Annotated in this window: 44 protein-coding genes and 1 riboswitch (1 of these 45 running past the window's edge); of the genes, 23 read left to right on the top strand and 21 right to left on the bottom strand. The window is 40.2% G+C overall.

The window, feature by feature from the left end; translation table 11 throughout:
- The 6 genes from ON073_RS05700 to glnA form a co-directional block, all read right to left on the bottom strand.
- Window positions 1-217: the 5' end (the start) of a methylamine utilization protein gene (locus tag ON073_RS05700; RefSeq protein WP_274760903.1), read on the bottom strand. Its footprint begins 437 nt before the window's first position; only the first 217 of its 654 coding nucleotides appear in the window; its start codon is at window positions 215-217; its stop codon lies beyond the left edge, outside the window.
- 159 nt (window positions 218-376) lie between these two features.
- Entirely contained in the window at window positions 377-4,651 is a 4,275-nt protein-coding gene (locus ON073_RS05695) for a PAS domain-containing protein (protein ID WP_274760902.1), read from the bottom strand.
- 118 nt (window positions 4,652-4,769) lie between these two features.
- Window positions 4,770-6,167, bottom strand: a complete 1,398-nt coding sequence (glnG, locus tag ON073_RS05690; RefSeq protein ID WP_274760901.1) for a nitrogen regulation protein NR(I) — start codon at window positions 6,165-6,167, stop codon at window positions 4,770-4,772.
- Window positions 6,164-7,243: a nitrogen regulation protein NR(II) gene (glnL, locus tag ON073_RS05685; RefSeq protein ID WP_274760919.1), complete on the bottom strand. Its 1,080-nt coding sequence runs from the start codon at window positions 7,241-7,243 to the stop codon at window positions 6,164-6,166. The genes glnG and glnL overlap by 4 nt, the downstream gene beginning before the upstream one ends.
- Before the next feature lie 99 nt (window positions 7,244-7,342).
- On the bottom strand, window positions 7,343-7,873 hold the full coding sequence (locus tag ON073_RS05680) for a DUF4124 domain-containing protein (protein WP_274760900.1): 531 nt from the start codon (window positions 7,871-7,873) through the stop codon (window positions 7,343-7,345).
- 225 nt (window positions 7,874-8,098) lie between these two features.
- On the bottom strand, window positions 8,099-9,505 hold the full coding sequence (gene glnA / locus ON073_RS05675; protein WP_274760899.1) for a glutamate--ammonia ligase: 1,407 nt from the start codon (window positions 9,503-9,505) through the stop codon (window positions 8,099-8,101).
- A gap of 462 nt (window positions 9,506-9,967) precedes the next feature.
- Between glnA and typA the strand changes: the two genes are divergently transcribed.
- Complete coding sequence (typA, locus tag ON073_RS05670) at window positions 9,968-11,791, top strand: translational GTPase TypA (RefSeq protein ID WP_274760898.1); 1,824 nt, start codon at window positions 9,968-9,970, stop codon at window positions 11,789-11,791.
- Window positions 11,792-11,863: 72 nt separating this feature from the next.
- Here the strand turns inward: typA and ON073_RS05665 are convergent, their stop codons facing one another.
- From ON073_RS05665 to dapA, 5 genes are all read right to left on the bottom strand, one after another.
- Window positions 11,864-12,868 carry a phospholipase A gene (locus ON073_RS05665; RefSeq protein ID WP_274760897.1) on the bottom strand — a complete coding sequence of 335 codons (1,005 nt, stop codon included), beginning with the start codon at window positions 12,866-12,868 and terminating at the stop codon, window positions 11,864-11,866.
- A gap of 108 nt (window positions 12,869-12,976) precedes the next feature.
- Window positions 12,977-14,089, bottom strand: a complete 1,113-nt coding sequence (locus ON073_RS05660; RefSeq protein ID WP_274760896.1) for a succinylglutamate desuccinylase/aspartoacylase family protein — start codon at window positions 14,087-14,089, stop codon at window positions 12,977-12,979.
- Between the two features lie 2 nt (window positions 14,090-14,091).
- Window positions 14,092-15,297, bottom strand: coding sequence for a PLP-dependent decarboxylase (locus ON073_RS05655; protein WP_274760895.1), 1,206 nt, complete (start codon window positions 15,295-15,297; stop codon window positions 14,092-14,094).
- Complete coding sequence (locus ON073_RS05650) at window positions 15,297-16,037, bottom strand: 2,3,4,5-tetrahydropyridine-2,6-dicarboxylate N-succinyltransferase (protein WP_274760894.1); 741 nt, start codon at window positions 16,035-16,037, stop codon at window positions 15,297-15,299. Before ON073_RS05650 ends, ON073_RS05655 begins: the two co-directional genes overlap by 1 nt.
- A gap of 12 nt (window positions 16,038-16,049) precedes the next feature.
- Window positions 16,050-16,931, bottom strand: a complete 882-nt coding sequence (gene dapA / locus ON073_RS05645; protein ID WP_274760893.1) for a 4-hydroxy-tetrahydrodipicolinate synthase — start codon at window positions 16,929-16,931, stop codon at window positions 16,050-16,052.
- Window positions 16,932-17,054: 123 nt separating this feature from the next.
- Window positions 17,055-17,250: riboswitch (Lysine riboswitch) on the bottom strand.
- A 174-nt stretch (window positions 17,251-17,424) separates the two neighbouring features.
- Between dapA and ON073_RS05640 the strand changes: the two genes are divergently transcribed.
- Window positions 17,425-18,363: a Solitary outer membrane autotransporter beta-barrel domain gene (locus tag ON073_RS05640; RefSeq protein ID WP_274760892.1), complete on the top strand. Its 939-nt coding sequence runs from the start codon at window positions 17,425-17,427 to the stop codon at window positions 18,361-18,363.
- Between the two features lie 35 nt (window positions 18,364-18,398).
- The gene (locus ON073_RS05635) at window positions 18,399-19,451 is read left to right on the top strand and encodes an energy transducer TonB (protein ID WP_274760891.1); all 1,053 of its coding nucleotides are present in this window, start codon (window positions 18,399-18,401) and stop codon (window positions 19,449-19,451) included.
- A 51-nt stretch (window positions 19,452-19,502) separates the two neighbouring features.
- Here ON073_RS05635 and ON073_RS05630 read toward each other — a convergent pair whose 3' ends face one another.
- Together ON073_RS05630 and ON073_RS05625 are read right to left on the bottom strand one after the other, a co-directional pair.
- On the bottom strand, window positions 19,503-20,123 hold the full coding sequence (locus ON073_RS05630; RefSeq protein WP_274760890.1) for a hypothetical protein: 621 nt from the start codon (window positions 20,121-20,123) through the stop codon (window positions 19,503-19,505).
- 92 nt (window positions 20,124-20,215) lie between these two features.
- The gene (locus tag ON073_RS05625) at window positions 20,216-21,112 is read right to left on the bottom strand and encodes a TraB/GumN family protein (protein WP_274760889.1); all 897 of its coding nucleotides are present in this window, start codon (window positions 21,110-21,112) and stop codon (window positions 20,216-20,218) included.
- A 530-nt stretch (window positions 21,113-21,642) separates the two neighbouring features.
- Here ON073_RS05625 and ilvG point away from each other — a divergent pair.
- The 8 genes from ilvG to ON073_RS05585 all read left to right on the top strand — a co-directional run bounded on the left by ilvG (window position 21,643) and on the right by ON073_RS05585 (window position 30,623).
- A complete protein-coding gene (ilvG, locus tag ON073_RS05620) occupies window positions 21,643-23,292 on the top strand; it encodes an acetolactate synthase 2 catalytic subunit (protein WP_274760888.1) in 1,650 nt (549 codons plus the stop codon).
- Window positions 23,289-23,537 (top strand): acetolactate synthase 2 small subunit, encoded by a 249-nt coding sequence (ilvM, locus tag ON073_RS05615; RefSeq protein ID WP_274760887.1) that lies wholly within the window; start codon window positions 23,289-23,291, stop codon window positions 23,535-23,537. Before ilvG ends, ilvM begins: the two co-directional genes overlap by 4 nt.
- Window positions 23,538-23,562: 25 nt before the next feature.
- Entirely contained in the window at window positions 23,563-24,477 is a 915-nt protein-coding gene (locus tag ON073_RS05610; RefSeq protein WP_274760886.1) for a branched-chain amino acid transaminase, read from the top strand.
- 62 nt (window positions 24,478-24,539) lie between these two features.
- Complete coding sequence (gene ilvD / locus ON073_RS05605) at window positions 24,540-26,396, top strand: dihydroxy-acid dehydratase (RefSeq protein WP_274760885.1); 1,857 nt, start codon at window positions 24,540-24,542, stop codon at window positions 26,394-26,396.
- Complete coding sequence (gene ilvA, locus ON073_RS05600; protein WP_274760884.1) at window positions 26,396-27,943, top strand: threonine ammonia-lyase, biosynthetic; 1,548 nt, start codon at window positions 26,396-26,398, stop codon at window positions 27,941-27,943. The genes ilvD and ilvA overlap by 1 nt, the downstream gene beginning before the upstream one ends.
- Before the next feature lie 106 nt (window positions 27,944-28,049).
- On the top strand, window positions 28,050-29,225 hold the full coding sequence (locus tag ON073_RS05595; protein WP_274760883.1) for a methyltransferase: 1,176 nt from the start codon (window positions 28,050-28,052) through the stop codon (window positions 29,223-29,225).
- A 26-nt stretch (window positions 29,226-29,251) separates the two neighbouring features.
- Entirely contained in the window at window positions 29,252-29,902 is a 651-nt protein-coding gene (gene can / locus ON073_RS05590; RefSeq protein ID WP_274760882.1) for a carbonate dehydratase, read from the top strand.
- Window positions 29,853-30,623, top strand: coding sequence for a substrate-binding periplasmic protein (locus ON073_RS05585; RefSeq protein WP_274760881.1), 771 nt, complete (start codon window positions 29,853-29,855; stop codon window positions 30,621-30,623). Before can ends, ON073_RS05585 begins: the two co-directional genes overlap by 50 nt.
- Window positions 30,624-30,631: 8 nt before the next feature.
- Here the strand turns inward: ON073_RS05585 and ubiK are convergent, their stop codons facing one another.
- On the bottom strand, window positions 30,632-30,892 hold the full coding sequence (gene ubiK, locus ON073_RS05580) for a ubiquinone biosynthesis accessory factor UbiK (protein WP_274760880.1): 261 nt from the start codon (window positions 30,890-30,892) through the stop codon (window positions 30,632-30,634).
- A 130-nt stretch (window positions 30,893-31,022) separates the two neighbouring features.
- Between ubiK and rep the strand changes: the two genes are divergently transcribed.
- The gene (gene rep, locus ON073_RS05575) at window positions 31,023-33,035 is read left to right on the top strand and encodes a DNA helicase Rep (RefSeq protein ID WP_274760879.1); all 2,013 of its coding nucleotides are present in this window, start codon (window positions 31,023-31,025) and stop codon (window positions 33,033-33,035) included.
- Between the two features lies 1 nt (window position 33,036).
- On the opposite strand, the gene ON073_RS05570 is transcribed toward rep, so the two are convergent.
- The 3 genes from ON073_RS05570 to elbB form a co-directional block, all read right to left on the bottom strand.
- Window positions 33,037-35,550 (bottom strand): bifunctional diguanylate cyclase/phosphodiesterase, encoded by a 2,514-nt coding sequence (locus ON073_RS05570; RefSeq protein ID WP_274760878.1) that lies wholly within the window; start codon window positions 35,548-35,550, stop codon window positions 33,037-33,039.
- A gap of 278 nt (window positions 35,551-35,828) precedes the next feature.
- Window positions 35,829-36,224: a c-type cytochrome gene (locus tag ON073_RS05565; protein WP_274760877.1), complete on the bottom strand. Its 396-nt coding sequence runs from the start codon at window positions 36,222-36,224 to the stop codon at window positions 35,829-35,831.
- Window positions 36,225-36,381: 157 nt separating this feature from the next.
- A complete protein-coding gene (gene elbB, locus ON073_RS05560; RefSeq protein WP_274760876.1) occupies window positions 36,382-37,032 on the bottom strand; it encodes an isoprenoid biosynthesis glyoxalase ElbB in 651 nt (216 codons plus the stop codon).
- Window positions 37,033-37,524: 492 nt separating this feature from the next.
- Between elbB and polA the strand changes: the two genes are divergently transcribed.
- Window positions 37,525-40,269: a DNA polymerase I gene (polA, locus tag ON073_RS05555; RefSeq protein ID WP_274760875.1), complete on the top strand. Its 2,745-nt coding sequence runs from the start codon at window positions 37,525-37,527 to the stop codon at window positions 40,267-40,269.
- 286 nt (window positions 40,270-40,555) lie between these two features.
- Here the strand turns inward: polA and yihA are convergent, their stop codons facing one another.
- Complete coding sequence (gene yihA / locus ON073_RS05550; RefSeq protein ID WP_274760874.1) at window positions 40,556-41,203, bottom strand: ribosome biogenesis GTP-binding protein YihA/YsxC; 648 nt, start codon at window positions 41,201-41,203, stop codon at window positions 40,556-40,558.
- A gap of 341 nt (window positions 41,204-41,544) precedes the next feature.
- Between yihA and ON073_RS05545 the strand changes: the two genes are divergently transcribed.
- The 5 genes from ON073_RS05545 (at window position 41,545) to hemN (ending at window position 46,010) form a co-directional block, all read left to right on the top strand.
- Window positions 41,545-42,177 carry a c-type cytochrome gene (locus ON073_RS05545; protein ID WP_274760873.1) on the top strand — a complete coding sequence of 211 codons (633 nt, stop codon included), beginning with the start codon at window positions 41,545-41,547 and terminating at the stop codon, window positions 42,175-42,177.
- A 575-nt stretch (window positions 42,178-42,752) separates the two neighbouring features.
- Window positions 42,753-43,400 (top strand): class I SAM-dependent methyltransferase, encoded by a 648-nt coding sequence (locus ON073_RS05540; RefSeq protein WP_274760872.1) that lies wholly within the window; start codon window positions 42,753-42,755, stop codon window positions 43,398-43,400.
- 36 nt (window positions 43,401-43,436) lie between these two features.
- The gene (gene yihI, locus ON073_RS05535; RefSeq protein ID WP_274760871.1) at window positions 43,437-44,018 is read left to right on the top strand and encodes a Der GTPase-activating protein YihI; all 582 of its coding nucleotides are present in this window, start codon (window positions 43,437-43,439) and stop codon (window positions 44,016-44,018) included.
- Entirely contained in the window at window positions 44,018-44,521 is a 504-nt protein-coding gene (locus ON073_RS05530; RefSeq protein WP_274760870.1) for a DUF2489 domain-containing protein, read from the top strand. Before yihI ends, ON073_RS05530 begins: the two co-directional genes overlap by 1 nt.
- 118 nt (window positions 44,522-44,639) lie before the next feature.
- Entirely contained in the window at window positions 44,640-46,010 is a 1,371-nt protein-coding gene (hemN, locus tag ON073_RS05525; protein ID WP_274760869.1) for an oxygen-independent coproporphyrinogen III oxidase, read from the top strand.
- A gap of 4 nt (window positions 46,011-46,014) precedes the next feature.
- On the opposite strand, the gene ON073_RS05520 is transcribed toward hemN, so the two are convergent.
- The 3 genes from ON073_RS05520 to ON073_RS05510 all read right to left on the bottom strand — a co-directional run bounded on the left by ON073_RS05520 (window position 46,015) and on the right by ON073_RS05510 (window position 47,638).
- The gene (locus tag ON073_RS05520) at window positions 46,015-46,494 is read right to left on the bottom strand and encodes a DUF1285 domain-containing protein (RefSeq protein WP_274760868.1); all 480 of its coding nucleotides are present in this window, start codon (window positions 46,492-46,494) and stop codon (window positions 46,015-46,017) included.
- A 39-nt stretch (window positions 46,495-46,533) separates the two neighbouring features.
- Window positions 46,534-47,103: a YceI family protein gene (locus ON073_RS05515; protein ID WP_274760867.1), complete on the bottom strand. Its 570-nt coding sequence runs from the start codon at window positions 47,101-47,103 to the stop codon at window positions 46,534-46,536.
- A 73-nt stretch (window positions 47,104-47,176) separates the two neighbouring features.
- Entirely contained in the window at window positions 47,177-47,638 is a 462-nt protein-coding gene (locus tag ON073_RS05510; RefSeq protein WP_274760866.1) for a DUF721 domain-containing protein, read from the bottom strand.
- Window positions 47,639-48,068: 430 nt separating this feature from the next.
- Here ON073_RS05510 and secA point away from each other — a divergent pair, with 430 nt between their 5' ends.
- The 5 genes from secA (at window position 48,069) to nagP (ending at window position 57,447) form a co-directional block, all read left to right on the top strand.
- Window positions 48,069-50,756 carry a preprotein translocase subunit SecA gene (gene secA, locus ON073_RS05505; RefSeq protein ID WP_274760918.1) on the top strand — a complete coding sequence of 896 codons (2,688 nt, stop codon included), beginning with the start codon at window positions 48,069-48,071 and terminating at the stop codon, window positions 50,754-50,756.
- Window positions 50,757-50,822: 66 nt separating this feature from the next.
- Window positions 50,823-51,212 carry an 8-oxo-dGTP diphosphatase MutT gene (gene mutT / locus ON073_RS05500; RefSeq protein WP_274760865.1) on the top strand — a complete coding sequence of 130 codons (390 nt, stop codon included), beginning with the start codon at window positions 50,823-50,825 and terminating at the stop codon, window positions 51,210-51,212.
- Between the two features lie 143 nt (window positions 51,213-51,355).
- Window positions 51,356-53,044 (top strand): gamma-glutamyltransferase, encoded by a 1,689-nt coding sequence (ggt, locus tag ON073_RS05495; RefSeq protein ID WP_446728512.1) that lies wholly within the window; start codon window positions 51,356-51,358, stop codon window positions 53,042-53,044.
- 204 nt (window positions 53,045-53,248) lie between these two features.
- The gene (locus tag ON073_RS05490) at window positions 53,249-55,834 is read left to right on the top strand and encodes a family 20 glycosylhydrolase (RefSeq protein ID WP_274760864.1); all 2,586 of its coding nucleotides are present in this window, start codon (window positions 53,249-53,251) and stop codon (window positions 55,832-55,834) included.
- A 311-nt stretch (window positions 55,835-56,145) separates the two neighbouring features.
- Window positions 56,146-57,447, top strand: coding sequence for an N-acetylglucosamine MFS transporter NagP (gene nagP, locus ON073_RS05485; RefSeq protein WP_274760863.1), 1,302 nt, complete (start codon window positions 56,146-56,148; stop codon window positions 57,445-57,447).
- Window positions 57,448-57,671: the final 224 nt, after the last annotated feature.

The raw sequence follows: 57,671 nt of genomic DNA, 5'->3' as shown, positions 1-57,671 counted from the left end.
AAATATGAGGTTTGAATGTTTTGTTAATTTGGTCCATTACATAAAGGTTTTTGTCTGCTTGCTTTCGTGCGTTTTTTTGCTTGAGCTCTATTTCAATAAGCGCATTTTCTAGAGGTTGGCTGTGCTGATCTGTAATTAAAAGAGTAACACTGGCTTTAGCCTCAAAAAGAGCGAGTAGGGTTAAGCTTAACAAGAGATGTTTTAGAGAAGAGGACAATATAAAATTCCCGAATGTAAATTGTATTACCTAAACAATATTAGTTAGTTTAAATGCTATCGTCCACTTACTGAGACCAAAGTCGGTAGAAATATATTATTTAATTTCAATTTGTTATGTTTTTATGGTTTTTGCTTATTGGATGATTGCAAGGTACGACTATGAATTCACAACACTAACTAAGGTACTTTCAACATCATCAATTGAAATGGGCTTAGATATATATTCATTCATACCAGCGTTAAGGCATTTTTCTTTATCGCCTTCCATTGCATTTGCTGTCATTGCGATGATGGTGGTGTTTTGATGAAGTTCACCGGCTTGCCCCTCACGAATAGCTTTTGTGGCTTGAAAACCATCCATTTCGGGCATTTGGATATCCATAAAAATAACGTCGAATGGCGTTTTTGCTTGTTTCAGTGTGGCAAGTGCTTCAAGGCCATTTTCAGCCAGCTCACATTGTTGGTTAAGCTTTGCTAATATGCCTTTAGCAACTAATTGATTTACTTTGTTATCTTCGACCAACAAAATATTTAATTTAGGTAAAACTAAGTCTTTTAAATTATTTTCTGGTGCACTCAATTCGTTAATATAATGCCTAGTTAGCAATGGCTTCGCTTGTTTCAGTGGTTCGCCATTGTCTACAATAATTTGCAGTGCAGCGAGTAAATCTGCGCTGGTGGCAGGTTTTGGGAAATACCCGCTAAAGCCAATATCTGCAAAATATTTGGCATCACCTTTATGTTGCATCGACGTCATCATAATCAGTTTAATATTGGCAAGCTTAGGGTCGGCTTGCATTTCTTTAGCAAGCATATCACCACTCATTTGTGGCATTTGCATATCGAGTATGGCTACATCAAATTCAATTGCTTCATCTATTTTGGTACGGCATAAGCTTAGTGCTTCTTGTGCACTGTTACATGAACTGACCTTTGCTCCCCAGTTTACAAGCTGCTTTGTCAGAATTTCACAGTTTGTTTGGTTATCATCAACTACCAAAATATTTAGGTTGTTTATAGAAGTTGTGGGCTGTAATAGCTTGTTTTGTTTAGCCTTAGTAACACGAACATCACAGATAAACTCACTGCCTTTATTTTGCTGGCTTATTAATGAAACATCACCATTCATGCGATTACACAGTTTTTTAACAATGGCTAAGCCAAGCCCTGTACCACCGTAATTACGTGTTGTTGAAGAGTCTTCTTGGCTAAATAGTTCAAACACCTGTTGTTGTTTATCTGCTGCGATGCCAATACCAGTATCTTTAACAGCGAGTTTAAGTCGCCAGTACTCTGTGCTTTCATTTTCAAGTAAAGCACTTATTACTATTTCGCCTTGGTGTGTAAATTTAATCGCATTGCCGATTAGATTGGAGAGAATTTGGCGAATGCGACTTGGGTCACCAATTATACTGTGTTCGCTTAAGCTTGATGTATCTAAAATCAGTTCAAGCCCTTTTTTCTCTGCACGCATGGCGAACAGTTCCGCTAATTCTGAAAGTAATAAATGTAAATCGAATTGAATATGTTCAAGTTCTAATTTATCCGCTTCAATTTTTGAGAAATCAAGAATGTCATTAATCAAATTGAGTAATGAATTTGCACTGTTTTTAGCAATCGAAACACGGTGATGTTGCTCATCGTCTAGTGGGCTATCATAAAGTAGATCCAACATGCCAATAACACCATTCATAGGGGTGCGAATTTCATGACTCATACTTGCTAAAAATTCATCTTTTGCGATAACAGCAGCCTCAGCTTCTACCTTGGCTTTTGTAAGTGCTAACTCATTTTCAACACGCTCTGTAATATCGTAGTTCACACCTATCATGTTCGATACTTTGCCAGTGTTATCAAGCTTGTTGAAAGCGGCGGCTTTGAGATAACGTGTTTTCCCCTCGGGTGTGATGATCCTAAATTCAGTATCAAACTTTGAATTGGTTTCGAGCGCATGTTCTAATGCTGCTACGGCTTTTGCTTTATCATCAGGGTGCAGGCCTTTTTCCCACGCTTCATACGCCCCCATAAAGTCAGTATGTTCAACACCATATAGTTTGAACATCCACTCATCCCATTTTAGATCTTGAGTTTGAACATTGTAATCCCAAATACCAATACCAGCGGAATCAGCAGCGAGCGCCATTCGCTCGTTTTTATCCTGAATTTCAATTTCGGCTTGTTTAGATTGGTGAATATCAAGGTGTGTACCTATCATTCGCTTCGGAGTGCCGTCAGCATGCCATTCTACAATTTTACCGGTGTCGAGTACCCATACCCAATCGCCGTTTTTATGCTTCATGCGGGTTTCACAACTGTAATGTTCCGCTTCGCCTTGCCAGTGTAGCTGGAGTTGTTGCTCTGCTTTTGCTAAATCTTCAGGATGCAGAAGACTCATCCAGGTATCAACTGAAGTCGGGGCTAATTCATCAAGTGTATAGCCAACCGTAGTTGCCCAGCGCTCATTAAATGTGGTTTTACCGCTTTCAACATCCCAATCCCAAATACCTACACTGGTTGATGCAAGTACAAACTGTAAGCGTTGGTTGGTGTCTTTTAGAGTGTTTTGCGCTGCTATCCGGTCGGTAATATCTTGGAATGAACCAAAAACGCGTAAACATTGGCCGTTTATGATTTCAGGTTGGGCACGTGCTGCAACCCAGATTTCGTTTCCTTTTGCGGTGATAAGCTCTAATTCTTCTTGGAAAGGCTTACCCTCTTCAATGGCCAAGCGCATTAACTCGGCAATTCGTTCGCGGTTTTCACCTTCTTTGTAATAATCAATAGCAGTCTCTACAACAGGCTCAAAGTCTTCGTCTACTTCATGAATGTGCTTTGTCATACTAGACCAGTAAAGCGTATTGTTAGGCACGTTATATTCCCAAGCACCAATTTGTGCCTGCTCACTCATTTCTTCCATTAATTGTTGCTGAGACAATAACTTTTCTTGCTGTTTAATGCGCATCATCTCAAACCCTATCCAGTGCGCAAATAAGCGAATTATTTCGAGATCGCTATTTGTAAATGGATGAGGAGATGTTTCTGGGCTGGAAAAGTTAAGCGTTCCAAAGCGTTTATTTTCAACAAAAATTGGGCAGCCAATGTAACTTTCTAAACCAAAGTTTTTATAGCAGGGGTGTGCTGCAATTTCGCTTTTTGCTACATGATTGTATGCTATTGCTTTATTGGCATTAAAAGTGTGAAAGCAGTAGGTGTTCTCAAATTCAAACTCTTGATTTGGTAAAATCTCATTGTTTGGACAAACGCTATAAAGCACTTTGTAGTTATCGTTAATTTCACTCACAATACCAAAAGGCAGCTGAAAAATGTCACAGCCAAGTTGTAGCATTGCGTTAATTTTATCGTCTAGTGAGCTTGTAAGGTTGCTGGTGATTTCATGAAGTCGTTTTAAGGCAAACTCAGCGTGTTTTTGCTCAGTAATATCATTTTGAATAATAATCGATTTTCTATTTTTTTCGTCATCACTGCGTAAGGGCACTATGGTGGTACTAAACCAGCAAACTTGGCCACTTTTTGCTTTATTACAGATCTCCCCATGCCACACTTTGTGATTTTTAAGCGCATCGGTTATTTCATTGTAATAGCTTTCATCATGGTAGTTACTACGTAATACCTGAGTGACTTGATTGATTAATTCACCTGGCTGGTAACCATAAAAGTGGCTGAACATTTTATTGTAATAAAGAATATTCGTATGTTGATCAACTTGGATTACGACAGAGTGTTTATTAAGTGCAAATTCAAAATCAGCGGCACGATTGCGTTCTATAAGTAATTTAGTATAGGTATCTGCCAACCAAGACTGAGCTGGTTTAAGAAGAATAAATGCAAGTCCAAGTAAACAAATTAACGCACCTAGCCAAGTGAGATAAATCAGCTCGTTGTGGGCTTGTTTGTCTTTTATCACAGCCTTTTCAAACAAGGTAACCACTAAGTGCAAATCGGCAAGTAGTTTGCTGCTATTTTCGACCTCAAATAATGCACGTTGCGATTCTGAAAGTGTTTGTTTTTGTGTAAGCAATAACGCGCTATTTATATACTCTTCAAGGCGCGAAGAAAGGAGCTTCTCGTTTTGATAAACCGCAGTGATTTCAATTTGAGATTGTTCATCAAAAAGGTTTAATTGCTGCATTAATTGCGTTTGGTTGTTACGTAATTTAGTTACAGCTTGTGCTAAAAGTTGGTGATGTGCTTGTTCATTATCATGGGCAAGAATATGCGTGGCTAACAGCGCAATACGTTGAGAAAGCATGCGTTGCTCACCAGCTTTGTTAATAATATTGGCGTAGCTTTCTTGTTGTTTTTGCTCTAGCGTAATGATGAAGAATGAGCACGAAATTAAAATCGCGATAGCAAAAAGCGCTAATTTATAGCGCTTGGAAAAACTCGATACTAGAGATTCCGTGCTTATCATATAATTTCCCGCTGCATTCTCTAACTAATTAGAGCTTTAAATATTGCACTTAAACTGAATTACCGCCACTCTAAAATGAGATAAAACAGTCGGTTAATTCAGTTTAATAGATTTAACGCTATTGCTCTATATTTAGCTCTTTTAATTTTCGTGTGAGCGTATTTCGCCCCCAACCAATTAATTGGGCGGCATCTTGCTTGTGGCCATTACTATGTTTTAATGCACTTTTAATAATTTGGCTTTCTATTTTATTTTGAATATCTGGCCAAATATTGTGTTTGCCTTGTTTTAGCTCGCTTTCAAACCAAGTTTGAAATTGTTGCTGCCAGTCTGAATCTTGGCTGCTTTCGCTATGCTTTTGCTGATCTGTGATTTCGTTTGGTAAGTCTTCAATGCTGATGAGTTGCCCTGGAGTCATTACGGTAAGCCAGCGGCAGGTGTTTTCTAACTGACGAACATTTCCTGGCCAAGCAAATCCCATCATTTTTTTAGCGGCTTCTTTAGAGAGTATTTTGCTGTCTACTTTGAGCTCTTTAGCACTTCTATCTAAGAAGTAATTAGCGAGTTGTTCGATGTCTTCACTTCGTTCTCGTAGAGGAGGCAATTTTAAACGCACCACATTTAAGCGGTGAAATAAATCTTCGCGGAATTTGCCTTCACGGGCGAGCTTTTCTAAGTCTTGGTGGGTAGCGGCAATAATACGTACATCGACCTTAATACTTTGGTGCCCTCCAACACGATAAAACTCACCATCAGCCAACACCCGTAAAAGACGTGTTTGCACATCAAGCGGCATATCGCCAATTTCATCGAGGAATAACGTACCACCGTTGGCTTGCTCGAAACGCCCTTTACGCACGCTATCGGCTCCGGTGAAAGCGCCTTTTTCATGACCAAATAGTTCAGATTCAACTAAATCTTTTGGAATTGCCGCCATATTGAGTGCGATAAAGGTTTTCTCACGGCGCGGGCTATGGTTGTGCAAGGCACCTGCGACAAGCTCTTTACCTGTACCTGATTCACCATTAATCAGTACGCTCATACTTGATGCGCTGAGTTTACCAATGGCGCGAAATACTTCCTGCATTGCAGGTGCTTCGCCAATAATATCAGGCGCTTTCTTTTCCATTTTACTGGGTTTGATTTTAACCCGAGTATTTGCTCGGCATGCGCTTTCAACAAGTGAAACAGCTTCATTTAAATCAAATGGCTTGGCTAAATATTCAAATGCCCCTTTTTGGAAAGCCTGTACAGCAGAATCGAGGTCTGAATGGGCCGTCATGATAATTACGGGTAATCCAGGGTTCTGCTCAACGATATTTTCAAGTAATGACATGCCATCTTGCCCTGGCATTCTAACATCAGAAATAAGCACTGTTGGTTGGTCGTATTCTAGTGCTGATGCTGCCGCTTCTGCGCTGGCGAATGATTCTGTACTAAAACCTGCACGTTTAAGGGCTTTTTCCAGTACAAAGCGAATCGAAGCATCATCATCAACTATCCAAACAGTTTTCATTCTGGCTTCTCCTTTGAAAGGGGTAAATAGATATTAAATTCGGTATGGCCAGGCCAACTATCGCATTCGATATAGCCCTTATGTTGGTCAATAAGGGTTTGAGCAATGGCAAGACCCAGGCCTGAACCGCCATCTTTATTTGTAACCATTGGAAAGAAAAGAGTTTCTTTCAATGAGTCATCGATACCAGGGCCGTTATCGATAATTTGAATTAGCAGAGCATTTTTAAATGCTTTGTTGTGCAGCCTAATATGATGTTTAACTCGAGTTTTAAGTGTAATAGTGCCAAGTTCAGCTAGTTTGTTAAGTGCATGCTGTGCATTTTTAACAATATTAAGTAGTACTTGCTGGATTTTGCCATTATCGATGTAAACATCGGGAATACTCGGGTCGTAATCTTTAATTAATTTAATTTTATGCTGGTTGTCGAGTAGGCTTAGTTTAATAACCGATTCCAGCGTTTGGTGAATATTGATCCATTCTTTTTTAGGCAATTGATTAGGCCCAAGTAGTCGGTCAACAAGCTCTGTTAGGCGATCGGCTTGTTCAATAATTAAGTTTGCACATTGTACGCGTTCTTGTTGGTCACTTTCGTACTGTAACAGCTGCGCTGCGCCTCGTATGCCACCCAGGGGGTTTTTAATCTCATGGGCGAGGCCGCGGATTAAATTTCGTGCTGCACTTTGTTGGTGCATCTGATGAGAGGCTTGATCATGCTTAAGTTCTTGGTTTAAAGAGCGGCATTCAAGCAACATTAAAAGTTGACTGTCCAATTCAATTCGACGTGCCGAAATACTGATTGTAGCGTGCCTACCGTCGTTAAAAACTACATTGGCGCGATGCTGAACACAGTCATTTCCGCTATCAAAGGTGTTTTCAATAATTCTTTTTAAATCAATGGAGTGGTAATGAAAGAGTTGCTCAAAATTAGTTGCAACAATGCGTTTGGTGCTAATACCAAATAATTCACTTGCACTGGTATTGGCATAATAAAGTTTAAACTTGCCATCAACCAACAAAACGCAACTTGTAAGGTGTTCTAGTAACTTAATATAGTTAGATATGTCTTTAAGCATCATTGCACCATTTTAGTGCGCTATTTTAACTAAAATCAATCGAAATTGAGACTTACTAGTAAAAAGCAAGAAGCGTTCCGTAATTCGCCGATAAGCTAGTTATTTTGCGATGCTACTGGCTCGGTGCATAAAGAAGGTAATTTGCTCGCTAGTTGCAACAGCTTCGCCTTTTTCATTAAAGAGTTGTGCTTGAATTGTATGTGCACCACGATCAACATTGCGCATTACAAAAACCGCTTTTGATTGTGGTGGGGTATTACGCTTACCGTTAAATAGTAGCTGAACTTTAAATTTGGGGTTGAAGCTTGGTGTTATGCGAGTGGAAACATGGAGTGAGCCGGTATTGTCTCGGATAGTGTCTTCATGGCTCGGTGAAACAATCTCGATACCATATTTAATGGCTTGTGTTTGCGAATCACTAGTATCAAAGACAGAGGTATCCGCCTTTTTCATACTGGTTACTTTATCATCCGCGAGCGAAATTACTTTTGCGCCAGGACGTTTAGTATCTGAAAAAACGAGCACACCGTTTTCATCACGCCACATGTAAATTTCTTTCGCGGCAATGTCTGCTACAGGCAGTAACAGTAGAAAAATTAATAGTGATAGCTGATAGCCTTTAAAAGCCACATCAAATCCTTGCTTATATATATTGTTTTTATTCTAGTACTGAACCGGAAAGTTCGCCTGTTACCAAGTAAAACTTGCTATAAAAACCATTAGCTAAACAATACGATAAGGCACAGGTAGTATAAATGTATAATATATATATTCGTTTTTCCACAAAAAAAGCCCGCAGAACGGGCTTAGGAACACACATTGAAACAATAAATTGAATCTGGAGGCGTGTAAAAATTACACGCTGTAGTACATTTCAAACTCAACTGGGTGAGTTGTACTATTTAATTTTTCTACTTCTTGACTCTTAAGATTGATGTACGCATCAATTAGGTCATCAGTGAATACACCACCTTGCGTTAAGAATTCACGGTCAGCATCTAGCGCAGCAAGTGCTTCGTCAAGTGAACCTGCAACAGTTGGGATTTCAGCAGCTTCTTCAGCTGGAAGATCGTATAGATCTTTATCCATTGCTTCACCTGGGTGAATCTTATTCTTAATACCGTCAAGGCCAGCCATTAACATTGCTGAGAATGCTAAGTATGGGTTAGCTGTTGGATCTGGGAAGCGAACTTCGATACGACGTGCTTTTGCAGATGGTACTACTGGAATACGGATTGATGCAGAGCGGTTACGTGCTGAGTAAGCAAGCATAACTGGAGCTTCAAAACCTGGTACTAAACGCTTGTATGAGTTAGTTGATGCATTCGCAAACGCGTTGATTGCGCGAGCATGCTTAATAATACCACCGATGTAGTAAAGTGCTTCTTCAGAAAGACCGCCGTACTTATCGCCTGCGAAGATGTTTTGACCATCTTTAGCTAGTGATTGGTGACAGTGCATACCTGAACCGTTATCACCTACAACTGGCTTAGGCATGAATGTAGCTGTTTTACCGTAAAGGTGTGCCATGTTGTGGATAACGTATTTCATTTCTTGAATTTCGTCTGCTTTAAGTACCATTGTATTAAAGCGAGTAGCAATCTCGTTTTGACCTGCAGTAGCTACTTCGTGGTGATGTGCTTCAACTACTTGGCCCATTTCCTCTAAAACAAGACACGTTGCTGAACGCCAATCTTGTGATGAATCAACTGGAGCAACTGGGAAGTAACCGCCTTTCACGCCAGGACGGTGACCTGAGTTACCACCTTCGTAATCTTTATCCGAATTCCAACACGCTTCTTCAGCATCGATTTTGTACATAGAACCAGACATGTCAGTTTTAAACTTAACATCGTCAAATAGGAAGAATTCTGGCTCTGGACCGAAAAGAATTGTGTCAGCGATACCTGTTGAACGCATGTACTCTTCAGCGCGCTTAGCAACAGAACGTGGGTCACGCTCGTAACCTTGAAGTGTTGAAGGCTCTACAACATCACAACGTACGATTAAAGTTGTTTCTTCAGCGAAAGGGTCAAGCTTAGCTGAGTCTGCGTCTGGCATTAATACCATGTCAGATTCGTTAATGCCTTTCCAACCAGCAATTGAAGAACCATCGAACATTTTACCATCTTCAAAGAAATCTTCGTCAGCTTGGTGATGAGGAATAGAAACGTGCTGCTCTTTACCTTTTGTGTCTGTGAAACGTAGGTCAACAAACTTAACGTCGTTTTCCTTAATAAATTGTAAAACCGTGTGTGACATATAGTCCTCCAACCGTGTGTTGTTTTTTAATTTTGAAATCGCTGTCTATAAAGCGGATTTTGTGCCAATTTTATAACTAGATGATTTTAAAGGTTTTTGGTGTTTTCGGCTTTGTCTTGCACCAATTTGATGCACCAAAAAGATCCCTGATCGCACCATAGTGGTGCGCGATAAAGTCTAGAAAATACGGCTAAAATCGCAAGGCCAAAATAGTTTTTTTAAAATAAACCATCAATGTGACAAAAATATCGCAAAAATCAGCTATTTTTATTCTGTCTAAACTTTCATCTGTCACAGTAATAGGGGATAATATGCCACTTTTTTGCAGGCGCAGACCCTTTTGAGGTCATCATTAAGATGACATAAAAGGTGTTTAGCTTAGATTTTTAGCGGGCTTTGGTAGGTATTGTGCTTATCAGATAATCCGTAGCTTTTATCCAGAGCACTAACTTGAGTAAAAATATGAGTATCGAAAAATTACGTAATATTGCGATTATCGCGCACGTTGACCACGGTAAAACAACACTAGTTGATAAGCTACTTGAGCAATCAGGTACATTAGAAACACGTGGCGGTAATGAAGAACGTGTAATGGATTCAAATGATATCGAGAAAGAGCGCGGTATTACAATCCTAGCTAAAAACACTGCAATCGAATGGAATGACTACCACATTAACATCGTAGACACTCCGGGACACGCCGACTTCGGTGGTGAAGTAGAACGTGTTCTTTCAATGGTTGATTCAGTATTACTACTTGTTGATGCGCAAGAAGGTCCGATGCCACAAACGCGTTTCGTAACGCAAAAAGCATTTGCATTAGGTCTTAAGCCTATCGTTGTTATCAACAAAATCGACAAGCCAGGCGCGCGCCCTGATTGGGTAATGGACCAAGTATTCGATCTTTTCGATAACTTAGGTGCAACTGATGACCAGCTAGACTTCCAAGTTATTTACGCGTCAGCAATCAATGGTTGGGCAACGTTAGATCTAGACGAGCCGTCAGACAACATGCAACCAATGTTTGAAGCAATTGTTGAACAAGTAGAAAAGCCTGATGCCGATCCTGAAGGCGCTTTCCAAATGCAAATTTCCCAGCTTGACTACAACTCATACATTGGTGTTATCGGTGTAGGTCGTATTAAGCGTGGTACGGTTAAAGTTAACCAACAAGTAACTGTTATTGGTGCGGATGGTTCTAAGCGTAACGGTAAAGTAGGTCAGGTGCTTACTTATTTAGGTCTTGATCGTCATGAAGCTCAAGAAGCGCAAGCTGGTGACATCATCGCAATTACAGGTTTGGGTGAGCTTAAAATCTCAGACACAGTATGTGATGTAAACCAAGTTGAAGCACTTCCAGCACTTTCTGTTGATGAACCAACAGTAACTATGACGTTCTCTGTAAACACGTCACCTTTCTCAGGTCAAGAAGGTAAGTTCGTTACTTCACGTAACATTCTTGAGCGTTTACAAGCTGAACTAGTTCACAACGTTGCACTACGTGTTGAAGAAACAGATAACCCAGATAGCTTCCGCGTATCAGGTCGTGGTGAGCTTCACTTAGGTATCTTAATCGAGAACATGCGTCGTGAAGGTTACGAGCTTGCAGTATCTCGTCCAGAAGTAATCCTTCGCGAAGTAGATGGTCAATTAGAAGAACCATACGAAACAGTAACCGTTGACGTTGAAGAAGAGCACCAAGGTTCTATCATGGAACAACTTGGTCTGCGTAAAGCTGAAATGACTGATATGGCACCAGATGGTAAAGGCCGTATTCGTATGGACTTCATCATGCCTTCACGTGGTTTAATCGGTTTCCAAACTGACTTTATGACACTAACGTCTGGTTCAGGTTTAATGTACCACACGTTCGATCACTACGGTCCTCACAAAGGCGGTAACATTGGTCAGCGTAAGAACGGTGTACTTATTGCTAACGCAACAGGTAAAGCGCTTACTAACGCACTATTCAACCTACAAGACCGCGGTAAACTATTCATCGGTCACGGTGTGGAAGTATACGAAGGTATGATCATTGGTATTCACGCGCGTGATAACGACCTTACAGTTAACGCGCTTAAAGGTAAGCAACTTACTAACGTTCGTGCATCAGGTACTGATGAAGCACAAAACCTTGTGCCACCAATCATTATGTCTCTTGAGCAAGCGCTTGAGTTTATCGATGATGATGAGCTAGTAGAAGTAACGCCTGAAAGCATCCGTATTCGTAAGAAACTTCTTACTGAAAGCGAGCGTAAGCGTGCTAGCCGCGAAGCGAAAAAGTAATTTTTGCAAATCGCTTAAATAAAAAAACCAGCCTAGGCTGGTTTTTTTATTTCTGGATTTTAAGCAGCTAAATTAGAGAAAGTCAGTTAATAGAATACCCACACCAAAGCGTTCAATGTGTTGGTTGTAATCAATTAAACTTTCGCCATAACCATTGTAATATTGCGCATAGCCACGTAAACGCCCCCATGCTGGGAAGGACCAATCAAGCTGCACAGCACCTTTGTTATCGGACTTTAAGTTGTTGCGTAACATGACAGTAAACTCATGCTCTTCATAGCGATATACACTGGCAAATTCAAAGTGCCCCATATATTCATGAATATCAGGGTTATCGTCACCGGTTGGATCTTCTGGGTTGCGTTTCTCTTCTTCTGGAATGCGATACCAAGGTTTAAAGCTAAAAACTAAACCATTATGCTCCCAAAACAGGTTGGCATAAATACGGTTCCAAGAACGTGAAAGGGGAATATTTCGCCCGTTTGATTGGTGTTCAAAGCCAATCGCAATACCCATTTCATCCCCCCACAAACGATTTTCATCATCGAGTAAATTCATCCAGAAAACTTCAGGTTGGTAGTTTGTTTCACGAAATGGCGATGAAATATCGTTATTATAAAGTTGCCAATAGGACTGCAACGTAAAGCCAAAATAAAAGGCTTGGTCAATATCAGACTTACTTTGGTATAAAGGCACTTTTAAAGACAGTTGAAACTTCGCTTCTAAATCATCAAGCGGTGCACCTTTTAAATTTGGATCGCGTGCTGCAGGCGTATTTTTAGGTCTATCCATATACGTAACGGGTAAAATGTAGTTTCGTTTGTGTGGAGTGATTACATTTGGATTATTTGTTGTGACCTTTTCCCGAATAACGCGTTTATCAATAGCAGACATTTTTTCCATATCGGCTATTTGAATACACTTTTTTTTCACTTCTGCGAGTGTCTGAGATTCATCGCCAGCCGCAAGTTCATTTAAGATACATTGTTTGGCTAATTGACTTTCGGAAGGTTCATCATTTGCAAAGACAAATAGGGGAGTCAGTGAGAGTAGTATGCTAGGAGCTAAAAGGCGCATTAATTTTATCCCTAAATTTAGTGGGCCTATATTATAACCAAAATCGAAACATAAAAAAGGCGGCATAAATGCCGCCTTGTGCCCCAAAGGGGACTTCTCACGCAACTGTTACAATTCAAAATAATTTGTGAAAAACTTATAAAGCTCAGTACCTTGATTTACACTGGCTGAGGCAAAATGCAAAATAGTGATAGCATCTTTATCTAGCGTAATGTGATTAAGCGGTTGCTCTGATAAATAGCGTTCCATACGTAAAATTTTGGCAATAGTATCGCCAGCCTTTATATGACTGCCTAACTCTGCGGTGTATTCAACCATGCCTCCCATAGGGGCGTAGAACGCTAGATAATCGTTTAAGTAACACGCATAGCGCGTAATTGGTTGTGGCTTAAACTGTGAGTCAAGTAAGGCTTCTTTATAGGTTAAATAGCTTAAGATGCTATTTGCATCGTTTTCAGCTTCGCTAAGATCAATTTTTTCTTGTGAACCAAGCTCCACGGTAAATGCTTCAACTAATACAGGGATCTCTCTACCAATTGATTTGTATGTTTCACTCAATTGCCACCATGGACAAAAGTTGGCTTCGTCCATTGCACCGTCAAACTCATTTGGAATCAGCAGTATGTGTTCAATATCAAAATAGCGCGCACTGTCTTTGGCATAGTCAGGGCAATATAAATGCTTAGCTGAGATTGGTCCTGTGTGTAGGTCGAGCACAATGTCTGCTTGGTGAGCTAACTTTTGTAGATTAAGCGCAATACGTTTACCGGTATTGAGGGTGTAACTTGGGCCATCTAAAATAGCAGCTGTTGCTGCAACCAAACGCTTTTTAAATTCGGTTTTAATGGTATCCACGCTGGCATCACTAAATTCAGCCACAAAATTTTCTACCAAATGTGTATGGTTTTGATACATACGATTCCAGTTGGTACCGGTAATTGGATCAAAACGGCCTAACGTAAATTCACCTGATTTCTGGTTGCAACCAATTGGGTTGGCATACGGTACTAAGGTAATACTTGATGCTAAGGTTTGTTGCTTTAATTTTTCAAGCAGTTGGTAAATAACGGCATTACCTTGTACTTCAGCGCCATGCATATTTGCTTGAATGTAAACACTTGGCCCAGTGCCATTGCCTGTAAGGCGATAAACCGGAATAGTCAGTGGTAAGCCGTTAGCAATTTCACCAACTTGAATGTTTTCTTGGGTAATTTGGTTCATGGTTATCTCAAGTAATAATCAGCGCTTTCAGCACGTCTAACACAGCTTATTTGCCCTTGTTTAACAGTGTATTCAGCAGGTAATTCATGGCATAAAAAGTACGGCATACTTTCAGTAAAACCATATGCTCCGCACTGTGAGAAAATCAGCCAGTCAGTTTCATTGATATCTGCAGCAAGCGAAAACTCACCTAAACTATCAAGCGCAGTACACAGTGGTCCGTGCACTAAAAACGACTTAGTTTCAGCATTTGACTGGCGAAGTAATTCTGCTGGGAAGGCTTGATTAGTGACTGCAGGGCGTAAAATGTGATTAATACCGCCTGCAACAATCAGTTGATTCGCGCCATAGTTTTGTTTTTGCTCAACGACAGGGTTGGCATAAAAACCAACTTCACCTACAGCATAACGGCCGAGTTCCATCCAAAGTTCATCACAACCAACTGCCTGCTTGATGTTATCAAGAGCATCTAATAATTGCGGCCACACTAAACGCTCTGCTTGTTCGGTATACGGGATGCCTAAGCCTCCGCCTAAATCCAAAATACGTAATTTAAAACCAAGCTGAGCACTTAACGTTTGAAGTGGTGCAATCATGGCGCGCCATAGCTCGGCAAGTTTGTCACTGCTTAACATATTGCCCCACTGGAAAATATGTAAACCGGCAAAATCGAGCGCAGGGAAGTCTGAAATATTAAGTGAAGCCCAATCATCACAGCCAAGCCCAAACGGTGTTAAGCTGTCGCCACCAAGTGGGTTTTTTTCACTGTCTGGCCAGCGCAATTGAACACGCAATAATATGCGAAGCCTAATATCATGCTCGCTTGCTGCTTGGTTTAACCAAACCACTTGATTATGACTTTCGGCAACAAAGGTGCGAACACCTTTGTTTAGAAAGTGTTGGATCTGCTTTTTAGATTTGGCAGGTCCAGTGTTGAGCACACGTTTAGCATCAATACCCTGAGCGAGCACCTGATTGAGTTCGCCACTACTGGCGACATCAAAGTCAAAGCCGCATTTATCTAACGTTTGAATAATATCTGATAGCGGGTTAGCTTTAACGGCATACCATAGTTTCACCACATTTTGTGATGTTAAGGTGGTTAAATGCGCAGCCAGTTTATCGAGATCATAAACGTAGAACGGAGTATCGTTTTGCTGGCATAGTTCAGCCAGCACTTGACGCTGTTGTGTGCTCAAGAAGCTCATTAACGTAAAGCCTCTTCCAATTCTAATGATGCATCGCTTTGTTCATCACGATATTTAACAATAAGCGCACAAGACATGCTTAAACCTTGCTCGCGACCCCACTGGTTAGATGCTGGACGAGAACCCGGAATAACAATCGCGTTTTCAGGAATAGGCTCGCCTTTCTCTAATACGCGCTCATTAACACAGTCATACACAGGGATCGTTGCTGACAGGCGAACACCTGGAGCAAGTACTGCACCTTTTTTAACTACAACGCCTTCAACAATTACACAGCCAGCACCAATAAATGCATCGTCTTCAATAACAACTGGGCTTGCGCCAACAGGTTCTAATACGCCGCCAATTTGTACCGCTGCACTTAAATGTACGTTTTTACCAATTTGTGCACATGAGCCAACTAATGCATGACTATCTACCATGGTACCTGTGTCGATGTAAGCACCAATATTAACGTACGCTGGTGGCATGATTACTGTGCCACTTGCAACATAAGCACCTGGGCGAACACTCGTACCACCTGGCACCATACGTACACCTTCTTCAGCAGAAAAACCACGTACTGCAAGGTTATCTTTATCTACAAATCCACCTGGGAATTCGGTGTTAGTACCATTTTTAAAAACGTCTAAAATGCCTTTTTTAACTTCTACATTTGCGTGCCAGTTACCATTTTCATCTTGGTTTGCTGCACGTACAGAGCCATTTTCTAGGTTTTTTAATAGTTCTTGCCAGTTCATAGTACTTCTCTCTTAATTCCAGGATAATATTTTTTGATTCGCAGCGAGAATTGCCGCAGGTGATTCCAGCTCATGGTGAGTAAGCGGTGGACGTAAATTAGGGGTATTGAGTTTGCCTTGTTGATGCATTAGCACTTTTACAGGCACAGGATTAGCCACTTCAAATAAGCTATTTACAGCCTCGCTCCATGTAGTAAATAAGTTTGGCGTACCAGACAGCGATCTGCGAACAAACTCAGCGGTTTGTTTAGGCCATGCGTTTGCCGCAACTGATACTAAGCCTTTGGCGCCTGCTTGGGCAAAATAAGGCATTAAGGCATCATCGCCACTGTAAATAGCAACATTTGGATTGCTGGTTCTAAAGACTTCGAACTTGCTAATATCACCACTGGCTTCTTTTAATGCCCAAAGATTTTCGTGATGACTGAGTGCTGAAAGCAATTCAGGCGCAAGTGCAACGGCGCTGCGACCTGGCACGTTATAAAGCATGCATGGCAGTTCAGTTGCACTAAGTAATGCATCAAACCATTGTATTTGCCCTTTTAATCCCGGCTTTGCGTATAGCGGTGAGCCCAATAAAAGCGCATCAATAGGGTGTTGATTACAAAAGTCTAACCATGCAAGTTGCTCAGGCAGGTTGATACCACCAACCGCAACCATTAAAGGGACGTTTGGTGATAAATCGCAAACAAAACTGACAACAGCTTGTTGCTCTGAAGTGGTTAATGCTAAGCCTTCACCAGTGCTGCCGAGTAATAAAATGCCATTGTTAGCATCTTGCTGCTCGTTAACGAGTTTAGCTAAGTTATCAAAATCAATCTCACCATTTTCATTAAACGGTGTGACTAATGCAGTCCACAGTGGGTACTGCGCTAAATTAAATTGTGATTTCATCTCTAGCGAACTTAGTGTGTGTTCGGAGATAGGCTAAGGGAAGGCTCAGTCCACTTCGAACAACTAAAAATTCGAAGAGCAATGGACTTAAAAAATAGATAAGGCAAATGGCCTTATTTTTCTAAGACCAGAAGCTCTCCACCAAACTTATTTACTTGTAATCAAGTAATTGGTGACAGTCGCTGGGATTCAGCCCAGACGCCCGAGAGTTAGAGTTAGCAAAAACAATACTCTCTCGGCGTTAATTCCCCTCGTTCAGAGTCTTAGGAGTTTGCTCTCCTCAACTGAACTACCTGAATAACGCACCTCTTCCAGCCCTTGAGCAAGCAGCTTTTGGTAAGCTGATTACTATAAATAGGGTGATTGAGCGGCAATTGAAACATTTTGGACGTCTAAATGTCAATAAAATTTATTTTTGCTCGCTGCAATCCACTTATGTTTAATGGTATAACTACCGCTAATTGTCTCTAATTAAAATAAAAAATCGTTTGTTGTGAGAAAGTTAGGATTATTGTTTTTTGTCTTGTTTTGCGTGCCATCGTTTGCGACGGTAAAGAAAGCTTATGAAGAGTCGTTTGCATCGTCTGTGGTGCTCAGTGATTCAGACGTGGTGCGATTTGGTTTTGGTAACTTTGATCCTGTTAATATCTTAGAGCAGCTTGGTGATGATAATAATGATCAAAGCTTAGATTTACGTAAGCAGTTACAGGTTTTTGCCCTTCCGTACACATATCAATTAGATGAAAAGTCTCGTATCAATACCCATTTTTCTTATATCTCACAATCGCAAGAAGTGTTGTTTGATAATTTAATTATCCCTGATGATAGCCATGATCAAATTTTTACTGCATACGGTGATTACGAAAGCGAACTTTATCGCTATGAAAATTGGTTATTAGAGTGGAATGCCGGTGCTCACATAATGCATTACGACAATATTCATGATTATAAAAGCCCTGAAAGCCGCGCTATAAAATCAGAAGTGGAAGGAATTTATTTTAATACCACAGCTAATTCTTTGTTAGCGGATTTTGGTTTAACGCTGAGCAGAAAAAAAGAGAGTCGCTGGGGACATTGGCTCGTTAAATCAAGTTATAACCATTTCTTTGGTAAAGGATTTGGCGGTGATGAGCCAACACGAGAAGCAACGCCGTCAGGTTGGTATTTTGCAAATAGTGTGCGTGCTACTGTCAAGTTAGATCAAAAACTAAAACACACGGAATCGATATATTTGAAATTCCAACGCGTTGATTTAGGCGGTGATGCGCGAAGTGCTTTTAGCACAGGTCATTACTATGAATATGGAGGCGGTTTGCTTATCGATACACGGCCTTGGACATCATGGTTTGACAATATTGGCATTGGCTTGCATTACAACGAAGGCAGTGTGCTTAGCGGTGGCAGCATTGTAATTTACTTCAATGAAGAGTAACGTATTGATAATTATTTACCTAAAAGGATTTAAGTATGATTGCCTTTTCACTTCTTGTGTTTTCAACTAGCGCGTTAAGTGCAGCTGAGATTAATCCTGTAATCAATAAAACTGAGCAGCTACATTTAAATACCATCGTTAATGCTGAGGCGATTAAACGTGTGCCACCAAAATACCCAATTAGTGCTGCTAAAGAGGGTAAAGAAGGGTGGGTACAATTGAGTTTTGTAGTTGAGCCTGATGGCACAACATCTAATGTGATTGTGGAAAATTCATCTAACCCAGTATTTGAGTCATACGCACTTAAATCCATTAAAAAATGGCAATATTCACCTGCAACAATGGACGGTAAAGCGATTCAACAATGCCGCAACCAAGTGCAAATTGATTTTTCACTTGGCGGGGCGTCTAAAGGTGTGTCAAAGAAGTTTGTAAAACACTACAAATTGGCAAATCGTTATTTGGAAGATAATAACATTGTTGAAGCGCAAAAAATAATGGCGAAAATAGAAAAAAAAGGACGCTGGAATGCCTATGAAGATATGTATTATGCGATTCTTAATTCGTTAATTGCGGAACAAAAAAAGGACACTGAAGCTGAGCTTAATGCCATTAAAAGCGCTCTGAGACACCGTGAATTACAAAAAGAAACGCAGTACAGTGCGTTTGCAGCACGAGCGTTTAGTTTAGCTGTTGAGCGTCAGCTTTATGGTGATGCAAAGTCGATATTTGAAAACTTGCAAACGCATTATTCTGACAACCCGAATGTAGCGAAATTAACACCTTACTACGAACAAATAACCGCTTATTTAGCCAGTGATAAGCCATTAGTGATTGATGCAGAAATAGGTGAGCGCGATTTTTGGCGTTATCAGTTAGAGCGCAGTGGTTTTGTGATTGATAATGTCAGTGGCAATCTAACTAACCTTGAAATTCGTTGCGATAATTATCATTCCCAATTTTTGGTTGAGTCAGGCAATAAGTGGCAAATTCCTGAGTCTTGGGGCAGATGTTCGGTTTATGTTTTTGGTGATGCAAACGCCAAATTTAGATTGGCAGATGTTCACCATGATGAACAAAAAATCTAAACAAATTAAAAAGGCGCTCTAAGCGCCTTTTTAATGTTCAGTTTTGGGTGATTATTTACGAACCTTGATATCGCCTACACCCACTTCCGCTTCAATGCTGTGTTCACCGTTACCTCTGTAACGTGTTTCTGAACTAACAATGTTGCGAGAGCTTTCTAAATCACCGCTAAAGCCTTTAATGCTTGTATCACCAACACCAGTTGATAATTCGATGCGTTTAAAGTCATCAAGTACGGTATCAATACGAATTGAACCTACACCTACTTCAGCTTCTACTGAGTTTTCAAGTTTCTCAATTTCAATGCTGCCAACACCCACTTCAATATCAATGGCTGCTGATTTTGGCACTTTAATTACCCACTCTTGGTTTAGGTTATCTTCATCAATTTCTAATGAAATGCGATTATCACGAACACGTTTGCTTAGCTCAATGTTTGATACATCGCGATTTTTTGAAAACCAACCTTCGTCTTTACCTTCGATTTCAATTTCAATGCTAAGCTCATTGCTATCAACAGTGATGATTTCAATACTGCCAACCGGGAAATTGATTTCTAGGTTTTGACCTTGTGTCATAGTAAGTGTTTCGGTAATGCGTTTTTCGTCAGCGGCATAAAGATTAGTTGAAATGCTTGCTGCGATTAAAGTCATTGCTAACGCTAATTTTTTCATAGTTTGTATTCCTTTTGATGACTGCGCTTTAATCAGTTTTATCTGTTAGTTATTTAGTAAGTCGCAACCATCGTTTAAAAAGGTTTAAAAAATTATTTATTTTTTTTCGAAAGTTTAAAACCTTCTTTTTTAAGTAGCTCTAATAAGCCTTCTGGGCCGTGTAAATGCAAGGCGCCAACAGCAATAAAATGCGGCTCTTTAGTAAGTTTTGATTTTAGTTGCTTCACCCAGTCTTTATTACGATTGGTTAGTAGTACTTTTTCAGTTAAGGCGCTATAGCTGTCGCCTGTAAAGGTTTCGCGGTAATAACTCTCAAGGGCTGCATCATCTCCGCGCTTCCAGCTGCCTATTAAACGATTAAAGTATTTATCCATATCCGCTAGTTCTTTCAAACCGTCTTCAATCATTTTGTTGTTGTGTTTGTTAAAGCTTTTAAACATGCCCATTTGTTGCTCTAGGGTTTCTAATTGCATTATTGGGATTTGTAAACGCTGAGCAACATTCATTACTTGCTTATCAATACCATAGGTATCTTGGTAACCTGCTTTTTGATATTCCATTAAGGTAATTTGTAACATTACAGCAAAGGGTTGCATTGGCTGGAATAATTCCATGCTTAAACCTTGCTTGGTCAGGTAGTTACTTAGGGCTTTGTAATTTTTAGCTGATATTTCAGATTTCAGGGTTTTGCCTGAAGGTAACATCATGTAGCTAATCATGATTTGTTGTTGCTCAAGGGGATTTATTTTAGATAAATCGACTTCAACAACGAGCTTTTCGGTTTTTTCAATTGCCTTTTTTACATAGCTCGGCAGGCCTGCCATTTGTTGATCTCCAAGGTGAACGGTGCCTAGTAAGTAAGATGTCACACCATTTTTTTCGACTTGCCAAAGCGAGGGGGTAATTTTGCTATTAGCAAAAACTGGTTGAGCAAAGCTGAGTAAAAAGAAAGGTAATAAAAGGATTTTGAGTAGTAAGAAAAATCGCATTGCGGATCCTTGCTGTGAGCTTTTAATTTTAATAAGCAGTGTACTTGATAGCACAATATTAGTCTTTGCTTATTTTTTAACAAAAAAGTTATAAGCTTTGCAAAATTAAACTGATATTCAAATAAGTATCGTACTTCGCATACATAATCTTGAAAATTGTATAAAATGGATTTTTTATCTAATAAAGGTGTTTTTGGTTGTTTATTTTGATTTTAAATGGTTTTTCTTAATTTAAATTTGCATAGATTTCTTGATTGACTTTTTGGTCCATAAACGATACTAATAAAAAAGAAGCCAAGCACGAGGGTGTTTGGCTATTTTTGTAAAGAATTTATGGTTGCTTAAACACATGTTTAAAACAGTAAACGTACTAGTCCTAATTATTAACGTGGTGATTATTATTACCGCGGGGGCTTCGTAGTGCTGTAGCAAAAGTTAAGCATTGAGAGAGCCCCCGAACTGAAAAGTCCGGGGGCTTTTTTTTGGCAGTAAGAAAATGAGCAATTAGTAAACATCACAGGGTAGAGAAAATGACAGGTGCAGAGTTAACAATCGATTTATTAGCCAAACATGGCGTGAAAGAGGTATTTGGTTACCCTGGTGGTGCCATTATGCCGATTTACGATGCTTTGTACGGCTCGCCTGTTAAACACTATCTTACCCGTCATGAACAAGGCGCGGGTTTTGCTGCTGTAGGTTATGCCAGAAGCACAGGTAAATTAGGGGTTTGTTTTGCAACTTCAGGCCCAGGTGCAACAAACCTTATCACTGCGCTTGCTGATGCCATGATGGACTCTGTGCCGCTACTTGCAATTACAGGACAAGTACCTACAGCAGCAATTGGCTCAGATGCCTTCCAAGAAGTTGATGTACTCGGTATGTCATTAAGCTGTACTAAGCACAGCTACATGGTAGAACGTGCCGAAGATTTAGCAGAGATACTTCAAGAAGCAATGCACTTGGCACAGTCAGGTCGCCCAGGTCCAGTGCTTGTTGATATTCCAAAAGATATTCAAATGGGCGCGGTGACTTATCAACCATGGTTAGCTGCTGACGATTACAAACCTGAATTTAAACAGTCAGAACTCGCCAAAGCCAATGAGTTACTAAGCCAAGCGAAGAAGCCATTGGCATATATTGGTGGTGGTGTGCAAATGGCTGATGCGCAAGATGAGCTTATGCAATTCTTAAAAACGACCAATATGCCTGCGGTAAGCACATTGAAAGCGCTTGGTTCAGTGAAACCAGATTATCCATATGATTTAGGCATGCTAGGAATGCACGGCGGTCAAGCTGCCAACTTAGCTGTGCAAGAGTGTGATTTGTTAGTGTGCATTGGTGCGCGTTTTGACGACCGTGTAACAGGTAACCTTGCTAAATTTGCCAGCAAGGCTAAGGTTATCCATTTAGATGTGGATGCTGCTGAGGTGGGTAAGCGTAAACCGGTTAACGCCTCACTTGTTGCTGATTTAAAAGATTCACTACCGCATTTAGCAACACATAAAACTAACCCTGAGTGGCTGGCGCATATCAGTAACATGCAGCAGCAACATGCATGGCGCTATGATTACCCTGGTGAGAAAGTATATGCACCCTATTTACTAAACCGTTTAAGTCAGCTAATGCCAAATAATGGCGTGGTGTGCTGTGATGTTGGTCAGCACCAGATGTGGGTGGCGCAACACATGAAGTTTTCGCACCCTAGCAATCACTTAAGCAGCGGTGGTGCAGGCACCATGGGCTTTGGTTTACCTGCGGCAATTGGTGCGCAAATAGCACGTCCTAACGATTTTGTACTAACGGTTTCTGGCGATGGTTCAATCATGATGAACATTCAAGAGCTAGCCACAATTCGCCGTAACAATTTACCCGTTAAGTTACTTATTTTAGATAACCAGCGTTTAGGTATGGTAAGGCAATGGCAGCAACTTTTCTTTGATGGTCGCTACAGTGAAACAAACCTGTCAGATAATCCTGATTTCGTTCAATTGGCTGCTGTTTTTGGTATTCCAGGTGAAACAATCACACATGCAAATCAGGTGGATGCTGCAATAGACAAACTAGTGGCAAGTGAAGGGCCTTATATTCTTCACGCATGTATAGATGATAAAGAAAACGTTTGGCCATTAGTTCCGCCAGGCGCCGCAAACGATCAAATGCTAACTGAGGTGGCAAAATGAAGCACAACTTATCAATAGAAGTGAAACAACAAAGCATTGCATTGGAAAGATTTTTACGTGTAACACGTCACCGCGGGTTTAATTTAACCTCAATGAATATTGAGAGTAGCGAAGAAAAGTATATTGTAAATATGATGGTAGATAGTGACCGACCTATTTATTTATTAACACAACAATTAAAAAAGTTAGTTGAAGTGAACCAAGTTGAAATACTGGATACGCGCACACTAGCAGCAACTAACTAATTACTATTTATAAAGGTTTAATAGAATGTCAGATTTAATTTGGTTTAATGGCAAAATCGTTCCACAAGAGCAAGCAACAACGCATGTACTGAGTCATGCAATCCATTACGGTAGCTCAGTATTTGAAGGTGTGCGCGCATACGATACGCCAAATGGTCCAGCTATTTTCCGTTTGCAAGATCATACAAAACGTTTATTTGATTCAGCAAAAATTTATCGCATGCAAATTCCTTACACTGCAGATGAAATTAATGAAGCATGTAAAGTTGCAGTACGTGAAAACGGTTTAAAAAATGCGTATCTACGTCCTTTTGCATTCTTGGGTAATGTAGGTTTAGGCGTTAATCCAAAATCTCATAAAGCAGATGTTGCAGTAGCGGCAATGGAGTGGGGCACGTATTTAGGTGATGGCGCATTAGAAGCGGGTGTTGATGCCTGTGTTTCATCATGGAATCGTTTAGCTCCAAACACTATGCCAACAGCAGCAAAAGCAGGTGGTAACTACTTATCGTCACAGCTTATTTCAGGTGAAGCAAAACGTAATGGCTACGTTGAAGGTATCGCACTTGATGTAAATGGTTACCTAAGTGAAGGTGCCGGTGAAAACCTATTTATTGTTAAAAACGGCGTTATTTATACACCACCAACAACTGCGGCAATTCTACCTGGTTTAACACGCGATACCATGATGTATTTAGCACGTAAAGCGGGCTTTGAAGTACGTGAAGAGCCTATCTCTCGTGAAGCGCTTTACCTTGCAGATGAGTTCTTTATGACAGGCACTGCAGCAGAAGTAACACCAGTGCGTAGCGTAGACCAAATTGAAATTGGTACAGGCAAGCGCGGTGAAATCACCGAGCAACTACAGCAAGCGTATTTTGATTTAGTTAAAGGCCAAACAGAAGATGAAAATGGCTGGTTAACACTAATCAACGAATAATACGAAAACGACAAATATATTGGGAATGAGGAGTAGGGCATAGCCCTAAAAAGAGGTAAACCATGGCTAGATTAAGAAGTGCAACAACAACTGAAGGTCGTAAACGTGCTGGTGCCCGCGCACTCTGGCGTGCAACAGGGATGACAGACAAAGACTTTGGTAAACCAATTATTGCTGTGGTGAACTCGTATACCCAGTTTGTACCGGGTCACGTTCACTTAAATCAACTAAGTGAAATGATGGCTGAAACCATTCGTGATGCAGGTGGTGTACCGCGTGAATTTAATACTATTGCGATTGATGATGGTATCGCTATGGGTCATGGCGGCATGCTTTACTCATTGCCTTCACGTGACCTAATTGCAGACTCTGTAGAATATATGGTTAATGCTCACTGTGCGGATGCCATGGTGTGTATTTCAAACTGTGACAAAATTACGCCGGGAATGTTGTTAGCTGCACTTCGCTTAAATATTCCGGTGATCTTTGTTTCTGGCGGTCCAATGGAAGCAGGTAAAACACGCCTTGCAGAAATTGATATCAAGCTTGATTTAGTTGATGCCATGGTAAAAGGTGCCGACCCATCAGTAAGCGATGAAGATTCAGATAAAGTTGAGCGTAGTGCTTGCCCAACCTGTGGTTCTTGCTCAGGTATGTTTACAGCTAACTCAATGAACTGTTTATTAGAAGCGCTAGGTTTAGCGCTGCCAGGTAACGGTACAACATTAGCAACACATAAAGACCGTAAACAACTTTATGTCGAAGCAGGTCGCCGTATTGTCGATTTATGTCGTAGCTATTATCGCGACGAAGACGATTCAGTATTACCGCGCAACATCGCTGATCGCAGCGCATTTATGAATGCTATGACTTTAGATATTGCGATGGGTGGGTCATCAAATACTGTGTTACACATCATCGGCGCAGCGCAAGAGGCGGGCGTTGATTTTGATATGACCCATATTGATCAGCTGTCACGCCAAACACCTTTCTTATGCAAAGTAGCGCCAGCAACACCTGAATATCATATTGAAGATGTACACCGCGCTGGTGGCATTATGGGTATTCTTAATGAGCTTGGTAAAGCAGGCAAATTAGAACTAAACGCAGGCCATGTAGCTGGTGGCACCTTAGGTGAATTAATTGAAAAGTGGGACGCTACTAACCCTGACAATAGCGCCGCGCAAAAATTCTATAAAGCGGGTCCAGCGGGTATTCGTACCACTAAAGCAATGAGCCAAGAAACGCGTTGGCCTGAACTCGACCTAGATCGTGAAAATGGCTGTATTCGCAGCGTTGAACATGCGTTTAGTCAAGATGGTGGTTTAGCGGTACTTTATGGCAACCTTGCGCCAGATGGCTGTATTGTTAAAACCGCCGGTGTTGCAGACGGCATGTTGGTATTTAAGGGCACTGCGAAAGTTTTCGAATCTCAAGATGATGCAGTTGACGGCATCTTAGGTGGCCAAATTGAAAAAGGGGATGTGGTTATCATCCGCTACGAAGGACCAAAAGGTGGTCCAGGCATGCAAGAAATGTTGTATCCGACCAGCTACCTAAAATCGATGGGGTTAGATAAAGATTGTGCGCTATTAACGGATGGTCGTTTTTCAGGAGGCACATCGGGCTTATCAATTGGTCACGCTTCGCCAGAAGCTGCTAGCCAAGGTGCAATCGCGCTAGTTGAAAACGGCGATGAAATCGTCATTGATATCACCAAGCGTAGCATTGATATGATGGTTAGCGATGAAGAACTTGCCGCGCGTCATGAAAAGCAATTAGCCCGTGGTAAAGATGCCTACAAACCTGTGGATCGTGTACGCAGTGTAACGCCAGCATTAAAAGCCTATGCATTACTTGCAACCAGTGCTGATAAAGGCGCGGTACGTGACCTTAAAAAGTTAGAGGAGCTCAGTTAATGGTCTCCCAAGAGCTCGATTATTTTCGCGCTATTATCCAAGCCAATATGGAGCCCTTGGCAAAAGTAACGGAGGTCAGCCCGGTTACTAGCCTTGAGCAGAAACTTGGCAATCATATTTGGCTAAAGCGTGAAGATCAGCAGCCGGTATATTCGTTTAAATTACGCGGTGCGTATAACAAATTAAAGCAGTTACCAAAAGGCTCGCAAGTAGTCACAGCATCGGCGGGTAACCATGCTCAGGGGGTGGCACTTAGTGCAAGTCACCTTGGTCATACAGCACGTATTGTCATGCCAGTGACTACACCGGAAATCAAAGTAAACGCGGTGCGCAACCTGGGTGGTGAAGTTATTTTACATGGCCATCACTTTGATGCTGCGAATGCCTATGCACTGGAAATTGCTGAAAAAGAAGGCGCAGTATTTGTACCACCGTTCGATGATAAAGATGTGATCATCGGGCAAGGCACCATTGCGCGCGAACTGATGCAGCAGTTGCCACTACTTGATGCGGTATTTATTCCGGTTGGTGGCGGTGGCTTGTTGGCAGGTATGTCGATTTACTTAAAATCACTGCGCCCAGATATTAAAGTGATCGGTGTTGAAGCTGAAGACAGTGCCTGTTTAAAGGCCGCAATGGAAGCAGGCGTACCGGTTGAACTAGAGCGCGTAGGCAGTTTTGCCGATGGTGTTGCAGTTAAAATCATTGGTAAAGAAACTTTTCGCTTAGCACAAAAATACTGTGATGAGGTGATTACCGTTTCGAGTGATGAAATTTGCGCCGCGATGCAGGACATTTTTGTCTCAACCCGCGCTGTTGCTGAACCATCCGGTGGTTTGTCGCTCGCAGGGCTAAAAAAATGGGTTGCGCAAACAGGCACTAAAGGTAAAAACCTTGCAGCAATTTTATCAGGTGCAAACCTTAATTTTGATAGATTACGTTATGTGGCAGAGCGTACTGCGCTGGGAGAGCATAATGAAGCACTTTTAGCAGTGACTATCAAAGAAGAAAAAGGTAGCTTTAAGAGTTTCTGCAAGGCATTAAACGGCCGTTCAATTACAGAGTTCAACTATCGTTACACAGGCCCTGGTGATGCTGAAATCTTTGTTGGTGTGGGTTTACGTAATGGTGAAACTGAACTTGCGAGTTTAAAGCAGGAGTTAAGTGATAAAGGTTATTGCTTTGTTGATATGACCAATAACGAGCTGGCTAAATTGCACGTGCGTTACATGGTTGGCGGTAAACCGGGTGAGCAGTTATCAGAGCGCTTATTTCGTTTTGAGTTTCCAGAATACCCTGGAGCGCTCGAGCGTTTTCTAGATACTTTAGGCGCAAATTGGAATATCAGCTTATTCCACTATCGCAATCATGGTGCCGCAACTGGAAATGTATTGGCTGCATTTGAAGTGCCTGAGCAAGATAACGCGGCCTTTAGTGATCACTTACAACGTTTAGCTTATGCTTATCAAGAAGAAACTGACAATCCGTGTTATTTGCAGTTTTTGTCGAGTAAGGCACATAACCTTGCGCAAGTAGCAAACAGCTAACGTAAACAGCTTATCTAAATGCCCCGATAATTGGGGCATTTTCTATTCTGAACATCACAGCAAGATTTGCTATCATAGCGCTATTCAAATTTAGCCTGTGTTGAAGATGTCTCACACCGCACTTTTTACCGCAATTGATACGCTATTAACTAAAACGCAAGCCTATTGGCAATGTGTTGCTTTTGCGTCGCGCGAAATACCTTGGCCGCATTTAACAGAAATCCTGCTGGCGTTATCTGATGATGATGTTGAACAGCTTGAAAGTAATCAAGTTGAGTTACAGCGTTACTTGGCAAACCTTATTCCTGAGTTAGATAATGTTGAAAGCTTGCTGCAACTGCCAAGCGCAAATAAGCAGGCAGCTCAGTTTCCATTTTGGCTTACAAACGGTATTAAAGGCAGTAAAATTGCTCAGTTAGAAAGCTTTGTGATGCAAACCGCAGAGCAAGACTTACCGCTGCTGGAGTGGTGCGCTGGTAAAGGGCATTTAGGGCGGTTATATCATTTTGCCCACAAGGTGCCAGTACAGAGCGTTGAAATACAACCTCAGCTGGTGGCTCAAGGGCAGCAGTTAGCACAGCAATTTGGCTTGGACATTAAACTGGCTGAATTGGATGTTTTATCCGAACGTGCGGCAGATTATTTACAGCAAGAGCAGCATGCGGTGGCACTTCATGCCTGTGGTGGGCTGCACCAAGCACTGATTAAACATGGTGTTGCCAAAGGCACTAAATTAATGAGCATTTCACCATGTTGTTATCATTTATTTCAGCAATCTGAACAGTATGTTGCAATGAGTGAGATTGCCAAGCAGTCTCAGGTTGCTTTTACTGCCAGTGATTTAAAGCTCGCCCTGCAGGAAACAGTTACCTCGGGTAAACGCATTTCACGTTTACGTGAAACTGAAACAGTATGGCGCTTAGCATTTGATTGTTTGCTTGATGATGTACTTGAAAAAGATAGCTATCTTCCAGTGCCGTCAGCCAAAAAAGCGCTGTTTTCTGGTGAGTTTAGCGATTTTTGTACATGGGCTGCCAAGCAAAAGAATATTATTTTACCAGCACAGATAGATTACGCAGCTTATTTAGCACAAGGCAAACTACGACGTCAGATTACCCAGCGCATTGAGTTAGTACGTCATGGCTTTAGGCGTTTGATTGAGCTTTGGTTAGTGCTTGACCGTGTTTTATATTTGGAGCAATTTGGCTACCGCGTTACACTCAGTGAGTTTTGTGAAAAACAAATCACACCAAGAAATATACTAATTCAGGCAAAAGCCTAAAAAAACTATCAGGAACGCAAATACTGATGAATAAATTAGCGCATCTTTTTGTTAAGAATCGCTCGTGGGCAAAAGAAACAACGGATCGGGATCCTGAGTTTTTTAAGATTCTTTCAATGCAGCAAAATCCCGAATATTTATGGATAGGCTGTGCCGACTCCCGTGTACCAGCAAACGAGATAGTTGGCTTATTACCTGGTGAATTATTTGTTCATAGAAATGTAGCAAATATGGTGGTACACACTGATCATAACTGTCTCTCTGTACTACAATATGCAGTAGAGGTTCTTAAAGTAAAACATATCATGGTGGTAGGACACTATGGCTGTGGTGGTGTAAAAGCCGCACTTGACGGTGTGCGATTAGGGTTAATCGATAATTGGCTAAGACATGTTGTAGATGCGCGCGATAAGTATGAAGTGGAACTTAATAGTTCTGCCAGTGAGCAGCAAAAGTTTGACCGCTTATGTGAAATTAACGTCATCGAACAAGTTAAAAATGTGTGCCAGACAAATATCGTGATGGATGCATGGGAGCGAGGACAAGAATTAGAAGTCCATGGCTGGATTTATGGGTTGGCTGATGGCCATATTAGAGATTTAGAAACCAGCATAAATGGGGCGAACAATGTGGCAAAAATTTATAACAGTGCCGTTCAAGGTGTGTTTAGTCGTTAGTCTTTGCCTAGCGTTATTGGGCTTTGATGCATTTGCTGAAGCGCAAGAATCCACAGCTTCGGATAAAATACATTTACGTTTCGCGGTGCCTAACTTCCCGCCATATATTTATCTAGATGAAAATAAGCAGCTAGCAGGTCAAGGTATAGAGCGTGTAACCAAAGTGCTTAATAACATGGAGCTTAATTATGAGTTTGAGCTGGTGGCTAATTATGGCATTGCACTTAGAGAGTTACGCGGTGGCAAAATAGATGGCTTCTTTTTAGCAACACAAAATCATTATCGGGATCGTATCGCTAAAATCAGTGACGCTGTTCTTATCAATAATTGGAGTTGGTTTTACAAAGAGAGTAACCCTATTGATTTACAAGCACCGCAGTTTAAAGCACATGCCAGAATAGGCACTTTGTTAAATACTAATACTCAAGTGTGGTTACAAGATAATAACTATGTAATTACCACGTTAAGTAATGATGTAGAAACTTTGGTGGAAATGTTATTAGCCGACAGATTGGATGCTGTTTTTCTTTCAGAGAGTGTCTTTTTACATGCTTTGTCAAACAACGCTGCAAATAACGCAAAAATAGCCAGTACAACCGAAGCAAGTCGTGACTTTTCGGTTTACTTTTCAAATGACTTCTTAGCTCAGCATCGTTGGTTTTTAGATGCTTTTAATAGTGAACTGGCGAAACTAAAGGCAAAAGAAAAAGAAGCGCTTTAGCTTCTTTTTTATTCTGCGTCTTTATGTGCAAGCTTTGCTTCAAGTTCAGATACACGCTGTTCAAGAATAGCTAGTTTCTCACGTGTTCTTAGTAATACTTGGCTCTGCACTTCAAAATCTTCACGACTAACAAAGTCCATTTCGCTTAATTTATTTTGAATCGCTTGTTTGGTTTTACCTTCAATTGTGTCAGCAAGGTTTTTAACACCTTGTGGCATGTTTTCAGTAATTTGCTTTGCAATTTCTTCAAGTTTGGCTGGGTTAATCATAGTCAAAATCTATTATTAAAAACTGCACATAGTTTAACGCATCATGACGAGCCAGCAAAGACAATCCTTGCGCCTAGCATAGTGGCATTTTAAAATCCCTTTCTTTGTTGTGTTAACGCAAGCGATTTTAATGAAACTCAACCCTAAACAAGATGAAGCGGTTAAATATATTAGCGGGCCCTGCTTGGTTCTCGCTGGTGCTGGTTCAGGCAAAACCCGTGTAATTACCAATAAAATTGCCTACTTAGTGCAAAAATGTGAATACAAAGCGCGTAATATCGCTGCGGTAACCTTTACTAATAAAGCCGCAAAAGAAATGCGTGAGCGTGTGGCACAAACACTTGGTAAGCATGAAGCGAAAGGGCTGTGGGTATCAACGTTTCACACCTTAGGATTAGAAATCATTAAAAAAGAGCTTAATACCTTAGGTTTTAAACCGGGCTTTTCTCTGTTTGATGATCAAGACACCAATCAGTTGCTTGCAGAATTGACCGAACCTGAATTGAAAGGTGATAAAGATCTGCTTAATTTATTAAAAATGCAGATCTCCAATTGGAAGAATGACCTTATCGTTCCAGAGCAAGCAATTGCTGAAGCGCGCGAGCAACAAAAAGTCTTATTTGCCCAATTATATGCGCGTTTTCAAAATCAGTTGCGTGCATATAACGCACTCGACTTTGACGACTTAATTATGATCCCAACACTGCTGCTGGCTGCTAATCCTGATGTGCGCGATCGTTGGCAGGATCGTTTTCGTTATTTATTAGTCGATGAATATCAAGATACTAATACCAGCCAATATCAATTAGTTAAGCTATTGGTAGGTGAACGTGCGCGCTTTACTGTAGTAGGTGATGATGACCAAAGTATTTATTCTTGGCGTGGTGCAAAGCCGCAAAACTTGGTGTTATTGAGTAAAGATTTTCCTGGGCTACGTTTAATTAAGCTCGAACAAAACTACCGAAGCGCGGGGCGTATTCTTAAATCTGCCAACATTCTGATTGCTAATAACCCGCATGTGTTTGATAAAAAACTGTTTAGTGAATTGGCATACGGTGAACAAATTAAGGTCATTGCCACTAAAGATGAAGAACATGAAGCTGAACGTGTTGTTGCTGAGATTATTTCGCACAAATTTATGAAGCGTACCAGCTTTAAAGACTATGCGATTTTGTACCGTGGTAATCACCAAGCTCGGGTGTTTGAAAAAGCACTGATGGGAAGCCATATTCCTTATAAAATAAGTGGCGGTATGTCGTTTTTCTCACGTGCAGAAATTAAAGACATTATGGCTTACTTGCGCTTGTTGGTGAATCAAGATGACGATAACGCTTTTTTACGTATCGTAAATACACCAAGACGAGAAATTGGGCCTGTTACCTTAGAAAAATTGGGAACACTTGCCAATGAAAAACACATTAGTTTATTTGCTGCGTGTTTTGAGCCTGAGCTTTCGTCGCGCTTAACGGGGCGTGGTTATAATGCCTTAATGGGGTTTGCTCGCTGGGTTGTTGAGCTTTCTGACCGTGCCACTCGCGGCGATACTCTTGAAGCAGTTAAAGATATGGTGCGTGAGATTAACTACGAAGACTATTTGTATGAAACCTCAACCAGCGCCAAAGCTGCCGAAATGCGTATGAAAAACGTGTCGGAACTTTATCGCTGGATTACTGATATGTTAGTTGGCAGTAGTGAAAACCCACCGTTAACATTACCAGAAGTAGTGATGAAGCTGACACTACGCGACATGCTTGAACGCAACGAAGAAGAGGATGAATCTGATGCAGTGCAATTACTTACATTGCACGCGTCAAAAGGTCTCGAATATCCATATGTATTTATGGTGGGCATGGAAGAAGGTTTACTGCCGCATCAAACTAGCATAGATGAAGATAACGTTGAGGAAGAAAGGCGTTTAGCCTATGTAGGCATTACTCGTGCGCAGCAAGAGCTAATTTTAACCTACGCCAAAGAGCGTAGAATGTTTGGTGAGACAATTACGCCTGAGCTAAGCCGTTTTGTCGCAGAAATGCCGCAAGATGACCTTGCATACGAAATGCGAAAACAGCCGCAAAACCAACAACAGCGTATGGAAAAAGGCCAAGCAAGGGTTGCTAACTTACGTGCAATGCTTAAAAAATAAGTTATTGCTCTGCCGATTTACTGTGTGGCTTTGGTTTAGTTTCAACTGACGAAAGCTGCTCAGTTTCCTGCGTTAATGGGCTTAAAAACAAATTAACTCCAAGCTTTTTCAGTGTCGATTGGAAGTTCACAATTGCAGGGCCTGTAGCAACAATATTGCAGGTTGTATTTTGGGTTAGTGCAATAAGTGCTGCTAATTGCTGTTGAGCAAGTTTTTCATTAATTAACTTGCGGCAAAAACTTAAATCCAATAGCAAATAATCAAATTCAATGCAGGTTAGTTTTACTAGGTCAATTTGTTGTCGTGCTACCTCAATAACACCAATCTTGAATCCCATTTTTTTAAGCTGTTGTAGGTTTTCAATTTGCCTTGTTGACAGTTCTGCTAGGTTACTATCATTAATCAACCAACAAATATCATGGCGTGACTTAGCCAGCTGTTGGCTAAAATGTTCAAATTCATTTGCCAAGATACTCGTATGTAGTTGTAAAAACACAGTGTCATGTTTAACAACATGAGGTAATACTTGATTCAACAAGTAGTCGCAATAATCAATGGCTGGGTGTTGTTCTTGCAGCAGATGATTTAAGGCAATTATGGCACCAGATTCCAGCGTTAAATGAGGGTTAAAATAGGTCGCGACACCTGTTTCTTTTTCAAGGCTGATGATGTTTGATTTCACAAAGCTCAACTGACCGGTATTAACCTCATTTGCGCTAACTAAGTTATTTCTAGGTATATGCTCTGAAGACGCCAGTTTGATAGTACCTTTACCTGATTTTTTCGCTTGATACATTGCACTATCAGCATCGCGAATAATTTCATCAGTGCTGGCATAGGCTTTATTGCTGTATGCAATGCCAATACTTGCACCACTTTTGATGCATTGTTCATTGATACAAAACGGTTTATTCATAATTTTGATAATACGTTTTGCAATTTGTTTTGCTTCATCTTTATGTTGCAGGTGTGTTAATAAAATTACAAACTCATCACCACCGAAACGCGCCAACAGATCATGTTCGCGAATACAGGTAGAAAACTCGTTGGCGGTTGATTTTAAAAACTTATCTCCAGCGTGGTGCCCAAGAGTATCGTTGATATCTTTAAAGTTATCTAAGTCGATAAACATCACTGCAAAACAATGTGATTTATCGCGTTTGTTGCGCTGTAGCGTTTTATCAAGCTGAGATATAAACAAGCTGCGATTGGCAAGGCCGGTTAAATTATCATGATGGGCATCATGAAATAACTGACGTTCAATCTTTTTGCGCTCTTCAATTTGCAATTGCAGGTGAATATTTGCCTGCTGTAGCTCTGCGGTTTTTTCTTTAACTCTTTGTTCTAATTGGTTGTCGGCTAAATGCTTAACCACAACATTTGATATTTGCTCAGAGACGAATGAAATTAGCTCTATATCAGATAGTTTATAATGGTATTCGCCATTAAATGCTTGGCACGCCAGCACTCCAATAACCTGCTGGCGGTGATACAGGGGCACACCAATCCACGAGGTAGGTAAAGGTGAATTGTTAAATTTTGCAGGTAACTCGATGTTACCTTTGGCAACTTCGTTTAAGATTCTATTTTGATCAAAAAGCTCTGTTTTACCAGAATTAATAACAAATTCAGTAAGCCCTTTTGAAAAAGTACGAGGTTGGTAATCAGATGACATTTCGTCAACTGCATAAGGGCAAGTGATACTATTTTCAGATCGGTCATACAAGGCTATAAACAGGTTTTTAGCAAAAACTTCTTCATTAACAATGCTGTGAACTCGTTTGAAAAAATCCTGATTGTTAAGACTTTTTGTAGCAAGTTTAGAAATCGCGTAGAGAATATTTTGTTTGCGAATGGTCTCTTGATTTCGCGCTACCTCTAAGCGCAGTTGCTCTGTTCGCTCTTCCACTTGCTGTGCCATATATTGGCGTTTTTTAACACGTTCAACAGCGGTGCTGAAATAGAATGCAACTGTTTCAAATAACGCTATTTGGCTTTCATCAAATGGCTGATTAATATCATAACTTTGTGTTGCCATAACACCGATAACTTTACCATCATGATGAATTGGAACACCTAGCCAATACTCACAAGGTGTGCCCATAACACGACAAATGCCTTTTATTTCGCACTCAGCTATTTGCTCTTTGTTAAATAGTTTGGTTCGGCCTGTTTTAAAAACTAACCCAGTTAATGAGTTATCTAACATGCCTGTTTGCAGTGCTTGAATGGGTAAATGGATACCATCGACTTCATCGACAAAATAGGTTAACTCTAATTCACCAATAACAGGATTAAATAGCACCACATAAAAATTACGACATGGCAGGCTATTTTCAAGAATTTGTTGAATAGCAGGGTAGAGAAGCGTTAGCTCAGATACTTTACTCGCTTGTTCAGAAAGCTGTAAAAGGGCATTTTGTGTTTGCAAAGAGGTCTGATATCTCTTTACTAAACTCGTTAGGCGCTTTATTTTTCTTCGCTGTGAAGCACTGTAAGTGGGAGCATCTTCCATTGCAATTTCTTATTATTTTTAATAGTGAAACAGTAAGGTAAACTTTTGAAGCGACGAAAGTCACCCTTGTTTATTTTTTGACCTTATTTTTTCATTTTTTAAATTAAATAGCAATGCTGTAGTCGATTTCGGTAAATGTTCAAGTTATTGATTTATATGGTAAAAGTTCGCCTCTTTATATTCCATTTTTTTCTATAAATTATTTTAATTGTTATATAACTTTTTTGAGCAATAAAAAAGCCGCTTACATGAAGCGGCTTTTCAAAGGTGAACTAGAGTTAGTTGCCTTTCATCATAAATTCGATTGCATCTTTGATTTCTTCATCAGAACAGTTCATACATGTACCGCGAGGAGGCATTGCATTAAAACCGTTAATTGCATGGTCCATTAATACGTCCATACCTTTAGCTAAACGTGTATCCCAATCAGCTTTTGTTTTTGGAGCACCTAATGCGCCAGTGCCATGACAACCAAAACAGCTTGCTTGATACACTTGTTGACCTGTACGAGGGCCTGTTGGTTCAGCAACAACTGGTTCTGCACCTGCTAAATAAACAGAGCCAACTGGTGCGATACGTTTTTTAATCGCTTCTTCAGTTAACGAGTTATCAAAAGGTGCTGCAACTGCAACAGTTGCACTCATCATTAGTAATGCTGCTGTTAATTTTTTCATTTTTTACTTGCTCACAAATTGAGGTGATCAATCACAATAGACGGAAATTAGCACAATTATAACGTCTGCTGCCAATTTATAAAATGGTTAGTTATGGCTAATTAGTCTTAAAATATTAAAAAGTTGCGCTAGCGCAACTTTTTGTTGCTGATCAAAGTTAGCTCATTTTGATTAATTCAGCGATGGCTTTTTCAATGCCAGTTGCTGCTTCACGGATATTGGTTGCAAGCATATAAGCTGGTGTACTTATTACCTTAGCGTGTGCGTCCACAACAATATCATTTACATCGCAATCTTGGTGGGTTGCGCCAAGGGTGCTAAGAGCAGAGGCCGTATCAGCATCGTTACCTATTGTTGCTAATGTGCCTTTTGCGTATATTTGGGGAATAAGTGCAGGAGCTATACAAATATAAGCAGCTGGTTTTTGAGCTTCGGCAAATGCGCGACATGCATTTGCAACATCAGCATTAATTTCACACTCAGCTCCTTTAAAAGCAAAATCGCATAGGTTCTTTGCTGCGCCAAAACCACCTGGTAATGCAAGTGCATCAAATTCATTGATATTCAGTTCATTAAGATCTTTGATTTCACCTCGGGCAATTCGTGCAGCTTCAATCAACACGTTACGTTTTTCAGGCATTTCTTCGCCTGTAAGGTGATTAATTACATGATGTTGACTAATATTCGGTGCAAAGCATTGATAGCTTGCGCCTTGTAACTCAATATTAAGTAGCGTTAATACTGCTTCATGTATTTCAGCACCGTCAAAAACACCACATCCACTTAAAATTACGGCTACTTTTTTCATAGTTTGTTTCACTCCACATCAATATTTTAGCTGTCGCTATATTCTAGCTATAAAGAAACGATGTAAATAAAAAAAAATTATAAAAAGATCGCTAGGATCTTTGATCTTTTATTGGTAGAGTAACTGCCCTGCTAGAGATTAGGATGTTCCTTTCTAAGTTTTAAGGATAAAAGTTTAGCAGTTTCCACATCTTGGAAAATTAATAATAATAACAATAAGCTAGTTTTTAGCCTTGTTAAATCATTAATAAATAAACACTTTTTAGATTCTCTCTTTGTTTTTTCAAAGTCAGGGAAGGCTCTGTTACATCTTTACTAACAAACTTATCCACAGCTTATGCTTACCTTGCTTGTTTTATATTTGCTCGCTCCGTTTAATGTTTAATCAGAAAACTTATTTCTCTTGCTTTATGAGGTTGAATTCTCGTTTTCTTATCGGGGATATGGCATGCTATCGGCAATTTATTTATAAATCGTTTTAAGGCGAGTGCTTATGGCTCAGATCTCTGAAAATCCGTTGATCTTGGTTGATGGTTCATCATATTTATTCCGTGCTTATCATGCTCCACCTCATTTAACAAACTCTAAAGGCGAAGCAACTGGCGCAATTTATGGTGTTATAAACATGCTTAAAAGTCTTGTTAAGCAATATTCACCAAGTCATATGGTTGTGATCTTTGATGCAAAAGGGCCGACTTTCCGCAATGAAATGTATTCTGAATACAAAGCAAATCGTCCTCCAATGCCAGATGACTTACGCAGTCAAATTGAGCCTATTCATAACATTATTAAAGCGATGGGATTACCACTGATTAGCATTCCAGGTGTTGAAGCTGATGATGTTATTGGTACGCTTGCCAAACAAGCCTCAGAGCAAAAACGTGATGTGCTTATTAGTACTGGCGATAAGGATATGGCGCAGTTAGTTGATGAGCATGTAACGCTTATTAACACCATGACTAATACTATTTTAGACCCAGAAGGTGTGGTAAATAAATTTGGCATTGGCCCAGAACTTATTATCGACTTTTTAGCTTTAATGGGTGACAAGGTTGATAACATTCCGGGTGTACCAGGTGTTGGTGAGAAAACCGCACTTGCGATGTTACAAGGACTAGGTTCGATTGACTCGCTTTATGACAATTTAGATAAGATTGCAGATCTTGGTTTCCGTGGTTCAAAAACCATGGCTAAAAAGTTGGAAGATAATAAAGAGCAATTACAGTTATCCTATGAGCTTGCAACCATCAAGCTTGATGTTGAAATTGAACAAGATCTTGAATCATTTAAAGTTGCAGAAGCTAATACTGACGAGTTAATCAAACTATATGGTGAATGTGAATTTAAACGCTGGTTGAGTGAGCTGCTTGATGGAAATACCGCACCAGCGGCAGAAGTTGAAAGCACAATACCAGCTAAGCAAATTGAAGCTAACTATGAAACGATTTTAACTGAAGCGCAGCTTGATAGTTGGATTTCAAAGTTAGAAAAAGCCGAGTTATTTGCATTCGATACAGAAACTACCAGTCTTGATTATATGCAAGCCGATTTAGTCGGTATGAGCTTTGCTGTAACAGAAGGTGAAGCAGCTTATTTACCATTAAAACATGATTACTTAGGTGCACCTGTACAGCTAGAACTTGACTTGGTATTGAGCAAGCTGAGACCGATCTTAGCTGATCATAATAAAGCGAAAGTAGGCCAAAACCTTAAATACGATAAAAGTGTACTCGCGCGAGCGGGTATTGAACTTAATGGTATTCGCTTCGATACCATGCTTGAATCATACGTACTAAACAGTGTTGGTACTCGTCATGATATGGACTCACTGGCGCTAAAATATCTCGGCCATAAAAACATTAGTTTTGAAGAAATTGCAGGTAAAGGTAAAGCGCAGCTAACCTTCAATCAAATTGAGCTAGAAAAAGCGGCACCTTACGCAGCCGAAGATGCTGACATTACCTTGCGTTTGCATAATACACTTTGGCCAATGCTAGAAAAAGAAGCTGACTTGGTTGAAGTTTTTAACACTATAGAGCTGCCTTTAGTTAGCGTATTATCAGATATGGAACGTACCGGTGTTCATATTGATAGCCAAATGCTGGCACAGCAAAGTGTTGAAATTGCAGAGCGTCTTGAAGAGCTGGAAAAAGAAGCGTATGAGATTGCAGGAGAGGAGTTTAACCTAAGCTCAACCAAGCAATTACAAGGCATTCTGTTTGAAAAACTTGGCTTGCCAATACTCAAGAAAACACCAAAAGGTGCACCGTCGACTGCGGAAGAAGTGTTGCAAGAATTAGCACATGATTATCCGTTGCCTAAGTTGATTATTGAGCATCGCGGTTTAGCTAAACTCAAATCAACGTATACTGATAAATTACCTAAAATGGTAGATGAAGTAACGCAACGCGTGCATACCTCGTATCATCAAGCGGTTACAGCTACAGGGCGTTTAAGTTCTAGTGATCCTAATTTACAGAACATTCCAATTCGTAATGAAGCAGGTCGCCGAATTAGGCAAGCATTTGTTGCGGCACCAGGTAAGTTAATTATGGCTGCCGATTACAGTCAAATTGAACTGAGAATTATGGCGCATCTATCTCAAGATAACGGCCTATTAAGTGCATTTGCTGAAGGTAAAGATGTTCACAGCGCGACAGCTGCGGAAGTATTTGGCGTACCAATTGAAACCGTTACATCAGATATGCGACGTAAAGCAAAAGCGGTAAACTTTGGCTTAATTTATGGTATGAGTGCCTTTGGCCTGTCTCGTCAATTAGATATCCCGCGTAATGAAGCGCAACACTATATGGATACCTACTTTGAGCGCTTCCCAGGCGTACTTGAGTATATGGAGCACACGCGTGAAGATGCCGCTGAAAAAGGTTACGTTAGTACCTTATTTGGTCGCCGTTTGTATCTACCAGATATCAACGCTCGTAATGGTGCGCGCCGTAAAGCTGCAGAGCGCGCTGCGATTAATGCGCCGATGCAGGGCACTGCAGCTGATATTATCAAACGTGCAATGATAAATGTTGCAGGTTGGCTTAAAACGCAATCGTCCGATGATATTGAAATGATTATGCAGGTTCACGATGAATTGGTGTTTGAAATCAAAGCTGAAAAGGTAGATGAATTTAGCAATAAGATTTGTTCTCTGATGAGTGAGGCTGCTGAGCTTGATGTGCCATTACTAGTTGAAGCTGATTCGGGCGACAATTGGGAACAAGCGCATTAAACTTTAATGTTTTAATATGATTTTTAAATAGCCAATAATATATATTGGCTATTTTTTTATGTTAAATTTAAGTTTGCTTGATTTTAATGCAGTTCGTTACATTTCTTTGCATTTTAGCGCGATATAGCTTTATTTTGCGTACCTGCTTTGTTAAAGTGCGCGCCGTCCTATAAGGACATCCTGTTGATGATGTATCTCTTACGGGGTACAGCGTTTTAATAGCTTCTCCCCAGATTGCTATACCCGGTTGGTTTTTGCCAACCGGTTTTTTCTTTCATCTTCTTAGCTAAACTTCTTCGTCGCTTTCTTGATCTGGTGCAATTGCTTCAATTTCACCTAAGTACCAAACATCCAGTGTTTTTGCGAGTTCGGGTAAACCAATGCCTTTAAGAGATGAGAATGCATGAACCGTTATTTTGTCACTTAACTCTTTTAACTCTCGGCGTACTTTTAAAACTTCACTTTTACGTTTGCCTTGTTTTAATTTGTCAGCTTTAGTTAGCAGCGCAAGAATTTCTAAATCACTGTCTACGGCCCAGTTAATTAGGTCCATATCTAACTCTTTTAATGGGTGACGGATATCCATTAAAACCACAATACCTTTTAAGCTTTCGCGCTTTTGCAGGTACTCACCAAGTGATTTCTGCCACTTCTTTTTCATTTCAAGTGGCACTTTAGCAAAACCATAACCAGGTAAATCGATAATGCGCATTTCTTCACCCAGTGCGAAGGTGTTAATTAGCTGAGTACGTCCTGGTGTTTTACTGGTACGAGCCAATTTTTGATCAGTTAATGTATTTAGAGCACTTGATTTACCGGCATTAGAACGCCCTGCAAATGCCACTTCAACACCCGTATCAGCAGGCAGTTTAGTGATATCTGGTGCACTTGTAATAAAGCTCGCTTTTGAATATTGAACCCGTGACTTTAGCAAGGTTAGCTCCTTAAAACGCTGTTTAGATTAAAGGCTAATTCCTGTTAGGGAGATTTTTTGCTACATTGCCTTTAACAAATCTTTTCTTTCTGGGCGCTTATTTTATACTAACAAGAGCTAAATAAGTAATGCTTTGTCTTTTTTAATGGGCATATTTAACCTTGAGAAAGATCAAAGAAAAGCGCCTTTCGGGAGTTTTTTAATAAAAACCCCTATATTTTATATGTTTTATAAAGGCATAAGACGTGCCAGATAAAATTTAATCGTGTAGAATATGGCAACTTTAGCTGGTATTCATTCCTGCTTGTCAGGTTTTAATAGGGTCGAAACAGAGAAATAGCATGAAAAAAATAGCTTTATCTTTAATGATGGTTGCTGGTGCGTTCAGCGTTAATCAAGCTGCTGCTTTTGAAGGCGATATAGAAGCTGGTAAAACGAAAGCTGCGACATGTGTTGCTTGTCACGGTGTAGATGGAAACAAACCACTTCCTAATCACCCTAAACTTGCAGGTCAGCATGCTGAATACTTATTTAAGCAATTAAAAGAATTTAAATTAGGCATGACCTCAGGTGGTGCTGAGGGTCGTATGGATCCTGTTATGGGTGGCATGGCGATGCCATTATCTGAGCAAGATATGCGTGATATCTCAGCTTATTTTGCAAGCTTAAATATGGAAGCAGGCTCAACACCAGAAGACGTAGTTGCTGAAGGTGGTAAACTGTACAAAGCAGGTGATGCTGAGCGTGGAATTCCGGCATGTGCAGCATGTCACGGTCCTCGCGGTAACGGTACTTCATTAGCGGGTTTCCCTAAAGTATCTTTCCAGAATGCTGATTATGTGAAAGCGCAGCTTGAAAAGTTCCGCTCTGGTGAGCGCAATAATGATCTTAATGGCATGATGCGTGATCTTGCTAAAAAGTTAACAGATAAAGACATTGAGTTACTTTCTAAGTATGTATCAGGTCTTCACTAATTATACTGATTTGTGTAATTGATAAAAAAAGCAGCGTAAGCTGCTTTTTTTATACTTACGTCTGTGAGATATATCCTACAAATAATGTAGGAAAATACCCAATGTTAACTGTAAGTTAATTCGCTATTTTGCTTTTAGATTATACTTAAGTATATGTTTTTTATTGTTAACGTCTTTTTTGAAGAAAACTTTTTTTATTTATTTTAGTTAAATTAGTTGTAACAAAATTATTAACAAGTAAATTATTCACCTGTCGCAAGGGACAAAAAAATAACAGGGAAAGCAGTAAAATACGGAAGTGCAGCGACAATTATGTGCGTAGGGGAAAGTAACCACTGGTTACATAAGGGATTGCTAAGAAAGCGTTAGGAAGACCGAAAATAAAAAAAGCACGGATGAAAATAATAAAAATACGGATAGTAAAATAATAATAAATTAGACTTGTTGGTTAAAACAGTCGAAGGGAGAAGTGTCATAGACACTCAGATTAGTAGGCGGCAGAGTTTCTCTGTCGCCTTTTTATTTGTCGCAATAAAATTGCTATTATTACGGCAAATAAATTTCACGTTTAAATCATGTCTGAACCTTGTCCATTATGTCTGCATTCTAAAAGCACCTTTTATAGCGAAGACAAACGCAGAGCTTACTATCAATGTGAGTTATGTCAGTTAGTATTTGTTGCGCGCAGCCAGTTAATATCACTCGAGCAAGAAAAACAAATCTATGATAGTCATGAAAATGATGTAAATGACACTGGCTATCAGAAATTCCTGAGCCGTGCTTTAGCGCCTTTGCTTCCAGAATTAGCAGAAGCGAGCCAGGGTCTCGATTTTGGTTGTGGACCGGGTCCCGCACTTGCCAAAATGCTCACAGAGAAAGGTCATGCTACAGCGCTTTACGATATCTTCTATTATCCAAATACTGAGGTGTTAAATCGTCAGTACGACTTTGTAACCTGCACTGAGGTAATCGAGCATTTAGCTAATCCAAACGAAGTGTGGGCGCAACTACTGAACTTATTAAAGCCAAATGGGGTGTTAGTTGTGATGACGAAACTCGTCATCGACCAAGCCAGATTTAAAAATTGGCATTACAAGAATGATATTACGCATATCAATTTTTTTTCGCGAGCCACGTTTGATTATTTAGCACAGGGCCATGGCTTATCACTAACATATCATGGTGATGACGTGATGCTATTTAAACAGTCAGCAATAGTGTAAAATAAGCTTAGTTTTGTAAAAATTTTAGATTTAATTATGACCAGAAAGAAAAAGTCACGCAAAATCGGCACAGGTGGTAATGGTAGCTTTCGTTTGAGTAAAGAGAAACTTGCCGAATTACGCGCTTTAAAAGAACAGCGTGTCAAAAAGCGTACTGGTAATAAAGCTGGTACGCGTAATGCACAAGATACGCTTAACGAACAGCAAAGCACTGGTAAACAACGCAAAGACACGCGCTTAGGTAGTAAAAAGCCTATAAGCTTAGTGCCTGAAGTTGCGAGTACCGAGCAGCAGCCTGAATTTAAGCGTCATTTAAAGCCTCAAGTAGAGCTGCGTAAAGTTGTTGAGCCAGAGCTTACGCCAGAGCAAGAACTTGAGCAAATTGAAAACGATCAAAAGCTAATGTCGTTACTTGAACGTCAGAATGCTGGTGAAGTACTGGTTGGTAAAGATGCAAAATACTTAAACGCTAAAGTCGCGCGTCACCAAGCCTTGTGTGATTTACTGGGTATTGAAGACGAGGATGAGTTTGATGATGAAGATATGTTAGACCAATTCATGTCAAACGACCTTGCTGATGAATGGCTAAGCGATGATGACGAGGAGGAGCTTAAGTAGTGAGTCCTCTATGGGTAATTGCCATTATTGTTGCCGCTGCTATTGTTGCAGGGTTAGCTTTTTACGCTGGTAAGTTGTTATTCCAACTGAAAGTGCAAAAAGAAAAGCAACAAGCGCAAATTGAAAAGTTAAAAGTTAAAGCGGCTGAACGCAATGCAAAAATTGCCGACAGCATTAACTTGATTGCACGCGCGATGAAAGAGAAGCAGTGTGAGTATTCAGAAGGATGTTTACGTATCTGGGTGTTGATGTCGCAGTATCAATTCTCCGAAACAGTGGATCTTGAAACGGAATACCAGCACGTTTTCAAAATGTATGATGTGGTAAAGGAAATGCCGACCCACGATGCGCGTAAGAAATACAGTAAGAAAGAAGTCTTCCAAATGGATAGCAAACGTTGGCGTGCTGAAAAAGAGCTTGAAGAAGGCATTTTGGCCGAAGCAGCTAAGCTAGAAGCTTACTTCCCAGCTGATCCGAATACCAAACACGTATTCGCTAATTAGTCATCTTATCTAATCTGTAAATAAAGCCAGCACTCGCTGGCTTTATTGTTTTGGATCAAAGCCGATTTTTAGTTCCTTTTGTACACTTGCTAAACCTTAATATTGTTAGGTTTCAGTCGTGCAAAATTTCGTTGAATGGGATAACTCCCTTATAAAAAAATACAATGTGTCAGGTCCTCGTTATACTTCGTATCCAACGGCGTTGTCGTTTGAGCCTGGCTTTTCTGTTGATTCGGTAACACAGGCGATCGCCAAAAGTGATAATACGCGCTTGTCGCTGTATATCCATGTACCATTTTGTCACCAGCTTTGCTATTACTGCGGCTGTAATAAAATAATTACTCGCCACCAACACAAAGCAGATGTGTATTTAGACTTTTTAGAGCAAGAAGCAAAAGCACAAGCAACTCTTTATAAAGATTACAAAATCGAGCAGTTACATTTAGGTGGCGGCACGCCAACCTTTTTAACAAAAGAGCAAATGAGTCGTCTGATGGCGATTGTTAAAGCGCATTTTAATTTTTCCGATGAAGTACAATCGAGCATTGAAATCGACCCTCGCTCTTTACCTGACGATATGCTTAGTCATTTACGTTTGCTTGGATTCAATCGAGTGTCTTTTGGTATTCAAGATTTTAATGATGAAGTGCAAAAAGCGGTTAATCGTGAGCAATGCGCCGATAACGTTGCAAACCTTGTAAGCGAAGCACGCGCACTCGGCTTTTCTTCAGTGAATGCTGATATGATTTATGGCTTACCTTTACAAACACCTGAGAGCTTTAAAGAGAGCATGGCACGATTAATTGCACTCTCGCCTGATCGTGTGTCGGTATTTAACTATGCTCATTTGCCAGACCGTTTTGCTGCACAACGCAAAATTAAAGATGAACAATTGCCAAGCCCAGAGCAAAAGCTAACAATGTTTAAAAATACTCTGGCGCAAATGATGGAAGCTGGATACGTAAATATTGGCATGGATCACTTTGCTAAAAGCACTGACTCACTCGCTATTGCACAGCTGCAAGGGAAATTACATCGTAACTTCCAAGGGTATACTACCCATGGTGATTGCGACTTATTAGGGTTAGGAGCGTCTTCAATTTCACAAGTGGGTGATAGTATCTTCCAAAACCCGAAAGATCTTAAAGACTATTATCAAACCGTTGAAGCAGCAGGTGTGCCAGTTGTTAAAGGGCTCACTTTAACCAAGGATGATAAAATTCGCGCGTTTGTTATTAAAGAAATTATTTGCCACTTTAAGCTAAATTTTGCAGATGTTGAGCACAAGTTTGCAATTAACTTTGCAGATTACTTTGCTGATGAACTAGCTGGACTTACGTGTTTTGCTGAAGATGGTATGATTTCGCTGGATGAGAGTAAGCTTATCGTAGAGAACAAAGGCCGCTTGTTTATACGTAATATATGTATGACCTTTGATGCGTATTTAAAACAACAAGCAAAATTAACGCGATTCTCTCGCGTAATCTAACGATTTAACCAATAAAGAAGTCTTGGCCGCCAGAGCATATTGCAAAGCGGCCTTTTTTTTCATTTGCTATTTCAGCCCATTGATAAAACACATTGCGCGACACTTTTGCTAAAACACCATGATGTAAATGTAAATAAGGCACATCGCTTTTAAGTTCCAGCGGATGATTATCACCTAAAATATATTCTCTATTTAGATTGTCGCAGCAAATTATAAACTCTTCTTTTTCATACCAATGGGTAATTAAAAAAGGTGCATCTTCAACACGGATGCGCATTTTTTCAATGGGTGTTTTTAAGTAGTAATGGTTTTGCTCTTTAGTGAGTACCCGAGCAAATAATTTAACCATATTTAAACGGTCAATTTTAGTTGCTTGAAAGTACCAATCGCCGTTTGCTTTTATTTCAATATCAATCTCACCGCAGCTTTCAGGTTGCCATGATTCAAATGGAGCAACGCTAGTTTCAATTTGCTTTGTCAACATTGATAAATTCATAAAACAACAAAACCGCTTTAATAAATGCTATTGAGTGAAGTGAAGTACAAAGGTGACTGGCACTGCACGGGCAATATTTGGTAAGCCAGCTACTTTTTGTAATGCAGCAACACCAGCATCTAAATTGAAGTCACTTGCATTAATAATGATAGGTGACATAGCTGTAACTAATAATGAATCATTGTTAGTTCGCGCTGCAAACACATCAATAGTGAGCGATTTTTCAACACCATTTAAAGATAATGTTGCTGGCACAGAAAACACATTGCTGGTTCCATCAGTAAGTTGCGCTAACTCTTTATTTACTTTGGCATTCAAGCTTAATTTAGCAAACGATTTGGTATTGAATAACATGCTTTGCATGCGTTCATTACGAATTGGAATGTTGGTTTCTACGGAGGTTAAATCAATTTCAACTGAAAAATCGCCGTTATCAGCAATCGAACCTGACAGAGTTTTAAAGTGATGAACTTCACCGATAGTGTCTTTTTTAATAGAAACAAAGCTAACTTTTGAGCTGTTATTTTGTAATTGCCAAGCTGCGGCTGAGTTAAAGCTGACCGCTAATAACGCCAAAGAAACAAATTGTTTAAGCATAACGCATACCTTCTATGGTAAATAATTTAATTGCTCGTCAATAATAGCAATTATTCAGAGTTATAAAAAACCATTATCTTTCAGCCAGTTTCGCAAGGCGCTTTAGCTTTTCTTTAAGTACATCGGGAGCGTGCTCGGCCACTTCAAGTAATGATTGTTGTGCGTTTTTAGTTAAACGCTTTTTCTCTTGGTTTTGCGAATTGTCTGCTGTTTTGCTAATGGCACTGCGCGGTGAGGTTTGTATTTTAATTTGGCAAAGTTCAGGTAAACCCAAGCGTCGAAAATCACTGAGTAAACTCATTTTCATATAATTTAAACGCATCGCAACAGCAGCTGATTGGGCGTTGAGTACTAATGTACCGTCTTCGTAATTTGCAATGGCGCACTTAGCTAACATATTAGCATCAAGAATTTGCTCTAGCAGTTTTTGTAGTTGCTTATTCTCTTGATTCTTATTTGAAAATTGCTGAAGCCGATTTGGCAGATTGGTGAGGACATCGCCAAGTGGTTTAGGTGCAAACCTGTTTTTTGCCATGCTTAAAACCCTCTTTTTTCTTATTGTATTGGTCATCAAAAGTTACAGCAAGTAAAAAGCTGTAAATAAAGCTGAACAAACGGCAAATTAAACTTGGCTCTCTGGGATTAAATGAATAAAATATCGCCCTTGAATTAGGCAGAATTGTCTCAATATATAGAAAATACAGCTGTATCACTCAAGGCTATATTGCTAGTTATCTCAAATAATACTGTTTGCATAGTGTGAACGAGCCATCTTTGGTTGGGTTAACTAGCAATATCGGTGCTCTGCTGATACTGTACGCACAATTAATTTGAAAAGTGACATGGGTTTTGTCACTAAACTAAGGTTGTAACGGTTTTATCATGATAGCTAACTTACTTACCAAGATATTTGGTAGTCGCAATGATCGAATAATTAAAAATTTACGAAATGCTTACTTACCAAGATATTTGGTAGTCGCAATGATCGAATAATTAAAAATTTACGAAAAACGGTCGCGCAAATTAATGGATTAGAACAGCAGTACGAAGCGCTTTCGGATGAAGAGCTAAAAGCAAAAACAGCTGAGTTTCGTGAGCGTTATGATAATGGTGAAACCTTAGACTCTTTCCTAGCAGAAGCCTTTGCTGTTGTGCGTGAAGCTTCTAAGCGTGTTTACGGTATGCGTCACTTCGATGTACAGCTGATTGGTGGTATGGTTTTACACCAAGGTAAAATCTCTGAAATGCGTACTGGTGAAGGTAAAACCCTTACAGCAACTTTACCAGCATACTTACATGGTTTAACTGGTAAAGGCGTTCACGTTATTACGGTGAATGATTACCTTGCAAAACGTGATGCGGAAACAAACCGTGCCCTTTTTGAATTCTTAGGTCTGACTGTTGGTTGCAATGTACCTGGTATGATGCCACAGCAAAAGAAAGTAGCTTATGCAGCAGACATTACTTACGGTACGAACAACGAATTTGGTTTTGACTATCTGCGTGACAATATGGCGTTTTCGCCAGAAGAACGTGTACAACGTCCTTTATACTACGCAGTAGTGGATGAGGTTGACTCAATCTTAATCGATGAAGCGCGTACACCGTTAATTATTTCTGGTCCTGCGGAAGATAGCTCTGAGCTTTATCAACAAATTGATAAAATGGTACCGCAGCTTGAACAGCAAGAAAAAGAAGATGAAGAAGGTGTTGAAGGCGATGGCGATTTCACCATTGATGAAAAGTCTAAGCAGGTTCATCTTACAGAACGCGGTCAAGTTCGTGTCGAAGAAATTTTAACAGAGCTAGGTTTAATTGAAGATGGTGATTCGCTTTATTCAGCAAATAACATCACACTATTAAGCCACGTTTATGCAGCACTTCGTGCTCATAAGCTTTATCAGAAAGACGTAGACTACGTTGTTAAAGATGGCGAGGTAATCATTGTTGACGAACATACAGGTCGTACAATGGAGGGTCGTCGTTGGTCTGAAGGTTTACACCAAGCGGTTGAAGCAAAAGAAGGTGTTAACATTCAAAATGAAAACCAAACACTTGCATCAATCACGTTCCAGAATTACTTCCGTCTTTACGACATTCTTGCAGGTATGACAGGTACAGCGGACACTGAAGCATTTGAATTCCAGTCAATCTACGGCTTAGAAACAGTTGTTATTCCAACTAATAAACCGATGATCCGTGATGACCGTGCCGATTTAGTTTATTTAACGCAAGAAGAAAAGTACGAAGCAATCTTAGCGGATATTCGAGATTGCCAAGAGCGCGGTCAGCCAGTGCTTGTGGGTACTATTTCAATTGAAAGCTCAGAATACTTATCGCAGTTTCTTCGTAAAGAAAAAATTAAGCACAATGTACTGAATGCAAAGTTTCACCAACAAGAAGCGGAAATTGTTGCAAACGCTGGTCTTGCTGGGGCTGTAACTATCGCAACTAACATGGCGGGTCGTGGTACTGATATCGTGTTAGGTGGCAACTGGAAGATGGAAGCTGAAAAGCTAGAAAATCCAACAGATGAGCAAATTGCAAAGATTAAAGAAGAGTGGCAAAAACGCCATGATGCAGTATTAGAAGCGGGTGGTTTACACATTATTGCTACCGAGCGTCATGAATCACGTCGTATCGATAACCAGTTACGTGGTCGTTCAGGTCGTCAAGGTGATGCGGGTTCAAGCCGTTTCTATCTATCAATGGAAGATGCACTAATGCGCATTTTCGCTGGCGAGCGCATGATGAACATGATGCGTAAATTAGGTATGCAACGTGGTGAAGCAATTGAGCACCCGTGGGTAAACCGCGCAATCGAAAATGCACAACGTAAAGTTGAAGCGCGTAACTTTGATATTCGTAAGCAATTACTTGAGTACGATGATGTAGCAAATGATCAACGTCGTGTTGTTTACACACAGCGTAATGAGCTATTAGAAGAAGGCGATATTTCAGAAACAATCACTGCAATTCGTTCAGACGTGCTTAACGGTATTATCGATCAGTACATTCCACCGCAATCACTTGCTGATATGTGGGATATTGCCGGTCTTGAAGATCGTTTACGTGCAGATTTCCTAGTTGAAATGCCTCTACAACAATGGCTTGATGAAGATAATAAACTTTACGAAGAAAAACTTCGTGAGCGTATTGAACAAGGTGTTACAGCGGCTTACAAACATAAAGAAGCTCAAGTGGGTGCAGATGTTCTGCGTCACTTTGAAAAAGCGATTATGTTACAAACGCTTGACCAACATTGGAAAGATCATCTTGCAGCGATGGATCACTTACGTCAAGGTATTGGTCTACGTGGTTATGCACAGAAAAATCCTAAGCAAGAATATAAGCGTGAGTCATTTGAATTGTTCTCTAACATGCTAGAAGCACTGAAAGTGGAAGTGGTTAGCATTCTTGCAAAAGTACAAGTACGTGCAGAAGAAGATGTTGAAGCGGTTGAAGAGCGTCGTCGTCAACAAGCTGAAAATACACCAAAACAATATCAACATGAAGAAGCTGAACATGTTGGTGGTGAAACACCACAGGGTGCACATGTAACTGTTCGCAATGACGCAAAAGTAGGTCGTAATGATCCTTGCCCATGTGGTTCAGGTAAAAAATATAAGCAATGTCACGGTAAACTTTCTTAATAGTGAGCCGTACAAAGAAAAGCGACACAGAGTGTCGCTTTTTTTATGATTTGAAGTGAGTGGAAAATGAAAAAACAAGTACATGTTGCAGTTGGTGTAATTAAAAGAGATGACTTAATTTTTATTGCTAAACGTCACGAGTCACAACATCAAGGCGGTAAGTGGGAGTTCCCTGGCGGCAAAGTGGAAGCGGGCGAAACAGTGACGCAAGCGCTGGCAAGAGAATTAAAAGAAGAAATTGGCATCGAGGTAAAATCATCAATGCCATTTTTAGAAATTCACCATGATTACCCAGATAAATCTGTGCACCTTGATATTCACTTAGTAGAAGCATTTGATGGGGAAGCAAGGCATCTTGAAGGGCAAGATCATAAATGGGTGGCAATCAGTGATTTAAATAATTATGAGTTTCCAGCTGCTAATGTGGTGATTATCGAAAAGCTACAAGCAAATTAGTACCTAAGTTGGCAGCAAAGGCATAATGGTTTTGCTGCTAAACTGCATCTTATCTACAGATCTTCTCTATTTACCTCGAATTATTGTTTCCTGTTCAAAAAAAGCGCTATGTTAGCGATAACCAGAACAACAGGATAATAATAATGAAATGGCTAAAACCCTCTTTACTGATTGTCAGTTTAGCAATTCCGTCAATCGCCAGTGCTTATGATCGCATTACAGGTGAAATGTTTGCCAGTCGCTCAGAAGTATTTGCTGAAAATGGCATGGCTGCAACGTCGCAGCCGTTAGCAACGCAAGTTGCACTCGATATATTAAAGAAAGGGGGCAGTGCAGTGGATGCTGCAATTGCCGCGAATGCAGTATTAGGATTGGTTGAGCCAACGGGTTGTGGCATTGGTGGCGATTTATATGCCATTGTATGGCAACAAAAAGAGCAAAAACTGCATGGGCTTAATGCATCAGGGCGTTCGCCGGCATCGTTAACGCTTGATGTTTTAAAAGCACAAGGCGACAAAATCCCAAGTTATGGCCCTTTGCCGGTTTCGGTGCCAGGTGCGGTTGACGGTTGGTTTGAATTGCACAATAAATTTGGCAAATTACCTATGGCGGAATTATTAGCACCTGCAATTCACTATGCTGACAATGGTTTTCCAGTATCAGAGCTAATTGCTTACTACCTTGATAAAAGTGTTGCTGCACGTGGAGAATATCCGGGCTTTAAAGAAGTGTTTATGGCAAATGGCCGTATGCCAAAAAAAGGTGAAATCTTTAAAAACCCTGCGCTTGCGGATACTTACCGCAAAATTGCAAAAGGGGGGCGCGATGCATTCTATAAAGGTGATATCGCAAAAGAAATCGATCGTTATATGAAAGCCACTGGCGGTTATTTGCGTTATGACGATTTGGCATCGCATAAAAGTAACTGGGTAGAACCCGTAAGTACTAACTATCGTGGTTATGATTTATGGGAGCTGCCGCCCAATGGCCAGGGCATTGCCGCACTACAAATTTTAAACATTCTTGAAGATTACGATATTGCAAGTATGGGATTTGATAGTCCTGAGTATGTTCATACTTTTGTGGAGGCTAAAAAATTAGCTTTTGCTGATCGCGCTAAATACTATGCAGACTCATCATTTAATAGCATTCCAGTGAAACAATTGATTAGCAAAGAATACGCCACAAAGCGTCGCAATCTGATTGATGCAAATAAAGCGAGTAAGCAAGTGGATGCGGGACCCGTTGAAGGAGATACCATTTATTTAACGACTGCTGATAAAGATGGCAACATGGTGTCACTTATTCAAAGTAACTATCGTGGTATGGGCTCAGGCATGACGCCAGAAAAGTTAGGGTTTGTGCTACAAAACCGTGGTGAGCTATTTGCCTTAGAAGATGGCCACTTCAACGTTTATGCACCGAAGAAACGACCTTTTCATACTATTATTCCTGCCTTTGTCACCAAAGATGGCAAACCTTATATCAGCTTTGGTGTGATGGGTGGCGCTACACAACCGCAAATGCATGCGCAAATTCTAATTAATATGATTGATTTTGGTATGAACCTGCAAGAAGCAGGTGATGCACCACGCATTTTACATACTGGTTCGTCACAGCCTACCGGTGAAAAAATGACAAATGGCGGCTATGTTAGCTTGGAAGCTGGTTTTTCAGAAAAGACAAAACGTGAGCTGGTGAAAAAAGGACATACACTTCAACATGCAGTTGGCCCTTACGGTGGTTATCAAGCGATTATGAAGCAGCTCTCAAATGGCGTTTATGTTGGCGCATCAGAGACGCGAAAAGACGGTATGGCTGCAGGCTATTAATAATTTCAACACGTTAGAGGTATTTTGTAATACCTCTAACTTACTGATATTAAATGTTTTCAGATAAAATTAAGGTTTTTTTTAAGTTGTTTTGATAGCGCTGTCATTAAATAGTCATTATGATTCCTAATAACAAAAACTAAAATTAACGCTTTCGTTGCTCTATGGTTAGAAAGCGCATAATTAACAAGTAAAGGAAGTCTTATGTATTTGAGAAAAACCATACTTGCTACAGCTTTATTGGCAACGCCGTTATTTGCTAATGCCAAGCTATCGCAATCTGACATTAAAGAATTTGCAGCACAAGCGGATCTAAAATTTGGTGTCGTTGATAATTTTCATAACAACGATGGCGGTTACATCGGTAAAATCCAACTTAAAAACACTTCAAAAGTTGCACTACCAAAAGGTGAAAGTAACTGGCAGCTGTATTTCCACAGTATTCGCAAAGTAAAAACCTCTGAAGTAAAAGGAATTGCAATTGAGCATGTAAATGGTGACTTACATCGTTTAGTGCCGACTAAAGCATTTGCTGGTTTAGCCGTGGGTGAAACGTTAGCACTTGAGTATGAAGCAGCAGCTTATATTGTGTCTTATTCAGATGTGATGCCACGTGCATTTATTTCACTCAATAATAAAGATGCTGAAGTGTTTGCCAGCACAGATACTGAAGATTTAAAACAGTTTGTACTACCAATTGTTGAAGAGCGCCAATTAAAGAAATTTAACACGCCAAAAGATTTAAGTGTGATTGCCGATGCACAAAACCGTCATGCACTTAATATCAAAAATGAAAAATACACGCCAAGCCAAGAGGAAGCCCTTAAGCGAATTATTCCAAAGCCACAAAGCGTTGATTTTTCTCGTGGTGAAGTAACGCTTTCGTCAGATTGGGTTGTTAGCTATCAAGGTAGCCTAAAGCAAGAAGTAAATGTATTGCTTGATGATTTATCGAAATTATATGGCCTTAAGCTAGAAGCGAATGCTGACCATATCTCAGTAGGTAAAAAACCGCATTTATCTTTAAAAGTAGATAATTCAATTCAAAATGGTGACGCTGAAAGCTATCACTTAGAAATTGATAAAAATAAAATTACGGTTGTTGGTAGTGATAATGCAGGTGTGTTTTATGGTTTGCAGTCATTATTGGCACTTTTCCCAGCTGACACAAATGGCAGCGTTGAATTACCACGTGTAGAAATTAAAGATTCACCGCGCTTTAGTTATCGCGGTATGCATTATGACAATGCACGTAACTTCCATGGTAAAGATGCAATGTTTAAGCTGGTTGAGCAAATGGCAAAATATAAGCTCAATACATTGCATTGGCACTTTTCAGATGATGAAGGCTGGCGTTTAGAGATCCCATCGTTACCTGAACTTGCAGAAATTGGTGGTGTACGTTGTTTTGATTTGTCTGAAGATTCTTGCTTACTGACTCAGTTAGGTACAGGTCCACACAAAGACGGTTCAGGTAATGGCTATCTTACGAAAGATGATTTTGTTGAATTATTAAAATTTGCCGCTGCACGTCATATCAAGATCATTCCAGAGGTAGAGTCACCAGGTCATGCGCGTGCATCAATTATTGCGATGGAAGCGCGTTATCGTAAATTGATGAAAGCAGGCGATGAAGTAGGTGCGAAAGCATACTTGCTGAGTGATCCTGAAGATAAGTCAGAATACATCACAGTTCAGAATTACACAGATAATTCTATCAATGCGTGTATGGACTCAAGTTATAACTTTATGGAGAAAGTGACATACGAGCTTCAACAAATGTATCGTGAAGCGGGTGTACGTTTAGAAAATCTGCATTTTGGTGGCGATGAAGTAGGTGCTGGTTCTTGGACTAATTCACCAGCATGTCAAAAAATGTTTGAAGAGGCTGGTAATGGGGTTGCAGGTCCTGCTGATCTTAAGCCTTACTTTACCCAGCGCGTAGCAAAAATGCTTGCGAAACGTGGTATTGCTCCAGGTGCATGGGAAGATGGCTTAATGTATGACCGCGTGAATACATTTAATCGTGAAGAATTCCCAAATCCTGTATTTACAGCCAATGCTTGGGATAATATTTGGGAGTGGGGTGTTGCTGACCGAGCTTACCGCTTAGCAAACAATGACTATCAAGTTGTTTTATCGCATGGTACACATCTTTATTTTGACCATCCGTATGAAGCACACCCAGAAGAACGTGGCTATTATTGGGCAACGCGTTTTATCAGTAATGAGAAAGCATTTGGCTATATGCCAGACAATGTTTATGCAAATGCTGACTTTACCCGTACTGGTGAAGTTATCAAAAACTTAGAAGACTTAGTTGGTCGTCCATTACCGCCACTAGAGAAGCCTGAAAATATTTTAGGTATGCAAGGGCAGGTCTGGTCTGAAACAATCCGTACTGAAGATCAAGTTCTGGCTATGTTATTCCCGCGTGTGTTGGCAGTGGCTGAGCGTTCATGGCACAAAGCTTCTTGGGAAGGTGAAAAACCAAATGCTGAAAAGCGCGCTAAAGATTGGATGACTTTCTCTGCTGCACTAGGTACTAAGGAACTTGCAAAACTGGCGAAGTCAGGTGTGAAAGCTAATTTAGATGTACCAGGTGGTGAAGTTAATAATGGTACGTTAACAACCAGTGTTGCGACGGCATACTTAGATGTTGAATACAGCATTGACCAAGGGAAATCGTGGCAAACATATCAAAAACCTGTTGCTGTGGGTACAGCTCAAGTATGGTTGAGAAGTTCATTAAATGACCAAGTTAAGAGTCGTATTACTACGATTAATTAACTAATTGTTATTAAAACTAAAGGGAGCATTTGCTCCCTTTTTGTTCTAATTAATTCAAAATTCAAACTGGCAATATTTATTCAATTGCATTAAAGTAAAATGACAGCGCTATCATTTTGTGGCTTAGGGGAAGCGCTAACTTCCGAAAATTGCCGTATATAAAGTGATTAGTGTTAATAATAAAACCAAGAAATAAAACCGGGTGCGTTAACTATTTATTAGTGCGTCTGAAAGATAGGCTGTTTAACGCAAATGGTATTTTCATAGTTTAAAACTATGGCATAAGATTAACCTGCAACAAGAAGAAGTTTATGGAAGCAACAGTGGAAAACGAACAAAATTCCCAGCAAAGCGTCATTTTACCAATGGTACTTGCTGGCTCAATGTTTTTTATACTAGGTTGTATTACCTGGTTAAACGGTGCAATCACACCTTTCTTACAACAAATGCTTGAGCTGTCACCGCTGCAAGCTTCATTTATTATTTCATCTTTCTATATTGCAGTAACCATTGCTGGTATTCCATCGGCAATGTTAATTAAGAAAGTGGGCTATAAGAATGGCATGGCAATAGGTTGTGCCATTATGGCAGCTTCAGCACTGCTATATATTCCAGCTGCAAAAATGCAAATGATTGAAATTTTCTTATTTGCTCAATTGCTCATTGGTGTAGGTCAAACTGTATTACAAACGGCAGTTAACCCTTATGTTGTAAAAATGGGTTCAGAAAAGTCAGCAGCTGTTCGTGTTTGTATTATGGGTTTACTAAATAAGTTTGCTGGTGTAGTTGTTCCTATTGTATTTGCAATGGTAACGGTTGCTGCAGTTGCAGGTGAAGGTGAAGTACTTTCACAAGTGCAAAAAGATGCAATGGCAAATAGTTTAGTTGCACCTTATATAGCAATTGCAGGTTTAATCTTCGCGTTTGCTGCATTCGCAAAATTCTCCTCATTACCTGATTTAGTATTTGAAGATGAAAACCCAAATGCAAAAGGTGAAGTACGTGAAGCTCTTAGTCACCCTCATTTAGTATTAGGTGTAATTGGTATCGCACTTTATGTAGCAGTAGAAGTAATCGCTGCAGATACCATTGGTTCATACGCACTTGCGATTGGTGTAGCTGATTACTCGATGATGACATCGTACACAATGGCGTGCATGCTTGTTGGTTATGCAATCGGTATTGCACTTATCCCTAAATATATGTCACAACAAAATGCATTGGTTATGTCGGGTCTCGCAGGTTTAGTTACAGTTGCTGCTGTTGTATTCGGTAGTAACGAATCAACAACTATCTCAAATATTCTACTTGTTCCATTTGGTGGTCCTGAATTACCTGATCCATTAGTATGTATTGCGCTATTAGGTTTTGCTAATGCAATGGTATGGCCTGCAATTTGGCCTCTAGCATTAAGTGGCTTAGGTCGACTAACTGGAACTGCATCAGGTCTACTTATTATGGGTATTGCAGGTGGTGCGCTTGGTCCATTACTTATTGGTCTAGGTAATGTAGCTGGTTTAGGTGCACAAGGTGCGTACGCATTAATGGTACCTAGTTATCTATTTATTATCTTCTACGCAGTTAAAGGTCACAAAATGCGTAGCTGGAAATAAACAAATTTTCATTAGTATTACACTCCCTAAAACGCCAAACATAAGTTTGGCGTTTTTTTATGCGTAAATGTAGCTTTCGCGTTAATGAAACGGCTGCTTTGAATACTTAATAATCAAACGATCAAAAAAGATCGTTTTTTTTGAAAAAAGGGGTTGATCTGATTTTCGATCTGCCTATAATGCGCATCCACCGACACGGAGTACTCGCAACGACGTTGAGCAAC

It is taken from the genome of Pseudoalteromonas sp. G4, from assembly GCF_028875915.1.
Classification (GTDB): domain Bacteria; phylum Pseudomonadota; class Gammaproteobacteria; order Enterobacterales; family Alteromonadaceae; genus Pseudoalteromonas.
This window is presented reverse-complemented; position numbering and strand designations above follow the sequence as displayed.

Bases quoted from the DNA above. Each gene is read 5' to 3' on its own strand.
- ON073_RS05490 (WP_274760864.1), top strand. From the start codon at position 53,249: ATGTATTTGAGAAAAACCATACTTGCTACAGCTTTATTGGCAACGCCG.
- ON073_RS05520 (WP_274760868.1), bottom strand. From the start codon at position 46,494: ATGTTGACAAAGCAAATTGAAACTAGCGTTGCTCCATTTGAATCATGG.
- ON073_RS05595 (WP_274760883.1), top strand. From the start codon at position 28,050: ATGTCTCACACCGCACTTTTTACCGCAATTGATACGCTATTAACTAAA.
- ON073_RS05545 (WP_274760873.1), top strand. From the start codon at position 41,545: ATGAAAAAAATAGCTTTATCTTTAATGATGGTTGCTGGTGCGTTCAGC.
- polA (WP_274760875.1), top strand. From the start codon at position 37,525: ATGGCTCAGATCTCTGAAAATCCGTTGATCTTGGTTGATGGTTCATCA.
- ON073_RS05625 (WP_274760889.1), bottom strand. From the start codon at position 21,112: ATGCGATTTTTCTTACTACTCAAAATCCTTTTATTACCTTTCTTTTTA.
- nagP (WP_274760863.1), top strand. From the start codon at position 56,146: ATGGAAGCAACAGTGGAAAACGAACAAAATTCCCAGCAAAGCGTCATT.
- glnL (WP_274760919.1), bottom strand. From the start codon at position 7,243: ATGCTTAAAGACATATCTAACTATATTAAGTTACTAGAACACCTTACA.
- ON073_RS05515 (WP_274760867.1), bottom strand. From the start codon at position 47,103: ATGCTTAAACAATTTGTTTCTTTGGCGTTATTAGCGGTCAGCTTTAAC.
- ON073_RS05540 (WP_274760872.1), top strand. From the start codon at position 42,753: ATGTCTGAACCTTGTCCATTATGTCTGCATTCTAAAAGCACCTTTTAT.
- ON073_RS05610 (WP_274760886.1), top strand. From the start codon at position 23,563: ATGTCAGATTTAATTTGGTTTAATGGCAAAATCGTTCCACAAGAGCAA.
- ON073_RS05650 (WP_274760894.1), bottom strand. From the start codon at position 16,037: ATGAACTGGCAAGAACTATTAAAAAACCTAGAAAATGGCTCTGTACGT.
- mutT (WP_274760865.1), top strand. From the start codon at position 50,823: ATGAAAAAACAAGTACATGTTGCAGTTGGTGTAATTAAAAGAGATGAC.
- ON073_RS05635 (WP_274760891.1), top strand. From the start codon at position 18,399: ATGATTGCCTTTTCACTTCTTGTGTTTTCAACTAGCGCGTTAAGTGCA.
- ON073_RS05570 (WP_274760878.1), bottom strand. From the start codon at position 35,550: ATGGAAGATGCTCCCACTTACAGTGCTTCACAGCGAAGAAAAATAAAG.
- ON073_RS05630 (WP_274760890.1), bottom strand. From the start codon at position 20,123: ATGAAAAAATTAGCGTTAGCAATGACTTTAATCGCAGCAAGCATTTCA.
- ilvM (WP_274760887.1), top strand. From the start codon at position 23,289: ATGAAGCACAACTTATCAATAGAAGTGAAACAACAAAGCATTGCATTG.
- ilvA (WP_274760884.1), top strand. From the start codon at position 26,396: ATGGTCTCCCAAGAGCTCGATTATTTTCGCGCTATTATCCAAGCCAAT.
- typA (WP_274760898.1), top strand. From the start codon at position 9,968: ATGAGTATCGAAAAATTACGTAATATTGCGATTATCGCGCACGTTGAC.
- ON073_RS05510 (WP_274760866.1), bottom strand. From the start codon at position 47,638: ATGGCAAAAAACAGGTTTGCACCTAAACCACTTGGCGATGTCCTCACC.
- ilvG (WP_274760888.1), top strand. From the start codon at position 21,643: ATGACAGGTGCAGAGTTAACAATCGATTTATTAGCCAAACATGGCGTG.
- ON073_RS05665 (WP_274760897.1), bottom strand. From the start codon at position 12,868: ATGCGCCTTTTAGCTCCTAGCATACTACTCTCACTGACTCCCCTATTT.
- can (WP_274760882.1), top strand. From the start codon at position 29,252: ATGAATAAATTAGCGCATCTTTTTGTTAAGAATCGCTCGTGGGCAAAA.
- ON073_RS05585 (WP_274760881.1), top strand. From the start codon at position 29,853: ATGTGGCAAAAATTTATAACAGTGCCGTTCAAGGTGTGTTTAGTCGTT.
- glnG (WP_274760901.1), bottom strand. From the start codon at position 6,167: ATGAAAACTGTTTGGATAGTTGATGATGATGCTTCGATTCGCTTTGTA.
- dapA (WP_274760893.1), bottom strand. From the start codon at position 16,931: ATGAAATCACAATTTAATTTAGCGCAGTACCCACTGTGGACTGCATTA.
- ON073_RS05565 (WP_274760877.1), bottom strand. From the start codon at position 36,224: ATGAAAAAATTAACAGCAGCATTACTAATGATGAGTGCAACTGTTGCA.
- ON073_RS05660 (WP_274760896.1), bottom strand. From the start codon at position 14,089: ATGAACCAAATTACCCAAGAAAACATTCAAGTTGGTGAAATTGCTAAC.
- glnA (WP_274760899.1), bottom strand. From the start codon at position 9,505: ATGTCACACACGGTTTTACAATTTATTAAGGAAAACGACGTTAAGTTT.
- yihI (WP_274760871.1), top strand. From the start codon at position 43,437: ATGACCAGAAAGAAAAAGTCACGCAAAATCGGCACAGGTGGTAATGGT.
- ubiK (WP_274760880.1), bottom strand. From the start codon at position 30,892: ATGATTAACCCAGCCAAACTTGAAGAAATTGCAAAGCAAATTACTGAA.
- rep (WP_274760879.1), top strand. From the start codon at position 31,023: ATGAAACTCAACCCTAAACAAGATGAAGCGGTTAAATATATTAGCGGG.
- elbB (WP_274760876.1), bottom strand. From the start codon at position 37,032: ATGAAAAAAGTAGCCGTAATTTTAAGTGGATGTGGTGTTTTTGACGGT.
- ON073_RS05655 (WP_274760895.1), bottom strand. From the start codon at position 15,297: ATGAGCTTCTTGAGCACACAACAGCGTCAAGTGCTGGCTGAACTATGC.
- ON073_RS05695 (WP_274760902.1), bottom strand. From the start codon at position 4,651: ATGATAAGCACGGAATCTCTAGTATCGAGTTTTTCCAAGCGCTATAAA.
- ilvD (WP_274760885.1), top strand. From the start codon at position 24,540: ATGGCTAGATTAAGAAGTGCAACAACAACTGAAGGTCGTAAACGTGCT.
- ggt (WP_446728512.1), top strand. From the start codon at position 51,356: ATGAAATGGCTAAAACCCTCTTTACTGATTGTCAGTTTAGCAATTCCG.